Here is a 57,671-nt window from a genome sequence, read left to right as displayed (position 1 = left end):
TCTACTGATGCAGGATCTGGCGATCGTACCACTGTTGGCGGCTGTACCGATCCTCTCGGATGCCGGCCGCCTCTCCGCCGATGTCCCCCTCTGGCAACAGCTGGGTATCGTGGTGGGCATGATCGCCGCAGTCTATGTGATCGGGCGTTATGTGCTTCCTGTGGTGCTCAACCACCTGGCGCAACAGGCGAATCGTGAGGGATTTCTGTTGGTGGTGATGCTGGCGGTGTTCCTGGCCGCCTGGGCAATGGATCAAGCGGGACTCTCCATGGCACTGGGTGCCTTCGTCATGGGTATGCTGCTTTCCGGATCCAGCTATCGGTTACAGATACAGGCCTATATCGAACCCTATAAGGGATTACTGATGAGCCTGTTTTTCGTCGCAGTGGGCATGTCCATCGATTTTTCCTCGATCTATGATGAGTTAGCGATGTTTGTGCAGCACATTGTGGTGATCGTAGCGATCAAGATTCTGGTGCTGTTTTCGTTGGCACTGATGTTCGGTGTAACCAAACCCATTGCCTTGCGGATCAGTTTTTTTCTGGCTCAGGGCGGGGAGTTTGGATTTGTTCTTTTTGGATCGGCCAAGGCGCTGCAACTGATCAATGACAGTACCTTTGTCATGGCAGTGGGGGTGATCTCTGTCAGTATGCTGATCACCCCGTTGCTGGTCGGTCTCAGCGACAGATTTGCGAAAAAGATCAGCAGCCAAAAACAGGATACTGAACACCTCAAGTATCCTATGGAGCATGGAGATATCCCGAAAAAGGTGGTTATTGGCGGCTATGGCAGGGTAGGGCATACGGTTGCTGTGTTGCTGCATACCAGTGGTGTACCCTTGGTTGTGTTTGATACCAATCCGGAACGGGTAGCCCAGGGAAAGAAGGATGGCTTGCCGGTCTACTACGGTGACATCAGTGATCCGGATCTGCTGGATGCCGCCAATCTTGGAAATGCCTCTTTGGTGGTATTGACGGTCAATAGCGGACTTATTGCCTTGCGGGCAATCACCCATATCAGAAACACCTATCCCCATGTACCGATTATCTCCCGGGCCAGGGATCTCGAAGCCTGCGGCCATCAGGTCAGTGCCGGTGCAAGCCATGCATTTCCGGAAGCACTGGAAGGAAGTCTCAGATTGGGTGCCATTGCATTGGAGATGATCGATGTGCCAAAGGATAGCGTCGATCAGCTGCTCAAGGGGGTTCGGCAGGATAATTATACTTTAGTGGTATCCGATGAGGATGTACTGCGCAAAAAATCGTCTCACTCCAAGAGGCAGCAGTGAAATAACTTATTCTAATTGTTGGGAAAATTTAACCAAGTTTAACACTTGGGTATTTATATTTCTGCTGACTTGGTCTATCTTTACGCTTACCTGCATTTAACAATGCAGTTGTTTTTTATTTTGGGTAAGTATGCAGGATTTTGGTTACAACTCAGTAGTCCAGCAACCTGTTTTTCTTTGCAGCGATCGCAGGGAAATAGGTCAGAAAAAAAATATACGGAGAGAGAGAATGCCTAAACTGACCAGTGGTTTGACACAAAAGGAGCGATTGCAGGTTTTACATTCAATCGAGTCGATAAAATCGAACAACAATAAGCGTGAGAGAAAGATTCTCCAGATGTACAAAGATTGGATTGCAAGAGAGTGTTTTATCTCACAATTGCCAGAATGAGCTTTTTTCAGCGCTCTCTGTTCGGGAGAGCGCTATCAATCCTGAATTCTCTGACAACCAACTGTTCTATTCCCGATTCTCCGGTATAGCGGTCATCGCTTCTCCATTCACCTGGAGACTGTCCGGGCCCATCAGATAGAGATAACTGCCCATCAGAGTATCCGGAAGCGGGTGCGAGAGGGGGTTTTCACCCGGATAGGCCCAGGCTCTCAATGAAGTGCGTGTTGGACAGGGAGCGATGCTGTTGACTCTGATGTGACTGTTTTCCAGCTCGTCTGCAAGAGTTTGCATCAGGCCTTCTATGCCGAATTTCGATACACCGTAGGCACCCCAATAGGCCTTGCCTTTTCTACCCCGTTCATCCGAAGTGAACAGAATCGATGCGTCTTCCGCTTTTCGCAGCAGTGGCAGACAGGCCTGGGTGAGTAGAAAAGGGGCGGTTAAATTGACCTGTATGACTTTCTGCCAGGTCTCGAAATCATAGTCATCGATACGACTGAGCAGGGCCAATTGTGCCGCATTGTGCAGCAGGCCATGCAGAACACCGAACTCCTCGTAGAGACTTTCACCCAAAGCGTAGTAGTCATTGGCAGGCGCCTTCTCCAGATCGAATGAGATCATCGCCGGTGTTGGGCCTCCTGCAGATTCGATAGCGTCATAGGTCGCCTCAAGCCGGCCCTCGTGACGACCCAGCAGAATTACTGTGGCGCCATATTCGGCGAATGCTCTGGCGGCCGCCTGGCCGATGCCGCTACCGGCACCGGTGACCAGGATATTGCGTTCTTTGAGTAGTGATTTCGAGGGTTGGTAATTATGCATGCTTCAGGGCCTGTTAAGACGAATCCAATCAGTCCTGCTGAGACTATTTTTTTGCCCAGCAAGGCAGAACGAGCGAGGTGTAGATATTCTACATAAGCGAATGATAACGCAGCTGGGAGGAAATAAAGTCCCAGCCCCTCTTTCAAATCAATATGGGGTAACAGGGCCGATTGGATTCGTCTTAACAGGCCCCAACCTAATCCGATTACGGGAGCGGCATTATAGCGTGCAAGCTATGGATAAAAACATTGAAATTGCGCATATGAGGCAACATCGGTAGTTCATGGAATCGGTTTAAAGCCAATCCAGTATCTGTGCGGGGTGGTCGATCTGGCCATCCGCCTGCCAGGTTTCCGGCTTATCGGTTTCACCCAGATAGCCGAACATGGCGATCAATGTCCGGGTTCCTGCATTTCGCCCGGCTTCGATATCCCGCTGGGCATCGCCGATATAGAGTGTGTGCTCAGGGCTGGCATCCGACTCTCTGCAGGCCTGAAGAATGGGTTCCGGATGGGGTTTGGCGTAGGGGGTTGTGTCACCACTGATAACGGCGGAGGCACGCTGCTGCAGACCGAGTTTTTGCATCAGAGGGTCGGTCAACCTGGCCGGTTTATTGGTGACTATGCCCCAGCGTATTGCCAGAGCATCCAATTCGTCCAACAGCTCAAGCATGCCTTCAAAGGGTTGGGTCTGCAGGGCAATATTCTGCAGATAGAGGTCGAGAAACTCCTTTTGCAAGGCACTGAAATCCGCGTGCTCGGGATCAATGCCGAAGCCCACCTGCAACATCGCCCGACTGCCGTGAGAGACTGAAGGGCGCAATCGCTGAAACGACACGGGCTCTCTGCCATGACTCTCCAGCTGCAGATTCAGTGCGTAGTGAAGATCCTGGGCGGTGTCCGCAAATGTGCCGTCCAGATCGAACAGTACACAATCAGTGTGATTCGACTTAATGGCTCTAATCCTGTTTGATCGTGGCAACCATGTAGTTGACATCCACATCGTCACCCAGTCGATAGTGTTGTGTCAGTGGGTTGTAGCTGAGTCCTTTGATATCCAGGCTGTCCAATCCGGCATCTCTGATCCAGGCGTTGAGTTCGGATGGGCGGATGAACTTCGCATAGTCATGCGTTCCCTTGGGCAGCAACTGGAGTAGGTACTCGGCGCCGACGATGGCAAACAGATAGGATTTGGGGTTTCGGTTTATGGTGGAAAAGAACAGCTGGCCACCAGGTCTGACCAGTTTGGCGCAGGCACTGACAACCGAGGCTGGATCAGGGACATGTTCCAGCATCTCCATGCAGGTGATCAGATCGAAAGAGGCGGGACGCTCTTCGGCGAGACGTTCCACCGGAATGCGCTCATAGTTGACTTCGAGCCCCGATTCCAGCAAATGCAATCGTGCCACCTGCAGGGGGGCTTCACCCATATCGATTCCGGTTACCTTGGCGCCGCAGGCTGCCAGGCTTTCGGAGAGGATGCCGCCACCGCATCCCACATCGAGAACCTCTTTGCCTTCGAGTGAGGTGAGTTCCTTGATATAACCGAGTCGCAGCGGATTGATTTCATGCAAAGGCTTGAATTCACTATGGGGGTCCCACCAGCGTGAGGCGAGCTCCTCAAACTTGCTGACTTCCGAGTGATCGACGTTAATCTGTTCCTGATTCATGAATCTTCGATTGGGCCTGGTTGTGATGTTCCGGTTAGGTTACACATCAAAGGTTGGATTTACGAGTCCTGCCGAGCCGAATCCGAGGCGGCAATGCGTTCCGCCCAGGATGATGCCTGCTTGATGAGTTGGGGCTGGTTGAGGGTTGTCAGGGTGTGATTGTTGACCAGCTGCTGTCCGGCGACCCAGACGTGGCAAACCTGCTCCCGCCCGGCCGCATAGACCAGCTGGGAGATCGGGTGATAGATCGGCTGACTCGCCAGTCTGGCCAGGTCGACACTGATCAGGTCGGCAGACTTGCCAATCTCCAGTGACCCGGTGATCTCCTGTAATCCCAATGCCCTGGCACCATTGATGGTGGCCATCGAAAGGGCCTTGGCGGCCGGAACGGCGCTGGCGTCGACGGCGACCCCTTTGGCGAGCAGCGCAGCTGTGCGCATCTCACTGAACATGTCCAGATCGTTATTGCTGGCGGCTCCATCGGTACCCAGGGCGATATTGATGTCAGACTTGATCATCTCGGCAACCGGGCAGAAGCCACTGGCCAGTTTCAGGTTGGATTCGGGGCAGTGCACCACATGGGCGCCGCTCGAGGCAAACAACTCGATCTCCTGAGGCTCAAGATGGGTCATGTGCACCGCGGCAAGGGCGGGCGACAGAAGCCCAAGCTCGTTAAGCCGCTGCATCGGTCGGTTACCATGCTGCTGCTGTCCCTGGAGGATCTCATCCAGTGTCTCATGCAGGTGCATGTGAATGGGAATTTCCAGCTCATCGGCAAGCACCGCGATACGTTTCAGTACCTGGTCACCCACGGAATAGGGGGCATGGGGTGCAAAGGCGCTATGGATTCTTGAGTTGTTGCGGAACTGATCATGTACCTCCAGCCCCTTATGAATGTACTCATCTCCATCGGCGGCCCAGGCGGATGGGAAATCGATGGCAATCAATCCAAGCACAGCCCGTATGCCCGCATGGTCCGCAACCCGACCGGTGATATCGGGAAAGAAGTACATATCATTGAAACAGGTGGTGCCACTCAACAGCATCTCGGCGATGGCCAGCTGGGATCCGTCATGAATGAACTCTTCGTTGACCCACTGGGCCTCAGCAGGCCAGATATGCTCATTCAGCCAGCTCATCAATGGCAGATCGTCTGCAAGACCTCTCAGCAGGCTCATCGATGCGTGGGTATGGGCATTGATCAGGCCGGGAATCAGTGCCTGACCGGGAAGCTCGATGGTCTGTAGGGCATCGAGTTCCGACTCCGCCTGGCTGCGCGGCAGAATATGCTCGATTCGGCCCCCGCTGACGGCCAGGCTGTGCTGCGTGAGTACCTGATTTTCCGGTACGACCGGGATGATCCATTCCGCATGGATCAGAAGATCAACCTGTTGGGGCATTGTTTTGCTTCATGTTTGTAAATGGAGTTCAAACTGTCAGCCGGATGTTACCTTCCGGCCATGCAGAGCATGGCATGTTAAAGCGGAAAGTTGCAATGCCTGTCAAGTGGATCTAGTCAATTTCGAGTTCTAAATTGCACCATCGGGGAGGTACATACGGGGCGGGCTTCAACAGTGCCCATACCCTCAGAGTCAACGCTTGATCGAGGGTATTGTTGAAGCTCTGAGCCTAACCGATTAAGGTGCCGGGTTGGTAAAAACTTAAAGATAGGTACCGATTGAAGATGCAATCCCGATTCGACCCTGAAAAGGTTACTGCCGATGACGCCGTCGTCTGGCATGAAAACACGCTCTTTCTGCTGGATCAGAGAGTACTGCCTCAGCAGGTGACATTTGTTGAATTGAACAATGCCACAGAGACCGCCAACGCGATAACCGAGATGGTGGTTCGAGGTGCTCCGGCAATCGGTATCACGGCAGCCTACGGGATGGTTCTGGCCGCTCGGGCGGCGTATCAGGCCGGGGGGGCGGATCAATGGCGTTCCAAGATCCGTGCTGAAGTGGATCTGTTGCGCCGCTCAAGGCCGACAGCGGTGAATCTGTTTTGGGCTATTGAGAGAATGGAGCACTTGATGCGGGCGCTTCCAGATGAATCGGATCCCACAGAGCGGCTACAGGCTGAGGCCAAGGCGATTCATCAGGAGGATATCGCGGCCAACAGAACAATGGGCGATCTTGGTGCTGACTTGATCGCTACAGGCTCCAAGGTCATCACCCACTGTAATGCGGGGGCATTGGCGACCGGTGGATACGGCACTGCCCTGGGGGTTATTCGCTCAGCCTTCAAAAAAGGCAAACTGTCCAGGGTCTATGCGGATGAGACCCGTCCCTGGCTGCAAGGGGCTAGATTGACCGCCTGGGAGCTGCTGCAGGACAGGATTCCCGTAACCCTGCTTGCCGATGGGGCAGCGGCCAGTCTGATGCGGCAGGGCGAGGTCGATTGGGTGGTTGTCGGCTCCGACAGAATTGCCGCCAACGGGGACGTGGCGAACAAGATCGGCACCTATCATCTGATCGTGGCGGCAAAACATCACCAGTTGAAAGTGATGGTTGCGGCACCCACTTCGACCATCGACATGTCCTTGCCATCCGGGGCCGAGATTCCGATTGAGGTGAGGGATGGTGCAGAGATCGAAAGCTGTGGCAATAAACGTGTCGCCGCAGACGGTGCTGAGGTATGGAATCCGGTGTTCGATGTCACGCCGGCGGGGATGGTGGATGCAATTGTCACTGAGAAGGGGGTTGTTCACGCGCCAAATGAAGAAAAGATGCGAAAATTGATGATTAATTGACCTGAGAGGCTCTTAAAACGGATTTCAGACGTTTTTTATACAACACAGTATCGGGGGACTATGGTACACTGTGCTTTTTTCTGACGCCCTACAGAGCTTTCAGGCGGCAAATAGCCAATCGCTTGCCGGAGATCCGGGCAATATTAAGGAAGCCACCCTTAACTCATGACAGAATTCGCGAAAGAAGTACTTCCCGTCAATCTCGAAGACGAGATGCAGCAATCCTACCTGGCCTACGCGATGAGCGTGATCGTAGGCAGAGCCCTCCCAGATGTCCGTGATGGACTGAAACCTGTACATCGTCGTGTGCTCTATGCGATGAATGAGTTGGGCAACGACTGGAACAAGGCCTATAAGAAGTCAGCCCGTATCGTCGGTGATGTGATCGGTAAATATCATCCCCATGGCGATACGGCGGTCTACGACACCATCGTACGTATGGCGCAGCCGTTCTCGATGCGCTACATGCTGATCGACGGGCAGGGAAACTTCGGTTCGGTGGATGGTGATTCACCGGCCGCCATGCGTTACACCGAAGTCCGTATGGCGCGTATTGCCCATACCATGCTCGACGATCTCGATAAGGAGACCGTGGATTTCGTCGCCAACTACGATGAAACCGAGCATGAACCTTCCGTACTGCCGGCGCGGATCCCCAACCTGCTGATAAATGGCTCAGCGGGTATCGCGGTCGGCATGGCAACCAATGTTCCGCCGCATAATCTGACCGAGGTGATCAATGCCTGTGTGGCACTGATCGACAATCCCGATAGCTCCATCGATCAGCTGATGGACCATCTGCCGGGGCCGGATTTTCCCACCGCCGGATTGATCAATGGCGCCACCGGTATCCATGAGGCCTACCATACCGGCCGTGGGCGCATCTATATGCGTGCCCGCAGTGAAATCGAAACCGATGAGAACAATGGCAAACAGACCATCATCGTCAATGAACTGCCGTATCAGATCAATAAAGCCCGGCTGATCGAGAAGATCGCCGAGCTGGTCAAAGACAAACGCATCGAGGGGATCACGGAGCTGCGTGACGAGTCCGATAAGGACGGCATGCGCATCGTCATCGAACTGCGCCGGGGTGAAGTGGCTGAAGTGGTACTCAATAACCTCTATCAGCAGACAGCCATGCAGAGTGTCTTCGGCATCAACATGGTTGCCCTGGTGGATGGCCGGCCGAGACTGCTCAATCTCAAACAACTGCTGGAGTTTTTTATCCGCCATCGCCGTGAGGTGGTGACCCGCAGAACGCTCTATGAACTGCGTAAAGCGAGAGATCGGGCCCATGTGTTGGAAGGCCTGGCTGTAGCATTGGCGAACATCGATGAAGTGATCCAGCTGATCAAGCAGGCGGCCAGCCCGGCTGAGGCGAAAAAGGGGCTGTTGGCTCAATGCTGGAAGTCCGGTGCTGTTGAGGCGATGCTGGCGCGTACCGGCGCAGCCTCTACCCGGCCAGAAGAGTTAACCGATGAGTTTGGCCTGACGGAAGCGGGCTACCGTCTGACGGAAGTCCAGGCCCAAGCCATTCTGGAGCTGCGACTGCACCGCCTGACTGGTCTCGAGCAGGATAAGATCATCAAGGAGTATGAGGATCTGTTGGAGAAGATCGCTGATCTACTCGACATTCTTGGCAATCCCGACCGTCTGATGCAGGTGATCCGCGATGAGTTGATCGAGATTATCGAACAGTATGGCGACGAGCGTCGTACTGAGATTATTCAGACCCGTCTGGATCTGACGCTTGAGGATCTGATCACCGAAGAGGATGTGGTGGTCACGCTCTCCCATGCGGGTTATGCCAAGGCTCAGCCGGTGAGTACCTATCAGGCTCAGCGACGGGGTGGCAAGGGTAAAGTGGCGACCGCCACCAAGGATGAGGATTTTGTCGATAAACTGTTCGTCGCCAGTACCCACGACACCATTCTCTGTTTCTCCAACATGGGCAAGGTCTACTGGCTGAAAGTCTATGAACTGCCCCAGGCAGGCCGCAATGCCCGCGGTAAGCCGATCGTCAATCTGTTGCCACTGGAGAGTGACGAGCAGATCAACGCCATACTGCCGGTGAGAGAGTATCAAAGCGATCGCTATGTCTTCATGGCCACCAGTTCCGGAACGGTCAAGAAAACCCCGCTGGAGGCTTTCTCCAGACCCAGGGCAAACGGCATCATTGCGGTGGATCTGAGGGATGGGGACAAGCTGGTCGGAGTCTCGGTAACCGACGGTGAACAGGACATCATGCTGTTCAGCAGCAGTGGTAAAGCGGTTCGTTTCTCCGAAGACAACGTTCGACCGATGGGACGTACGGCCTGTGGCGTGCGCGGCATACGCCTGGAAGCAGAACACAAACTGGTATCACTGATTGTCGCCTCGGAAGGTGATGTTCTGACTGTGACTGAAAATGGTTACGGCAAGCGTACTGCCATCGAGGAGTATCCGGTGCACGGTCGAGGTGGCCAGGGTGTTATCTCGATCCAGACATCGGATCGTAACGGCAATGTGGTTGGTGCGGTTCAGGTCACCGATGAGGATGAGGTGATGATGATCACCGATGGGGGAACCCTGGTGCGCAACCGGGTTGCGGAAGTCTCCCAAATGGGTCGTAACACGCAAGGTGTGATCATGATCAGACTCAGTAACGAAGAGAAACTGATCGGTATCGAACGGGTTGAAAGTCTGGATGGTGAAACCGATGAAGAGGTTGAAGGGGATGAGTCAGCCCAGGACGCGGACGAGTAATCGGATTTGTAACGATTCAGATCAGCCCTAGAAAGTGCGATTTTTAGGGCTGACCAAATGGGAGAGTGAGACTTCTCCCCTTTGGAAACCCAAAATACGGGGCCATCTGAGTGGTTACACGGATTTTTCATTTTATATAAAGTAAGGGTTGGGAGATTCCACTCCCGAGCCTGTTCTTCACAGCAAACTTGAGAGGCTAAGATGTCACGAGTCTTTAATTTCAGCGCCGGACCGGCGATGTTGCCGGAAGCGGTTTTACAGCAGGCACAGGAAGAGATGCTGGATTGGCATGGCGCTGGTATGTCGGTGATGGAGATGAGTCACCGGGGTAAGGAGTTCATGTCTATCGCTGAACAGGCCGAGGCGGATCTGCGCAGTCTGTTGAAAGTGCCGGACAACTACAAAGTGCTGTTCCTGCAGGGCGGCGCCTCCAGTCAGTTTGCAATGATTCCGATGAATCTGGCCAGTACAAAGCACAAAGTGGATTACATCAATACCGGCTCCTGGTCGAAAAAGGCGATCGCTGAGGCGAAGCGCTTTGCCGATGTGAATATCGCTGCCACCACGGAAGATTCCAAGTTCACCACCACCCCCGGACAGTCTGAACTGCAACTCAGCGGTGATGCCGCCTATGTGCACTACACACCCAATGAGACCATCCAGGGAGTAGAGTTTCCCTACACACCTCAGACCGGTGGTGTACCGCTGATCGCCGATTTTTCCTCAACCATTCTTTCCAGACCGATCGATGTTTCCAACTACGGGATCATCTATGCGGGTGCACAGAAGAACATCGGCCCGGCCGGTTTGACCCTGGTCATCATTCGTGAGGACCTGATTGGCCAGGCAGCTGAAGATACTCCGGTGATGTTTCAATACGCCACCCACAATGACAATGGCTCGATGTACAACACACCACCGACCTATGGCTGGTATCTGGCCGGACTGGTCTTTAAATGGCTGCAGGATCGAGGTGGTCTGGAAGCCATGGCGGAAGTGAATCAGCGTAAATCGGCGGCACTCTACAGTGCGATCGATAACTCCGATTTCTATGCCAATCCGGTGACACCGGAGAGCCGCTCCTGGATGAATGTGCCATTCACGCTGGCGAATGCCGATCTGGACGGCAAGTTTCTTGAAGGCGCCAGTGCTGAAGGTCTCAAGACCCTGAAAGGGCACCGCTCGGTAGGTGGTATGCGGGCCAGCATCTATAACGCAATGCCCGAAGAGGGAGTGCAGGCATTGATCGACTATATGGCTGAATTTGAGCGGGTAAACGGTTAATCCATCCGTACAAATCGTGTGCATGCAAGCGTTATCCATAACCCGTAAGCCCAGCGAGCAATCGAGCTGAGCGAATCAGAAACAAGAGAGACAGTATGTATAAAATCTTGACCCTGAATAATATATCTGTGGCCGGTTTGGATCGTTTGCCACGGGACAGTTATGAAGTTGCCTCTGAAGTCAGCCATCCGGATGCAATACTGCTACGTTCCTACAAGATGCATGAAATGGAGATTCCACCGACAGTACAGGCCGTTGGGCGTGCCGGTGCCGGTGTCAACAACATTCCAGTGGCTGATATGACGGGCAAGGGTATTCCGGTCTTCAATGCGCCGGGCGCCAATGCCAATGCGGTAAAGGAGCTGGTATTGGCCGGTGCCCTGCTGGCGGCAAGAAACTTGGGACAAGCCTGGCGCTTCGCCACCGATCTTGATGGCAGCGACCCGGAGGTTTCGAAACAGGTTGAGTCGGGTAAAAAGGATTTTGTCGGATTTGAGTTGCCCGGCCGCACCATGGGGGTAATTGGTTTGGGAGCGATCGGTGTCAAAGTGGCCAATGCCTGTCGTGCATTGGGTATGAATGTGATCGGTTACGACCCAACCATCACCGTGCAAAGCGCCTGGAAACTGGCCTCTGAGGTGGAACAGGCGCTCAGCGTCGATGATCTGTTGTCAAAGTCTGACTTTGTGACTTTTCATGTGCCCCTTACCGATGCTACAGCCGATATGATCAATGCGGACCGGCTTAAACTGATGAAGCCGGGTTCTGTCCTGCTCAATTTCGCCCGCAACGGCATTATCAATGACCAGGCGGCCGTTGAGGCTCTGGATAGCGGTCATCTTTATGCCTATGTGTGTGACTTTCCGAATAATCTGCTAAAGGAGCACCCCCGGGTGATCACGCTGCCTCACTTGGGGGCATCGACCAAGGAGGCGGAAGACAACTGTGCGATTATGGTGGCGGACCAGGTCAAGGACTATCTGGAAAACGGCAATATCACCAACTCGGTCAATTTTCCAAGCATCAATCTGCCAAGAAACGGTGGTCATCGGATCGCGGTAGTGAATAGTAATGTTCCCAACATGGTGGGCCAGATCTCCACCGACCTGGCCAATGAGGGACTGAACATTCTCGATATGCTGAACAAGTCACGTGACGATGTGGCGGTGACCCTGCTTGATGTGGATCAGAAACCGAGTGAGCAACTGATCGAAACCCTCTCTTCCATCGATGGTGTCCTGTCTGTCCGCTCCTTGAACGGCAGCACTAACTGACCTTAGGGCTTTTGCATGAACGATGATGCCAAGCTGAAGAGCATACGCCAGCGAATCGATGAAATCGATTCACAGCTGCAAGCACTGATCAACGAACGTGCAGAAGCGGCACAGGAAGTGGCACGCATCAAGTTGAGCGCCAATCCTGAGGCGGAGTTTTATCGGCCTGAACGGGAGGCTGCGGTACTACGCAAGGTCAAAGACCGAAATCAGGGTCCCTTGGAGAGTGAAGAGGTAGCACGTCTGTTCCGGGAGATTATGTCCGCCTGCCTGGCGCTGGAAAAGCCTCTGAATGTAGCATTTCTTGGGCCTGACGGAACCTTCACCCAGGCTGCTGCCTTGAAACAGTTTGGACATTCTGTGCGAACCCATTCACTGAATTCGATCGGGGATATCTTTCGTGATGTGGAAGCGGGAGCCTGTCAATACGGCGTCGTACCGGTGGAGAACTCCACGGAAGGCGTTATCAGTCATACCCTGGACAGCTTTCTGAATTCACCTCTGCTGATTAGTGGTGAGGTGACCCTGCGAATCAATCATCAGCTGCTCAGCAAAGAAAAGGAGCGTGCATCTGTACAAAAGGTCTATTCTCATGCCCAGTCGCTGGCCCAGTGTCGTGGCTGGCTCGACCGCCATCTGCCAAACGCTGAGCGTATCGCGGTAAACAGTAATGCGGAAGCCGCCGGGCTGGCCTCACAGCAGAGCGGCAGCGCGGCGATTGCCGGAGATGCGGCCGGCGAGATCTATCAGTTGAACCAGTTGGCAACCAACATCGAGGATGAACCGGGGAATACCACAAGGTTCCTGGTTATCGGCAAACAGGATGTGGCTGCCAGCGGTATGGATAAGACAACCATCCTTTTCTCAACTCACAATAAGGCGGGTGGTCTGCATGAGATGCTAAGCCCGTTTGCGGAACATGGCATCAGCATGACCCGCATCGAGTCCAGACCCTCCAGACGAGGGCGCTGGGACTATGTCTTCTTCGTCGATGTTGAAGGCCACAAGGATGATCACAATCTCTCCCAGGCATTGAAAAAAATCGAGCAGTCCGCAACACAATTCAGAGTGTTGGGCTCCTATCCAAAAGCGGTTCTTTAACACCGCCGATAGCACAAATTTGAATAACGGCCGATGAAGCGTTCAAACCTTCCTTTCCTAACACATGCTGCCGATGGTGTTTGGGCACTGACACCCTACGTACCGGGCAAACCGATCGCTGAACTGGAACGTGAGCTCGGCATTCGCCATTCGATCAAGCTTGCGTCCAATGAAAATCCGCTCGGTGTCAGCTCCAGGGTTACCCAGGCCGTGACGGAGGCGATGGGGGAGATCTCCCGTTATCCGGACGGTAGCGGTTTTGAGTTACACCAGCGACTGGCCGAGAAACATCAGTGTGATGCCTCACACATCACCATTGGCAACGGTTCCAATGATGTACTGGATATGGTGGCCAGGGTTTTTCTGGCTCCCGGCAAAGAGTCACTGTTTTCCCAATATGCCTTTGCGGTCTATCCAATCAGCAGCCAGGCCGTTGGGGCGACCTTGATATCGGCGCCAGCCAAAGACTATGGTCACGATCTGAACGCCATGTTGCAGCGGTTGAGCGACAAGACGGCGGTTGTCTGGATTGCCAATCCCAACAACCCGACCGGCACCTGGCTAACGGAGCACGCGCTGTATGGTTTTCTGCAAAAGATTCCTGAAACCACCATTGTCGTCATCGATGAGGCCTATCTCGAATATGTTCAGGCCACCGAATACCCTGATGCTTCCCAGTGGCTGGATGAGTTTTCCAATCTGATCGTGACCCGTACCTTTTCCAAGGCCTATGGTCTGGCGTCGCTGAGGATCGGTTACGCGCTGTCGCATCCGGATATCGCGGATCTGCTGAATCGGGTTCGACAGCCATTTAATGTCAACAATATGGCCCAGGTCGCTGCGCTGGCAGCACTCGAGGATGACGACTTCATTCAACAGAGCGTGGCACTGAATGACGCCGGGATGAAACAGCTTTGTCAGGGTTTTGAAACGCTATCGTTGGCCTACATTCCTTCAGTCGGTAATTTCATCACCCTTGATCTTGGCAGCGATGCAACTGCAGTCGATCAGGCATTGTTGAAGCTGGGTTGCATAACCCGTCCGCTGGCCGGTTACGGCATGCCCAACCATTTGCGAATCTCCATCGGACTGGAAGAGGAGAATCAACGGCTCCTCTCTGCATTGAAAGAGGTGCTTCAAAGATGATCGAAAAGCTGGCAATCATTGGAGTGGGCCTGATTGGTGGTTCGGTAGCCATGGCGCTCAGGGAGGAGGGTAAGGTAAAGGAAGTGGTCGGCTGCGGCCGAGGTGAGTCGAATCTACAGAAAGCCCAGCAGTTGGGTGTGATTGATCACTATACCCACGATGTGGAACAGGCGGTTCAGGGTGCAGATATGGTGCTGCTTGCAGTACCTCTGGGCGCCATCCGGGATACTTTCGAGAAGATGAAAGGGCAGCTGGCAGAGCATGCCGTGGTCACCGATGCGGGTAGTGTCAAAGGCAGTGTAGTGCGGGATGCCGAAGCGGTGTTTCAGGGTGTCCCGGACTTTTTGGTTCCTGGTCATCCGATTGCCGGCACAGAGCGCAGTGGCGTCGAGGCGGCATTTGCGGAACTCTATCGAAACCGCCGGGTGATTCTGACACCGCTAGCCGAGACCCGCCCCGATGCACTTCAGCGGGTTGAACAGATGTGGCGGGATTGTGGTGCAGCGGTTTCCAGCATGAGTGTGGAACACCATGATGAGGTGTTGGCGGCGACCAGTCACCTGCCTCATATGCTCGCCTACTCCCTGGTGGATAGTCTTTCCCGGATGAAAGAGAATGACGAAATCTTCCGTTTTGCCGCGGGTGGATTCCGAGATTTTACCCGGATTGCTTCAAGCAATCCGGTGATGTGGCGGGATATCTGTATTGCCAATCAACAGGCGCTGGGCGGTATGTTGACCCGTTTCGCAGATGAGCTGCACGACCTGGCTGCCTTACTGGAGCAGGGTGATGAGGAGGGCTTGCTGAGACTTTTCGAATCGGCCAAGCTGGCCCGGGATTGCTACGTGGATGGTGTCAAACACCCGGAATAACAAGCATCCTCTCTTTCTGTTTATAGCCAACAATTATGAGTACAACCGAGTTGCAAACAACAAAACGATACTATCAGGTGAATCCCGGCGGAACATTGAGCGGCAGCATCCGGGTGCCTGGCGATAAATCCATATCCCATCGTTCGATCATGCTGGGTTCGCTGGCTGAGGGTGAGACCCTGGTCAACGGATTTCTTGAAGGGGAAGACAGTCTCGCTACACTCAACGCATTTCGGGCAATGGGTGTTCAGATCGAAGGACCTGAAGCTGGGCGGGTGAAGATCAAAGGGGTTGGAATGAATGGCCTTTCAATACCCGCTGCGCCACTGGATCTCGGTAATTCCGGAACCTCAATGCGGCTGCTTAGCGGCCTGCTGGCTGGCAGTGGTGTTGCTGTGACCTTGACTGGTGATCATTCGCTCTCCGGCAGGCCGATGGGGCGGGTAATCGATCCACTGAGTGAAATGGGCGCGAAAATCGACTCTCAGCCAGGTGGTACTGCCCCCTTGGTGTTGGCGGGAGATCAACAGCTCAATGGAATCGACTATCAGCTGCCGCTGGCCAGTGCCCAGGTCAAATCTGCGGTTCTTCTGGCCGGTCTCTATGCGCAGGGTGAGACCTGCGTAACCGAGCCTGCGCCAACCCGGGATCATACCGAGCGTATGCTGCAGGGGTTTGGCTATAGTTTGCAACGTGACGGTGCCAGAACCTGTCTTCAAGGGGGAGGCAAACTGACCGCCTGTGAAATCGATGTGCCGGCGGATATCTCTTCAGCAACCTTTTTTATGGTTGGGGCTGCCATTGCCGAGGGTTCCGAGGTCAGATTGCAGCATGTGGGCATCAATCCGACCCGGGACGGTGTGATCTCGATTCTGCGCTTGATGGGGGCCGACATCGAGCTACTCAATCAGCGGGAAATTGGCGGCGAACCGGTTGCTGACATCGTGGTGCGTTCCAGCCCACTGAAGGGCATCGACATACCCGAGGAGCTGGTGCCGCTGGCGATCGATGAATTCCCGGCGATCTTTGTTGCGGCGGCCTGTGCGGAGGGGGAGACCCGTCTGCAGGGGGCGGAAGAACTCAGGGTCAAGGAGAGCGACCGGATTCAGGTAATGGCGGATGGGTTGAACTCACTGGGGGTCCAGGCGCAACCAACCCCTGACGGCATCCTCATCAAGGGTGGGCCGATCTGTGGTGGCCAGGTCGAAAGTCATGGTGATCATCGGATTGCCATGTCGTTCGCGATGGCCGGACTGGCTGCCAGCGGTTCCATCGAGATTGCCGACGTGGCGAATGTGAACACCTCTTTTCCGGGATTCGTGGAGCTGGCCGGTCATTGTGGCCTGAGCATTACTGAGGTGTCAGGAAAATGAATGATATTCCAGTAATCACCATAGATGGGCCGTCTGGCTCCGGCAAGGGTACCCTGGCAAGTCGGGTCGCGGAGACCCTTGGATGGCGTCTGCTGGACAGTGGCGCGATCTATCGAGTGCTGGGGCTCGCCGTTGAACGTGCTGGTATAAGTTTCGAAAATGTAGACAAAGTCGTAGAAATGGCAAGACGTCTGGATCTTACCTTTGAGCAGGGCAAGGTTTTACTGGGTCAGGACAATGTGGCGGATGCGATCCGCACGGAAACCGCCGGTAATGCGGCCTCCAAAGTGGCGGCAATACCCCAGGTGCGCCAAGCGTTGCTGAATTGGCAGCAGAGTTACGCTAAAGCTCCGGGATTGGTGGCTGATGGGCGGGATATGGGAACGGTGGTTTTTCCCGCCGCAGAAGTGAAAATATTTCTTACCGCAAGTGTGGAAGAGCGCGCGTTAAGACGTTATAAACAGTTGAAAGAAAAGGATTTGGGTGTTAATCTCGCCGATCTTACTGATGAGATTAAAGAGCGTGACGAGCGTGATAGCGGGCGGGCGGTAGCTCCGCTCAAGGCGGCGTCGGATGCCTGGCAGTTGGATTCGACAAAATTTTCCGCCGATGAGGTCTATCAACAGGTCATGCAGCGCGTCTATAATGCGCTGCCTGAATCGGCGAGTTAGGCTCGGAAATTCAGTAAGTAATCAGGTGGCCGGGTGAATCCCGGCTTTGTTTTAACTTTAACCCTGGTGGAACGGATCAGCTTGATCGCGCTTCACCTGTGCAACAGACATGTTGCAGGAAACCCAATCCCATGACCGAAAGTTTTGCAGAATTATTTGAGGAGAGTCTCTCCAGTACCCAGCTTCGCAGCGGCGCCATCATCATTGGTACCGTGCTCGATATTACCTCTGAAGCTGTTATCGTCAATGCCGGCCTGAAGTCCGAAGGCGTCATTCCCCGTTCACAATTTCTCAACCATGCCGGTGAGATCGAAGTAGAAATTGGTGATCAGGTCGAAGTGGCCCTGGACGCTGTTGAAGATGGCTTTGGCGCCACCAGACTCTCCCGTGAAAAAGCCAAGCGCGACCAGGCTTGGAAAGTTCTTGAGAAAGCTCACGAAGCTGAAGAGACCGTCATTGGACGTATCAATGGCAAGGTCAAAGGCGGCTTTACTGTTGAATTGAACGATATCCGCGCTTTCCTGCCCGGCTCACTGGTGGATGTGCGTCCGGTACGCGATACCGCTTACCTGGAAGGCAAGGATCTGGAATTCAAAGTGATCAAGCTGGATCGTCGTCGCAACAACGTGGTGGTTTCACGCCGTGCCGTTGTTGAACAGGAATACAGCGAAGAGCGGGAGAAGCTGCTCGAGAACCTACAGGAAGGCCAGGAAGTCACCGGTGTGGTCAAGAACCTCACCGATTACGGCGCCTTTGTCGACCTGGGTGGTATCGACGGCCTGCTGCACATCACCGACATGGCCTGGAAGCGGGTCAAACATCCTTCCGAGGTTGTTGAGATCGGTGATGAGATCCGCGTCAAGATTTTGAAATTCGATCGTGAACGTAATCGTGTTTCACTGGGTCTCAAGCAGATGGGTGACGATCCTTGGGTTGCATTGGCACGCCGCTATCCTGAAAGCACCCGTCTGTTCGGTAAGGTTACCAACATTGCCGATTACGGCTGCTTTGTTGAGATCGAAGAGGGCGTTGAAGGTCTGGTGCATGTCTCTGAGATGGATTGGACCAACAAAAATGTTCACCCCTCAAAGATTGTCTCCCTGGGAGATGAGGTTGAGGTCATGGTTCTGGATATCGATGAAGAGCGCCGTCGTGTCTCGCTCGGTATCAAACAGTGCAAGCCCAACCCATGGGATGAGTTTGCCGCCATTCATAAGAAGGGCGATCATGTCAGTGGCAGTATTAAGTCGATCACCGACTTCGGTATCTTCATCGGCCTTGATGGTGGTATCGACGGCTTGATTCATCTGTCCGACATCTCTTGGGATGATGAAGGTGAGGATGCCATCCGCAACTTCAAGAAGGGTGACGAAGTGGAGACCGTTGTACTCTCTGTCGACCCTGAGCGTGAGCGTATCTCTCTGGGTATCAAACAGCTGGCACAGGATCCTTTCTCACTGTTCGTTGCTGCTAACGAAAAGGGCAGTTTCGTCAAAGGAACCGTTGCCGAGATAGATGCCAAGGGTGCAGTAATTAACCTGGCCGATGGTGTTGAAGGCTATCTACGGGCTTCAGAACTCTCTCGGGATCGGGTTGAAGATGCTCGCTCAGTACTGAAAGAAGGTGACGAAGTAGAAGCGAAATTCATCGGAGTTGACCGAAAGAACCGTACCATTTCGCTCTCGATCAAGGCTAAGGACGCTGATGAAGAGGCCGCAGCCATCAAAGGTTATGCCAGAGATGCTGCAACCAGTGCCCCGACATTGGGTGACTTGCTGAAGGAGCAGATGGATAATCAGGGCGACTGATAGATCCTGGAGTCTGCAGCAGAAAGACTCCGAAACCGCAAATAAGGGGTTGCACTCAAGGTGCAACCCCTTACAAAACGGCGAATTGGAGAACTTACAAGAATGACAAAATCCGAACTGATAGAAATTATTGCCAAGGAGCAAAGTCATCTCGCCTACAGGGATGTTGAACTGGCTGTTAAATGTATGATTGAACACATGAGTCAATCACTCGCATCCGGAGAGCGGATCGAGATTCGTGGTTTTGGCAGTTTCTCACTGCACTACAGACCGCCGAGAATGGGACGCAATCCCAAGACCGGTAAAACAGTCGCGCTTTCAGGTAAGTACGTGCCACATTTCAAACCCGGTAAAGAGCTGCGGGATCGGGTGAATATCAACTACACCACCGCATTGGAAGACAAGGAAGAAGAGACGGCATAAGGCTGTGCCTGTTTTGATCAGACTATGAGTCAGGCTGGGCCGGTTTTATGGGCCAGTCGATTGTGCATCTCTAGGCAGGTTTCTCTGCCATTTTCAACTGTCTTGGGTCGATTCCAAGTCGTTGCTGAGTTGTCCCTCAAGCGTTTTCAGATTGCGTTTGTGCAAAATGACATCTTCCGGAAACAGGCATTTAAATTGGCTGCCTGATCCCAGCTGACTGGAGATCTGCAGCTCGCCATCATGGCGCCCGATAATGTGTTTAACAATTGCCAGTCCCAGGCCGGTTCCGCCTGACTGACGGGAGCGGGCTTTATCTGCACGATAGAATCTTTCGGTTAGCCTGGGGATATGTCTTTGATCAATGCCTGGTCCACTGTCGGCAACTGTCAGGCAGGCCAGATCGTCCAATCTTTGCCAACTGACATTGATCTCAGTCCCAGGTGGAGTATGAACAATGGCATTGAATACCAGGTTTGAAAAAGCACTGGTCAGCTCGCTCTCTTCACCCAACAGGCATAACTCATTATCCACTTGCAGGTTAATCGTATAATCACCTTTTTGATCGGCCAGCAGGCGCGCCTGATCAACAATTCTGCTGAGCAACTCGGGTACTGCGATTGGCTTGTCGGATGATGGTGCCTCACCCATCTCCAGTCGGGACAAGGCAAGCAGATCATTGATGATATTGTTCATCCGTTCAGCCTGTTGGCTCATCAAGGTGAAAGGGCGTTGCTGGAACGGCAGCATCTCGTTGTCACCCAGATTCTCCAGAAAACCGGTTATTACCGTGAGTGGTGTTCTTAACTCATGGGATACGTTTGAGACAAAATCCCGGCGTGTCTGATTCAGTGTGTAGACGTCGGTAATGTTCCTGATCACCACCAGACGCTGGGCCTTTTTGCCGCCAAAGCGGGTCACGCGCAAAGAAACAATGATTGCCTTGTTGACCGGGGAAGGAAACTCCAGGGGTTTGGAATAGTCAGGATTTTTCAAATAGTCTGCCAGATCGTCATGTTTGATCCGTTCCAGCAGTGAGAGATTTTCATCCCTTGGCCAACTGATATGGAGCAGATTATTGGCTGCTGGATTGGCCCATTCGATATTCCCGGATTTATTCAGCAGGATCAGGCCATCCGGTATCGAGTTGGTGACTTTTCTGAAACGGGAAGCGAACCGGTTCAGGGTACGTTTACGTTTGCGACTTCGCAGTCGATGCCTGGAGAGCTCTTTGTAGATCATACCCCAGATATCAGCTGGGTATGGTGGTGTGATTGGTTTGCCGTGATTGATTAAATGGGCAAGTTTGATCAGATAAAAGCCATGTTTGGTCAGATAGGCAGTAATCGCAAGTGCCGCCGCGAGAGTCAGTGTGTCTGTCAAATATCCGAACGGTAAAAAAACCAGCAATGCGCCTGTTAGTTGGCTGATTTCAATGTTGAGATAGTTTCTCACGGTATTTCTGAGTTATCACTGGCAAGTTGAGGTGTAAACCGATAGCCAACCCCACGAACGGTCTGTATGAAACGATGGTGGTTGGATGGCGTTAGTAATTTTCGCAGACGCCGGATGTGTACATCAACGGTTCTCTCATCCACATAGACATCATTACCCCAGACATGATCCAGAATCTGAGATCGGCTATAAACGCGTTCGGGATGGCTCATGAAAAAAAACAGCAGATTGTATTCTGCAGGTGAGAGATGCAGGGGGGTTTCATTGGTCAGTACAAGATGCTTTACCGGGTCGAGGGTTAAACCGTGAAAAGCAAGCGCTTGTTGGTCTGCTGAGCCACCAGAGCGCCTTAAAACCGCATTGATACGCGCAATCATCTCCCTGGTGGAGAAGGGTTTGGTGATGTAGTCATCCGCGCCACTGTTCAAACCTGTCACCTTGTCCACTTCATCCGCTTTTGCCGTCAGCAGGATGATCGGTGTGGAGGCTGGTGATACCTGTTTCAGCTCCTTGGTGAGGTCCAATCCTGATCGGCCAGGCAGCATCCAATCCATCAGGATCAGATCATAACACTGATCTGCCAACAGTTTCCGCGCATCCTGGGCATTATCGGCTTCGCTTAGAACAAACCCTTTCGGTTCCAAGGCAAAGCGGATCATCTCGCGAATCTCCGGTTCATCTTCGACGATTAATATTTTCGGCATCGGAGCCCAAATGTTTGATGGTGGTCAGGAGACATCAGAGGTCCTAGGGACTGTTATTGTACCCAGCGGCGTTATCATTCACTCTTGTAGAATAACCACACTACACTCATTCTGCCATGCTGGCACAAAAACAGATCCAGCAGGAAGTCTTGGATTCGGGTTAACAGGCCCTCGTAGACCCAACAGGTAAATTGTACCGTATGGTTGCATAAACATTTAACGTTGTTTCAACTCTTCAGAGATTGCCGATTAAATGGTGCCTGCAAGATCTGTCCAGGCTGGGTATAAAGCGATGTTCCAGTCTCTTTGCTCAGAGGCCTTGATCGATTTTTAAACCGGATCGTTCGGGGATCAAGGATCCGCTTATCCTTCATCCTGGGATTAAAATGTATATCATTTCTTACAAATTATTAGGTAATATAATTAACTTATTGATATAAAGTGAATAAATTAATTAATATCATCATACAGCAAGGCGCTGTATCCTAGTGGTTTTAAATAAAGCGTTGGGATTACTTGTGATTCAAGTCCCCAACAGAGATAATCATAACTGGGCCAAATCTGGCGAAATTTTAAAGCAACTTCGTGGAAAGTTATCTAATTTTGGTGGTACTGCTCGTGCTGTCGGGCGTCTTCTCCGGTTCTGAGACAGCTCTGGTATCCCTATCGATGGCTCGTGCCGAGGCCTTGTACAAGGAGGGTAGAAGTGGTGCTCATGCGCTCTACATCCTGAAAAAAGACCCCAGCCGAATGCTGATCACGATTCTGATCGGCAATAATGTGGTCAATATCGCTGCATCCGCCATGGCCACAGTGATAGCCACAGACTACTTCGGTGATAGTGGCCCAGGTATTGCGGTCGGTGTGCTGACCATCGTGATACTGATTTTTGGTGAGATTACCCCGAAGAGCCTGGCAACCCGTTTCTCCGAGCGTATCTCGCTGGCAATAGCACCCCTCATCTATGGGTTCATGCGCTTGATCTACCCACTGGTCTGGCTGTTTCTGCAGTTTACCAACTGGGTACAGGCCTCAACCAAGGCGATGGATGATCCGCTGATTACGGAATCAGAGGTGATCACACTGATTGAGCATGGTGAGGAAGAGGGTGTCATCGACACCGATGAGCGGGAGATGATTGAGCGCATCTTCAACTTCAATGACCTCAAGGCTGAGGATGTGATGACACCCAGGCGTCAGGTGTTTCGCCTCGATGGTCGTCGCACCCTTAGGGATGTACTACCGAATATCCTGACCGAAGGATACTCGCGAATTCCAGTCTATAGTGACGATCCGGATGAAATAGCCAGTGTGATCATCCTGCGGGATCTGATCGGCATCATTGCCAAAGGTGAGTTGGATGTGGAACTCATTGAGTTGGGGCAGGAACCTCTGTTCACCTCAGCCATCACACCGATTGATGAGTTGATTAGAATCCTGAAAAATAAAAGCACTCATCTGGCCGTTGTGGTCGATGAGCATGGTGCGATGGTGGGTGTCATCTCACTTGAGGATATGCTTGAAGAACTGGTGGGTGAGATCTACGACGAAAGTGACGAAAAGCCCGATGATCTGTTGGTACTGGACGATAGTAATATCCTGGTGAAGGGGACGGCTGAATTGCGCGTTGTTGAGGAGTTTTTCTCCATCGATATCCCGGGCAAGCCAACCGACACAATCAATAGATGGTTGCTCGAACATACCGAGCGGATTCCGACAAAAGATGAGAAATTTGAACTGGATGGTCTGATGGTGCGAGTTGAAGATGCGTCCACTCGACGAATTAACCAGGTGATTCTCAGCCGAACCGACAAAACCGAAGAAGATCAGAGTGAGGACCTGCAGACGGAGTCCTGACCGGAGGATTCAGCTCTAGGTAAGTTTCACTGAATTACGCTGCCTGACTTCTGTCAGGCAGCGCTTAAATGATACTTTTAGCAAGATCACCCTATCGCTATCCATTTCCACCGTTTTGGCTGTGATTTTTCAGACGATGTTTGAAATGGGTCATCAGTTTTTCCCGCATACGCTTTTCACGGTGCTTCTTGGCAGCTTCCAGACGCCTTTCCGCAACCCCGATCAGGGTCTCCTGACAGTTGAGTGATTTATCCTCTTCAGCGGGTGTACGACGGATGTAGGTGCCGTCAGATTGCATGTCCCAGGCGTTGTGCTTGTCACCCAGTTGTACATCCAGCATCAGGCGCAACTCCTGACGCAGTGCCGGGGCTTCTACCGGCACCAGGACTTCAACCCGTTGCATCAGATTGCGCTGCATCAGGTCGGCAGAGCCGATGAAGTACTCCTCATCGCCACCGTTGTGGAAGTAGGTGATTCGTGCGTGTTCCAGAAAACGTCCAACGATACTGACCACACTGCCACTCTCGCTCAAGCCTTTGATGCCGGGGCGGAATCGACAGGTATCGCGAACGATCAATTCAACTTTTACCCCGGCCTGTGTGGCCTTGTAGAGGGATTTGACGATGTCCTGGTCTTCCAGCGCATTCATTTTCAGCTGGATATGGCCTGTGGAGGACTCCCGGTGGATTTTGATCTCACGCTCTATCTTGTTCAACAGAGACTGTTTCAGGGTATAGGGTGCCGCCAAAATCTTGCGGTAACTGGGTGGTGGTGAGTATCCGGTAAGGTAGTTGAACTGTTCCGTGAGATCCTTACCGATCTCTTCATCGCAACCCAACAATCCCAGGTCGGTGTAGAGACGAGCCGTGCCGGCATGATAATTACCTGTGCCGATATGGTAGTAACGACGTAACTGTGAGTAATCCTTGCGGACCACCATGATCAGCTTACTGTGGGTTTTCAGACCGAGCACGCCGTAAGTGACATGAATGCCAGCCTGCTCAAGTCGTCTCGCCCAGCGGATATTCGCGGCTTCATCAAATCTGGCCTTCAGTTCAACCAGTACGGCAACCTGTTTGCCGTTGCGCGCAGCCTTGGTCAGTGAGTCGAGTACATTGCCATCGGCCGAGGTGCGATAGAGGGTCATCTTTATCGCCAGCACCTTCGGGTCTTCAGCCGCTGTACGCAGGAAACGCTCTACGGTGGTGCTGAACGATTCATAGGGGTGTTGCAGCAACAGGCCTTGATGATCGCGCAGGATGTGAAAGATGTTGCGCCGATCATGGGCCAGTTGAGGGTGATCGACTGGGTGGTGAGGTATGTCATGTAGTTTCGGCAGGTTGAGTTTGGTCAACTCAAACAGATCCCGAAGCGCCATCATGCCTTCGATGGTATAGACATCCTGCTCTTCATTCAGTCCCAGTTCCGCTGCCAACATGCCGCGGTGAACGGCATTCAAGCCGTTGGAAATCTCCAGACGAACGATGGGGGCAAAGTGACGTTCGCGTAGTTCGCTCTCAATGGTTTCCAACAGGTCATTGGCCGCTTCCTGATCCAGTTCCACATTGGCATTACGAGTAACCCGGAACAGATCACAGGATTCGATCGCCATACCCGGGAACAGCATATCCAGATTGTTGGTAATCAGGTCATCCAGGGTGACATAGGTGTAATCATCGCCAACTTTGATCAGTCTTGATGAAACATCCTGACTGACCGGAATTTTCACCCTCGCCATATGCAGATCATGACCACCCGGAAAGCGCAGTGTCACCAGTAGATTGAGGGTCAGATTTGAAATAAATGGAAAAGGATGGCTGGGGTCCATCGCCAGGGGGGTCAGCATGGGAAAAATGTTCTGCTGAAAATGCTCCCGTAACTTCTCCTGCTGTTGCTCATCAAGGGATTGATATTCAGTAATGTGTATCTCTTCCTCTGACAGTGCCTGTAGCAGTTCGTTATAGATCTGCTCCTGGGTCTGTTGCATCTCCCGGGTGACTTTGTGGCACTCCTCAAGCTGTTGCATCGGTGTTCTGCCGTCGACACTCGGGACACTGATGCCAGCCGCCACCTGCTGTTTCAGGCCGCCCATACGTTTCATGAAAAACTCATCCAGATTGTTGCTGACAATGGCCAGAAACTTGACCCTTTCAAGCAGCGGGTTTTTCTCCCTGGAGGCCTCGGCCAGTACCCGGCGGTTGAATGAAAGCCAGGTGAGCTCTCTGTTTAAGTAGAGACTGGCATCATCAAGATCGACCGCGCTCGGCTCGTTGCTTGGCTGGTTCTCTGTTTTGTCGTACTGCTCTGGGATTTGTTCTGGATTGTTCATGGTGAGGGTTTATCCGGATAGAAGGATGGTATAAGTATATGCCTTGAAATCGATATTGTGGGACCGTTTGGTGAGACGGCCGTTATCCCGGTCTTAGAATAGATAAGCACCATCTTTCGGTCTGAAATTTTCAAGACGATTCATCTGATCCAGAAAGGTTATAAGGAATCCCAGACTGTTGATCCGTCCAAGACCACCCGTGGCACAGGCGGATTCCGAAAAGCTTCTACAGCCATCGACTCTACCGCGGGGGTTGAATATCAGGCTGGGTATCGGGTCCCCGGTGTGGCGCCCCGCATTACTGTCTGTACTGTGGTCAGCGGTGATTCCAATCACCAGCTCATCACTGATCAAGGGTGCGATGGCATCGTCGATTCTCGACAGTATCTCCCGTTTACCAATGGGATCCATGTCGTGTGAGGCAATGTCAGTAGCTTTGATGTGGAGATAGACCAGATCGTTCTCTTTCAATGCACTGCGGGCGGTCTCCACTTTGGCCTGCAGGTCGGTATCTTTGGCGCCAGTGAAACGTGGATTCTCATACACCCGGTATCCAAGCAGTTTGCCGAACCCCAGTACTGTTCGTTCTCCGGAGATCACACCGGCATCGATTTTCAGATGGTGAAGTAAGGGCTTTATTTTCGGTAGTTTGCCTGGGCTGCGACAGATAATACCGTTTGCCGGTGCCAGGCCATGCTCCCGGCGGCGCTGATTGACCGGGTGTTGATCGAGCTTTTCGTAGACAATCTCGATCAGGCGATTGATACAGCGGGCAGTTTTTTCAGCTGCGGCATCCCCCGGGGTGTTGGCCTGGCAAGTGAGCAGTCCTTTATTGCGGTAATCGTTACCCGGGTCGGTGTTGCCGATATCATTCGACAGGCCGATACCTTCCAACTGGAGTACTACCCGATGCTGTGTGGCAGGATGGAGACTCGCCGTTATGCCTTCGCCCAGATTGACTTGACCAATTTCGGAGGCAAGGGCTTCGGTGCCTTGATTGATTCGGCCTGCTCGCCGGTCAAGGATTTTGAATCGCTTGCCTTTTCGCTCGATCGTGGCGAAATTACAGCGGAAGTAGAGCGCCTGATCGCTGCTGCTCAAACCAACCCCGGAAGCCTCAACAGGACCGCGGGCCAGCTCAACGGCCTGTTGTTGGGATAGGCCGAACAGAGGGCAGAAACCGGTATGGGTGCCGACTGGCATGCCGGGGAAGAGCGGATCGATGAGGCCACATTGTCCAGCGCTGGCGAGACTGTCCATATTTGGTGTCTCAGCGACTTCCAAGGGTGTTTTGCCGCCAAAGGAGGGGATGCCCCGATCACCCAGACCATCGAGAATGATTAATAGACCTTTATGGGTCGTTATCAAGTTGAGTTAACCTCAGATGAGTTGAACCGGTGACGGCAATAGGCGCATGTTCAAACTTCAGTGCCAGAGTGTCTGGTTATTCGATGCCAAATACATCCTCAACTTTAGCATGAAAATTCTGCTCTAACACCTCAATTATCAAACGCATGATGTGATCGGTCGCCAGGTCTTTATTGTCGTTGGCGATGATCGAGACGCTGTGATTATCCGCTTCAGATAGCAGGTAGCTTTGCAGCATCCAGATCGATTCGAAATTGGATAGATAGTTGCTGTCTTCACTGCGTTCGGGTGCGGTAATGCCCCGATCTTTCAGTCGGTGTTTCAAATGATTCTGTTTCAATACCGCCATCACGATCGGTACGATCACCGCATCGCTGTTATCCTTGAACAGGTTGTACAGGGTAGGGGTGACATGCACCCCTTCAAGGATCAATGAGACCCTCTCTTTCAGAGCTCTCTGTACTACCGCTTCACAGGGTACAGACACCAGTTCCGACTGATGAAGATAGCCATGAATCATCAGCTCTTCGGTACTTCCCTCATGCTCATGTTGGCCCAGGGTTTTATGCCAGGCATTGAATGAAGAGGTGTGCAGTTCTGGCATCAGTCGTTGCGGAATCATCATACGCATAACCTCCCGCAACATGTCGGTTGATTGAGTGCGGATGATATTCAGTCGATGCGCCACTTCCGTGGCAATGGTACTTTTACCGCAGCCTGTGGTGCCGCCAATCAGCAGGATCAGTGGCCGTTTGGAGTGTTTGTAGTCGGTCCACACCAGGTAGCTGTTTGCGGCACGCTTACCATAACGTTGCTTGAGATTCTCATGGGTCAAACGGCCAAGTTTATTGCTGGTAATGCCCTCCTGGTAGGACTCAAGCAGATCCAGATAAACCGATTGAGTGATCAGTGAGGCCTTGTCGCTGCCCAGTCCGGATGATTCCAGTGATTGCCGGTGTTCAATGGTTGAAAAGGGGCGTGCGACTCCTTTACGGTCGGTGACCATAATCTCAGGCGTGTTGGGTGTCAGGCTCTCATAGTTTTCTATGACTTCTTGCTGATCGAGTTGCTCAAGTTGTTTCAGTACCAGTTTACGCAGATCATTGGTCGACAATTCATCCTTGCCGGCAATTTGCTGACGTATCTCGGATGAGAGCTCGTAGGCGGTTTCAAAGGCCATTCCGGCATCGGTCAGTGAACGGGTCAGGATGCCGCGTAAGAACGGAGCACGTGTCTCATCGTTGCTGTCTATGATGAAAGTTTTTGCCATGGCGTCAGGCTATCAGATCAGTCGCCATAGGTGGAGTGAATAGATCACTTTTCACGATAACTCGGTCTTTTTGTTGCTGTTTGATGGGAATATTGAACTCCATCGTTAGAAATCCTTTTTTGGCATTTGCAAGCTATCCTGTCGATTGCAAATCCCTTGGTATAAAAAAACAGCTGAATGGTCAGCGTCCAAATGTGTCAATTATAGCGGTTGCTCGAGCTTGTTAACACTAAAGCTATTTTGTCTGTTCCCAGGCATAGATCGCTTCTGCCTTGTTACCCGGCTCAAAGAAGTGAAGTTGTTTACAAAGGGACTCGACCAACAGCAAGCCACGTCCACTGTAGAGCTGATCATTACCGCTATCCTTTATATGGTTGCTGTAGTCAAAGCCCTTACCGCTGTCTTCAATCGTGATGATGATATGGCCACCACTATCCTGACTGTAGATCCTGAGGTTTATGCGGACACAACCTTGGGAGAGATTGTTTAGTCGCTGTTCACGCTGTTGGAAATAATCTGTAAATCCATTCTCACCCTGCTTCAGGCTGGAGTCCAGTTTGAGGATGCCATGGTCGAGCGCATTGACGTACAATTCGGTCAGTATGGTGAAGAGGGGGCGTCGATGATTATGCAGCCCTGCGGTTTCCTGGATTGAATTGATCAGGATCGGTATCGGATCGGCTTGACGCAGCTGGGCGCCATAGAGTGTGAACTGGAATTCAATGCAGTCCGGGTGTTCTTTCAGTATTGTTTCAGGCAAATCATGTTCAGCTTTTTTATTGGGTGTCTCAGAAGAACCCAAAGCCGGGAACATCTGTCGAATCAGAGGAATTTCGACAACACTGATATCGTCATCCTGCGGGGCATCGCTACAGAATTCCTGCAGATCACCACTCAGTTTATCCAGAATGTAGTCCTGATCGATACTTTGCTTGATGGCATCGATATACCTTGTCTGCCCGAACAAGTCGCCTTTCGGATTCCGCGCCTCGGTGACACCATCCGTTGCCAGGATGATCCGGTCACCCTCGTTGATTCGCAAAAAGTGGAAATCATCCTTTAAGTCGATATCCGGCGCTATACCGAGTGGCAGGGATTGGGAGTTGATCTTCTGTTTGATCTTTCGCTCATCCTTGTCGATTAGATAGCAGTCCGGCATACCGCAATTGATCAGTTTGACATGGTCGAGCTCGTGATCGATTTTGACGAACTGTACCGCCATGAACATGCCGGTTGGCAGCAGACTGTACAATTTGCTATTGATGGCTTGCAGAATCTGGTGAGGACCAAACCCTTTGGCTGTCATCGTGCGGAAGGCCTCTGAAGTGGGCAGGGCGCCTAGTGCGGATGCCAGGCCATGACCGGTGAAATCCCCAAGCAGGACATACAGGTCATGGGATGGGGCAAAGGCGGTCAACATCAGGTCACCGCTGAACAGGCTGGCAGGTTGCAGCAGACTGTGGATATGTTCCAGGGCAACATTATCGGCGACTACAGCACCGCTGAAGACCTGTTCTGCAATCTCCTGGTCCCGTTGCATCCGGCTATAGAGCATACGGGTGTCCTGTTGAAGGATGCGAATACGCTCCATCGCCTTCACTTTTGCGGAAAGCACGGTAAAACTGTATGGCTTGGAGAGAAAATCATCGCCACCGACCTCGACACAGCGGGCGAGCGCCTTCTCGTCTTGCATGGCGGTGAGAAAGATAATCGGTACAAACGAGTCACCTGCGCACTGTTTGATTTGTGCAGTAGCCTCATAACCGTCCATTTCCGGCATCATCACATCCATGAAAACGATGTCCGGCTGGTGCTGTTCAAACAGGCTCACAGCCTGGCGGCCGTTTTCCGCTTCGATGACCTCATAGCCATGCTTCTGCAGGAGTTTTTTCAGGATCAGCCTGTTGGTTATTTCATCCTCGACAATCAAGGCTTTGCCATGATTTTCATGGGCGCCGAACTGTTTGGGCATGGTGCTCTTCCGATTCTCTTAGCATGGATTGGTACTTTATATCACAGCTGGGTCTGTTGACACTGATCCTACACGCTCCTGTGTTGGGATCCCGCTTGATCGGGCAAGCTTGATCAGTGTGTAGAGTAAAGATCGACTTAGAGGGAAATAACTTGATTGACCGTAGAGCGGGCTACCCAGTTATCCCAGGATATGGTATTGATAAGATTGTGACGCTATCAGTCGTGAATGGACATTGATCTGTGCACCATCATTCGCTGAAGATTACCTACCCTGATCCAACTACTGCCGAATTAGCCTTTGTTGGGGATTGGACCCTCCACTCCGAAGTATGCCCCTGGCAGCATCTGCAGCAACAATTGCAAGCACAACCCCAGCTGAAGGAGATCCGTCTGGTAACGGCTGAACTCGGTTTTTGGGATAGCAGATTGCTGAATGTCCTGCAAAAAGTAAGTGAATATTGCGCAGATTGTGACTACCGACTCGATGCGGATGCTCTACCGGTAGGAATCCAGCGGCTACTCGATCTGGGGGCGGCTGTCGCTGAGCGACAGGGCGCGCGCAGGTCAGATCGACGTTTCTCTTTTCTGTATCGTACCGGTGAAGTAGCCATCGCAGTCTGGCAGGAGTGTCTGCGCTTCACCGAGTTTGCCGGCGAACTGGTGCTTTCCCTATGGCGGCTGATCCGGGGAAGAGCAAGATTCCGCCGTGATGATTTTTTCAGCCTGCTGCAGGCGGCAGGCCCTGGTGCCCTGCCCATCGTCAGTCTGATCGCCATCCTGGTGGGGGCTGTGCTGGCCTTTGTCGGTGCCATTCAGTTGCAGATGTTCGGCGCGGAGATCTATGTGGCCAACCTGGTCGCCTTGGGTTCGCTGCGGGAGATGGGCGCGATGATGACGGCAATCATTATGGCCGGTCGCACCGGTTCTGCCTACGCCGCCCAATTGGGTAGCATGCAAGTGAATCACGAAATCGACGCCTTGAAGACCTTCGGTATTTCAATTATCGATTTTCTGGTGTTGCCTCGGGTGATCGCGCTGGTGATCATGCTGCCTCTGCTAACCCTGTGGGCTGACCTGCTTGGTATAGTCGGTGGGTTGATGGTGAGTGTGCTGGTATTGGACATCTCACTGTTGGAATATTTGGTACAGAGCAGAGAGTCTGTTGGCTGGGAGGATCTGACGGTAGGTCTGATCAAGAGTGTTCTGTTTGCCATTGTGATTGCCATGTCCGGTTGTCTGCGGGGACTTCAGAGTGGCCGGGATTCCGCTGCCGTGGGAAAGGCGACCACTTCAGCCATGGTGACGGCCATATTGTTGATCGTGGTATGGGATGCGATTACCACCATTCTCTTTAACCTGCTGGATTTCTAATGGGACTGGCAACGGAGACAGAGCATTCGACAGCGCAAAAATCGCTGATCCAGGTCTCGGATCTGACCATGGCCTACGGTGATTTTGTGATCCAGCAGGAGCTCAATTTTACCATTCAGGCCGGTGATGTTTTCATTATCATGGGGGGGAGTGGTTGCGGCAAAAGTACCCTGTTAAGACATTTGATCGGCTTGCAGAAACCGGCACAGGGACAGATCCGTTTCCAGGGGGAGTCGATCTGGGACCTGGATAGCCAGAAGCGGCATCGGATTCTTCGGAGGATGGGAGTGCTCTACCAGTCCGGGGCGTTGTGGACCCATATGACGCTGGCGGAGAATGTGGCACTGCCCCTGCAGACCTATACATCCCTGTCAGCGGGAGAGATCGGTGACCTGGTCTCTTTTAAACTTGCTTTGGTGGGATTGAAAGGCTTTGAAGCCTATTATCCATCTGAGATCAGTGGCGGCATGCAGAAACGCGCCGGCTTGGCGCGGGCCATGTCACTCGATCCTGAACTGCTGTTCTTTGACGAGCCATCGGCGGGTCTCGATCCGGTCAGCGCACGTCGTCTGGATGAGCTGATTCTGGAGTTGAGTGATAGCCTGAATACGACAATCGTGGTGGTAACCCACGAACTGGCAAGCATCTTTGCCATCGGGGACGACTCGGTGTTTCTGGATCCGGTGTGCAAGCGTATGATTGCGAGTGGCAATCCAAACGAACTATTGGCGACAACAGATGACCCAAGGGTACGCGAATTTCTTACCCGGGGTGATTCAGAGGTGGATCCGAGTCATGCAATCAAGGATTAGTCCAACTCTTATCGGCAGCTTTGTGCTGGCCAGCCTGGCCTTGGGGCTGGCCTCGGTGTTGCTCTTCTCAAATGGCACCCTGGCTAACAAACCGACCCAGTTCATTCTCTACTTTGAAGGGGATGTGAAAGGCCTTCAGGTGGGTTCGCCAGTCAATTTTCGCGGGGTGAAGGTGGGGCAGGTAGAGTCCATGTCGATCACCTATGTTCGGGAGTCAAAGGAGTTCAGAATTCCTGTGGTGATCGGAATCCGCGACGGCCATGTGAATGTCGATGGGGTGGTCACGGAGAGTGGCGTCAAGCTGGAACTCGATGATTTGATTGCCCAGGGCCTCAGAGCCCGGCTCAATCTGCAAAGCCTGGTGACGGGTAAACTGGAGATTGAGCTCGATTTCATGCCGGAGACGCCGATCCAGCTGGTGGCTCAGGATAAGCGCTATCCGGAAATCCCGACGGTGCAATCAAGTATGGAAAAACTGGCCACTGCCATTGAGCAGATACCGGTTGAGCGGATTACCCAACGGCTTTCTGAGATCCTCGACAGCATTGATGAAATGATGGCGGATGGTGAGTTGAAGCGTCTGACAACCTCGCTGCTTCAGATTGCCAAACGACTCGATCAGATCAGCCAGTTGCTTGCTGAGCAGGCACCGGAACTGTTGACGAACAGTAATGCGACACTGGTTGAAGCAAGGACCATGATTGCCGAAGTGGCCGGCACCGCGAAACAGACTCAGGCATTGATCTCGGCAACGGATGAAAACCTGACCTCGGCATTCTCCCGATGGGACAAAACCCTGGCCAGTGGGGATCAAGCCTTTCGCCAGGTTGGAGAGACGGTGGATAATGCCGAGCGGTTGTTCAATGAGGATTCGGAACTGATCAGTCAACTCACTAACACACTGCGTGAACTGGGTAGTGCGGCACGGGCGATACGCATTATGTCTGAGTATCTCGAACGCCATCCCGAGGCCTTGTTACGGGGGAAACAATAGACAGATGAAAACGGATTCACTTGCGTCATGGTTGGTGGTCTTTCTTTTGATCAGCCTCTGTATCGGTTGTGCTTCACCTTCACAGCCAACCCGCTTCTACCGCTTGGATGGAGGCATCGACAAGCTTGGTCCGGTTGATCTGACACCCAGGCCAGGCGGGGTTGTGATCGGCATCGATGCGATCGAGCTGGCCGGATATCTGGATCGCCCGCAAATCATTGAGCGCACCTCAAGTCATCGTCTTGAACTCTATGAGTTCGAACAGTGGGCGGGCTCACTGCAGGAGAACCTGCTTGCGCTGATCAGAGATCGGATACAACAGCAGTTGAGTAGCATGCAGGTGATCGCCTATCCCTGGCCACTTGGTTTGAAACCGGATTATGAGTTGAAACTTGTCATCCAGCGTTTTGAACAGGTTGAGGGCTCAATCGAGTTGCAGGGGCTATGGACCCTGGTCGAAACTGATCGTCGCAGAATTGTGCTGATGCAACAGAACCGCTTGCAGGAACCGATCCAGGGGGAAACGATTGAAGCTGGTGTGGTTGCCGCCAGTGTGGCTGCCAGCAGGTTCTCCGAGCAAATCGCTGAGCAGATGTTACAGCAGATCGACTCTACTGAAAAAGCGCGTTGATCTAAAATCCCGATCGCCAGTCGAAGCTGACTCAGCTATGGCTGTTTGAGTGCTTAATCGACGATCTCCGGTTACCGATCTTCAATCGATAGAGTCGATCTCAGCTTCCAGCTTATTGTGTGTTGGGCTCGGCCGGTGCAGTTTGCTGTGATTCATCAGAAGTGGCTGGTGTGGTCTCGATCCGTTCCGCTTCCGGCTCAGGCTCAGGCTCAGGCTCTTCCGGTGGGGCAGGCATCTCATAGCGATTGGCAATGGCGAGTATCCCCAGTACCGGGTGATCCAGATAGTGCAGCTTACCGCTGCGCATACGTCGTTTCTCCTGCATGCGGTAGTTTTGAGGTCCCGGGTCATACTCCGCTTCATTGCGTGTCTGATCCTCATCCACTCTCAACAGAAGATCTGTCTCCAGATGAAGATAGCGCTTGATGCCGAACGTTATATTCCCCTCCAGAATCGGTAAGGGCTCCTCGAAGGCGGACTTCCTTTTTGATGCCAGGCTGATAGAGATTGGAATCGCCTCATCCGGGTGTGCAACCGGTTGACGCCAGCCGATGTGATAGAGGGGGCGATAATCCCGGGATCTGCGCATGGCGCCCCAGGCATCGGTAAGACTCTTCTCTTCAGCCGGCAAGGCCCGATAGGCGATCGGTTTGCCATCCTCAGTCAATGCCCCAGTGCTAAGCTGTACACTCTGCTCCTGGTCCGGGGTGCCTGGATCAAGCGCCCAGCCCTCCGTGGATCCAGCGCCAGGGGCGATGCGACGAAACACCAGGACCTCAAATTGATACCAGGGAGCTGACTCCTGTTCCTCATGGGATTCGGCGTACAGGTTCATCGGAGTGATGAGCAGCAGACTGAGGATCAGTATGATCACTTTTTCCTGTTTAACGATCATCTTACGCAGCATAGAGTTTCATACCTTCTGAGGTTAGTCTATCAGTCTGTCCAGCAACTGGTGGATCTTATCAACCCGGTTGAGCGGATTGTCCAGTTGAGCGTTATACCTTAGCTTATCGTTGCCTTCGAGACGATAGGTATTCGGCTTTTGCTGGATCAACCTGATCAGTGTACCAGGGTCGAATTTTGGCTGTTCATCGAACAGCAATCTCGCCCCTTTAGGACCAGCGTCGATCTTACGTATTCCCAGGGGATGGGCACGCAGTTTCAGTTCTGTGATGGAAAACAGATTTTTTGCTGCATCGGGCAATAGGCCGAACCGGTCGATCATCTCGACCTGCAGCTCGCGCAACTCGGCATTGTCTTTAGCACTGGCAATCCGTTTATAGAGTACCAGGCGGCTGTGAACGTCCGGAAGATAATCTTCCGGCAGCAGGGCAGGTAGGTTGAGTTCGATCTCGGTGCCATGATCCAAAGGCCGGTCCAGTTCGGGCTGGCGGCCCGATTTGAGGGCCTCGACAGCCCGCTCCAGCAGCTCTGTGTAGAGGGCAAAGCCGATCTCCTGTATTTGCCCGCTCTGCTCATCACCCAGAAGTTCTCCAGCACCCCGGATCTCCAGATCGTGGGTGGCGAGTGTAAATCCTGCACCAAGATCTTCAAGTGACTCAATAGCTTCCAGTCGCTTTTTAGCATCTGACGTTAGACTGGCTGAAGGTGGGGAAATCAGATAGGCATAGGCCCGATGGTGAGAGCGACCGACCCGTCCTCGGATCTGGTGAAGCTGCGCCAGGCCCAGCTTGTCCGCCCGGTTGATGATGATGGTGTTGGCGCTCGGCACATCAATGCCGCTCTCGACAATGGTGGTACAGACCAGCAGATTGAAGCGCTGATGATAGAAGTCCCGCATGATGCCTTCCAGTTGCCGCTCCCGCATCTGTCCATGAGCGACCTGCAGCCGCACACCGGGTAACAGGCTCTCCAGTCGCTCGGCCATGTTTTCAATGGTGCTGACTTCATTGTGTAGAAAATAGATCTGCCCACCGCGTTTCAATTCACGCTGGCAGGCTTCGGTGATCAGACTGTCACTCCATTGACTGACAAAGGTCTTGACTGGATGTCTCAAGGCCGGTGGGGTTGCGATGATCGACAGGTCGCGCATACCGGACATGGCCATATTCAGGGTACGAGGAATCGGTGTTGCCGTCAGCGTCAGCAGGTCCACTTCACTACGCAGTGCTTTCAGCTTCTCCTTATGGCGCACGCCGAAGCGATGTTCTTCGTCGACAATCACCAATCCCAGGTTCTTGAACGCGATACCATCGGAAAGCAGTTTATGGGTGCCCACTACAATATCGACACGGCCGTTTTTCAGTCCGTCCAGTACCCCTTGTTGCTGTTTGCCGGTTCGGAATCTTGAAAGACTCTCCACCTTGATCGGCCAGTCGGCGAATCGGTCGGCGAAATTCTGATAGTGCTGTTGTGCCAGCAGGGTAGTGGGTACCAATACCGCAACCTGCTTATTGCCCTGGGTGGCAGTAAATGCGGCTCGCATCGCCACTTCCGTCTTGCCAAAGCCCACATCCCCACAGACGACCCGGTCCATCGGTTGAGGCGAGGTCATATCATCGATCACCGCCGAGATGGTCTGTTGTTGATCGGGCGTCTCCTCGAACTCGAAGGAGGTGGCAAAGGCCTGGTATTCCGCATCGGGAGTGGGAAACGCCACCCCCTGTCGTGCGGCGCGACGGGCATAAATCTCCAACAGCTCAGCCGCTACATCGCGGATCTGTTTGGCGGCTTTGCGCTTGGTCTTCTCCCACTGATCGCCACCAAGTCGATGCAACGGGGCATGTTCCGGTGAAGCCCCGGCATAACGGCTGATCAGGTGCAGAGAGGATACGGGTACATAGAGTTTGTCACCCCGGGCGTATTCCAAGGTCAGAAACTCAGTGGTCTGGCCTGCCACATCCAGGGTTTGCAGCCCCAGATAGCGACCCACCCCGTGATCTTCATGGACAACGGGTGCACCCACATGCAATTCGGTCAGATTACGTACAATCTGGTCCGGATCCTGGCTGACCTTACGGCGTCTGCGCTCCTGTCGCACCCGTTCGCCATACAACTGAGTTTCAGTGATGATGCTCAGTCCAGCAGCTTCCAGCCAGAGACCCTGCTCCAGAGGTGCAACACAGAGACCGATCTCAAGATCGCTATCCAGGAAACTGTGCCAGCTCTCTACCGGTTTGGCGTGAATACTGAGATCCCGAAGGGTGCCAAGCAGCATTTCACGTCGCCCCGCACCCTCGGCAATGAACAGGGTGCGTTTTGCCTTATCCTTGAGAAACTGTTTGAGCGCCGTGGCGGGGGTTTTACTGCGTGCCTGAAAGGCTACCGGTGGTGGTAGCTGAGTGTTGTAATTGATTAATTTTGCATAGCCTTTTGACCGACTTGGCAGCTCATGGTGGCTGAGGCTGATCAATTCCCCTTTTTTCAGCGCTGCCGCCAGCTCGTCATCCCGCAGATAGAGATGCTGGGGTGGCAGGATAGGGCGGCTGATATCGTGACGTCGCTGCTCATATCGGTTGGTGATCTCGTCAAAAAAAACTCTGGCCTGCTCCCGGATATCCTCCCACTGCACCAACAGATGATTTTCAGGCAGATAGTCGAACAGGGTGGCTGTCTGCTCATAGAAGAGGGGCAGGTAGTACTCCAGACCACTGGGAATCCTGCCCTCGGAGACATCCTGATAGATCAGACTCTGTTGCAGATCCCCTTCCAGGTGAATGCGGTAGTTTCGCCTGAACTGCTGGATTCCCTCATCATCCAGTGGGAACTCCCGGGCCGGCAACATCTCGATTGCCTCAATCTTTTCCAGCGAGCGCTGACTCTCCGGATCAAAGGTGCGGATGGAATCGATTTCATCGTCGAACAGGTCGATTCGATAGGGCGTCTGGCTGCCCATCGGATAGATATCGAGCAGTGATCCTCTCACCGCAAACTCTCCGTGAGAAAATACCTGGGAGACACATTGATAACCACTGCTCTCCAGGCGCCGCCGGGTCGTATCGATATTCAACGTTTCTCCGGTTTTCATCACCAGGCAGTGCGCATCCAGAAAAGACTTTGGCACCAGCCGCTGCATCAGAGTGGATACCGGCGTAACCAATAAACCCTGCTGCATCGAGGGTAGTTGTTGCAGGGTAAGCAGGCGCTGCGAGATCAGCTCTGGCAGGGGGGAGAAGAGGTCATAGGGGAGGGTTTCCCAGTCGGGAAAATTGATGACCGGTAGTTCGCCGTCACCCAGAAAGAAGCGCAATTCGGATTCGAGTCGGGTGGCCGACTGCATATCCGGTGTTACAACCAGAATGATCCCCGGATAGTGCTCTGCCGCATTGGCAATCGCCAGGGAGCCACTGCATCCATGCAGGCCACCCCATTGATAACGTTTACCTGGGGCTTCAGGCAACTCAGGTAGAAGTGGGGAATGTTGGTTTTCTTGCTTGGTCATCGGCTGCAATTTTGAAATAAAAGCTGATAATTATCTCACAATTGCAGTTTTTTTTATCTCTTTAGGGCAGAGTTTTATCAGTACGATATGAGAACACCTGTTCATTTTCCCTGAGTATCGATATTGGTAGTATATGGAATGATTATCATTTTAGGGCCTGTTAACACGAATCCAATACGTCCTGCTGGGTCTGTTTTTGTGCCCAGCAAGGCAGAATGAGCGTCGTGTAGTCATTCTACATGAGCGAATAATAACGCCGCTGGGCGCAAAAACAGACCCAGCCCCCTCTTTAAATATCAAAATGGGGGGTTGCGCCTGAAAAAGCGCCACGAACCGTTGCTCGTCGCTCATTTGGAACAACCAAACTACGCTCCTCGCGCCTTGATTGGCGCTTTTCAGGCACAACAGGACGTATTAGATTAGTGTTAACAGGCCCTAATACAATTCGTACTCCAATCTCACTTCTCATATTTCTTATTTGAAAAAAAGGGGCGGTGTCACCGCCCCTGAATTGTGATTTAACGTTATTTATATAATTCAGTTATTAATACAGAGGATACCAGGGTAGTCCCGGATTAGCTGGCGCAGTCGAGCTACCACCCTGGTCGTAGCTTGCCACTAGCGATACTCCAGAGAAGGCGGAATAACCTTTGATCAGTACATGGTATCGTCCGACCTGGATATTGTTGATGATACAGGTTTCATCGTTGCCTTCACGATAAGGCCGGCAATCGTAATTAGTCTCTGTCGGTTCAGTATTGAATTTCACATAAAGATCGGCATCGCCAGTGCCACCGCTCATTCTGAAAGAGAGATTTGTAGCGCCCGCAGGGACATCAAAGAGATAGCTGAGTGTTTCCCCGCTGCCGGCAGACAGATTTGTCCTGGCCTGTTTGTTGATTAAAAGGTTATCGGCCGGGGGAGATACGGGGGGATCGGTTGGAGTTGTACTGCTCAGGTCAAAACTGGCGACTAACGATACTCCGGAGAAACTACTGTATCCTTTAACTTTGACGTGATACCGGCCAGTCTGGATATTGCTGATATTACAAGTCTCATTGTTACCCTGGAGAAAGGGCCGGCAGTCATAACTGTTGTCGGTCGGTTCTGCATTGTATTTCACATAGAGATCAGCATCACCACTACCACCACTCATTTTGAATGAGAGATTTGTAGCACCGGCAGGAACATCGATAAAATAGCTTAAGGTTTCACCAGCACTGCCTGAAAGGCCGGTTTTGGCGACATTGTTTGTCAATTCGTTATCATTCGGCGGTGTAACCGGAGGATCGACCGGCGTGGTTCCGTCTGAAGCCTTGGCAACGGCAGCTGATGCATCCAGGATACCATCACCGCAACCTTGACAGCTGGCCGGAAAATCCCGTGCGCTCTCTTTCAGGAACTGCTCCACTTGATCCGGTGTTATGTCTGATTTGACCGCATACATCAAGGCCGCCACACCAGAAACATGGGGTGCTGACATGCTGGTACCGGTCATACTGGCATAACTGTCGGACCCTGGTGTGGATTGTCCATTGTTGTGGGTCGAAAGAATGCTGTCACCAGGAGCGGCAAGATCAATCAGATTGCCATAGTTGGATGAGGAGGTGCGTCCTCCTTGACGGTTAGAGTTTGCCACAGCGATAACACCTGTACAGTTCACCGGAGTGAATCCGGAGGCATCCTTAGTTTCATTACCTGCTGCAACAACAACCGATGCTCCCATTTGTCGGGCGGTATTGATCGCTTGTTGATAGGTCTGCGGACAGGTTGCGGAATCACCACCGAGACTGAGGTTGATTACCTTCGCAGGATTTTGATTGGCCGGGACGTTGGCTACGTTGCCACCTGCAGCCCAGGTGATTCCGTCGGCGATATCAGAGGTATACCCACCGCACTTGGCCAGTACTCTGACCGGGACAACTTTTGCTTTGAATGCTGTGCCACTGACACCGAGACTATTGTTGGTCAATGCTGCCACCGTACCGGCGACATGTGTGCCGTGCCAAGTACTTTGGTGAATGTTGCACTGAGGCGAATAATCTCCCATATCTGTCGCGTCGGAATCCCGTCCGTCACCATCTCCTGCATTCGTGCTGTTACTCACCATATCGTAACCGGGGAGAAGATTATCGTTGAGATCGGGGTGGGGACGATAACCTGTATCGACTACCGCCACCACAACACCTTCTCCCTGGGTTGTATCCCAAGCTTCAGGCGCACGAATACCACCCGTCTGATCATGGAACCCCCATTGTTCATTGTAGCGAGGATCGTTAGGTGTATAGAGGGGGAACATGATCAGATCCGGTTCCGCATACTCCACATCACCGTTCTGCTCAATTTTATCGATGATCGGCCGCATCTCTGCCGGCGTCTTTGCACTATCCAATTTCAATATTTGTCCGCCATGAGCACTATTTCTAAGATGCGAAAAACCGACTCCGATATCATCTGAAAATTGTTTGGCTCGCTCGACCATCGTTCTGCTGGAAGTAGTTGTGTTGGTTCCGAGCCGATATTTAACGATAACCTGATCTGTGGGAACTGTTTCTGCGTGTTGAGCAGAGTAGAAGAGTGTGCTGTTGTTTTGCATATTATCGATCCATCCAGCAAATGAGGTGCTTGAAATTGAGAGGCCGATGGAAGCAATACAGAAAGTGAAAGATGAGGGTATACTACATTTGATTCTCATTTCTAATTTTCCCTTTTTTCTTACCATAAATACATTGTGTCTTTTTCCTGATCCATGACACACTAGAACCTGTTATCGCTCGTTTCATGATTCCATCTGAAATGAGATCAACAACAGGCAGTAAAGAATATCCCATAAAATATTCATGGGATATGCGACTGGGTTTAAGAAGGTGTAGAATTTACATTTAGAAGGGTGACTTAACATTTTTTTACATTTTGCAATGACGCATAGATAGATTGGTAGTGCTTCTATCCTTCAATATCGATAATTGTAAAAAAATAAAGTTGTAATTATTCCCTTCGGAAACAAAACACATTACCGTTAAAGGGTTACTCCATTGTCTCTAAATCTATTTCTGACGATAACTATTTCACTATTTTCTTTCACCAATTTGGTGGCATCAGAGCTGAGCGTTGAGCGCTTAGTTGCAGAGGGTAAATGCATTAACTGTGACTTGACCGGAGCGGACTTAAGAATGATGGATCTCTCCCGTAGCGATCTTAGAGGTGCAATTCTCGACCAGGCGATGCTGTATGGTAGTGATCTAAGTCATGCAAATCTGGGCGGGGCCAGTCTTAAAGGCACCAGTTTTTCCAGAACCAATCTATCTGGCGCCAATCTGCAAGGTGTCAAGGTGGTTTATGGTCGTTTCAGTAGAGCGGATCTAAGCGGTGCAAATCTGAGTCAAAGCGATCTACAGCAGGCAAATTTCAATGGAGCTGATCTATCCAATGCCGACCTGAGTGGAGCGAATCTACAGTTTGCACTCTTTACCAACAGCCAACTCATCGATACGAATCTAACAGATGCCAATTTAGACAGTGCTGATTTAGCTGGTGTTGATTTAAGTCAGGCGGGATCACTGAGTAATGTCAGTTTCCGCAGAACCAACTTGCGTAACAGCAATCTATCTGGGCTGGTGTTGAACAATACCGATTTCACCCAGGCGCGTCTGCTTAAGGCGGATATGTCGAACAGCAGTCTGGTGTCATCCCTGTTTTCAGAAACTGAGCTGAAAAAGACCCGTTTGACAGGTGCCGATCTACGTGAGGCCAAATTCATCCGTGCTCAAATGCTTGGAGTAAATCTTAAAGGGGCGAATCTGCAGGGTGCACAACTGGATGCCGTAGTAGTTAGCGGCAACTTGATCGAGAGCGACTTTTCAGAGGCCAACATCCGCAGGGCCAATATGAATGGAGCAAACCTTAAGGATGCCAGTTTTCGCAAGGCAGAGTTGGAATTTACCGACTTTGGATCAACCAACTTGTATGCTGCTGACTTTACCGGAGCGAAACTAACCAGGTGCAACCTCCGCAAAGCCAATCTACGTGAAGCGGTATTCGAGGGCGTGGATTTAGCAGGAAATGTTCTTGATGGGGCGAGGGGAGTCGAACATCTATCTGAGTCACCAGCAGAAACTCCCACTGCAACGGAATGAAGGCTGAGCATCTGAGACTGAATCTGGAAAACCTGGCCAGTCCGGAGATCGCGGACAAGTCTCAACGTTTTTTCAAAACCGGCAAGGGTGAGTATGGAGAGGGGGATCGGTTCCTGGGGATCCGTGTGCCGATTCTCCGACAGCAGGCCAGAGAATTTCAGCAGATGTCCCTGACACAGGTCGTACGTTGCCTGAAGTCCGCCTATCATGAAGAGCGTTTGTGCGCCTTGTTGATACTGGTCAGAAAGTTTGCGTCCGGTGATGAGAAGCTGCGTGAACGTGTCTTTAGGAACTACCTTGGTAATACCCGTTACATCAACAACTGGGATTTGGTGGACAGTTCTGCCTATCAGATTGTCGGCGCCTATCTTTTGACCCGGGAGCGGGCAATACTCTATGTGCTGGCGAGGTCCGACTCTCTCTGGGAGCGACGGATTGCGATGATCGCCACCTACCAGTTCATAAAAAAACAGCAGTATGATGATGCACTGGCTATTGCAGAACTGTTACTGCAGGACCAGCAGGATTTAATTCACAAAGCTGTTGGTTGGATGATCAGGGAAGTGGGTAATCGTGATCGAAACCGGGCACAAATGTTTCTGAATCCATTCTATCAAGCAATGCCCAGGACAATGTTGCGGTATGCGATTGAGAGGTTTCCGGAACCGCTTCGACAGGGCTACTTAAAAGGCGAGATTTAAGCAAACCAGAGAGGTTCGCCAGTTGAATGGGGAACCTCTATACAATCAGAGGTTCCCCGTGGGGGGTCAGGTGAACATGTCAGCTGCGATGTTCTTGAACCAGCTGCGAGCAAACTTGGCCTCGATGGCCCGGGTTGCGGCACTGGCATTCATCGGTGAGAGGCCGCCGGCGCCTTTCACGCCAACGATCTTGCCATCCACAAGTTGATAGACCGCTGCCACAGAGATACCCCATTCTGGTGAGATAATGCTGTAACAGGTATTGACGTAGGAGGGTTCACCGGGTTCCTGGCCATTCAGTGCTGCAACGATTGCAGCGGCACAGACCTTACCCTGAGAGTTGGCGGCATACCCCGATTTGGGCATTTTACCGGCAATACAGGCGTCTCCGATGACATGAATGTCCTTATGCAGTTTCGACTCGAAGGTCTTCTGATTTACCGGGCACCAGCCTGAATCGTCAGCCAGTCCGGCGACCTGTGCAATCTTACCCGCTTTCTGTGCCGGGATGAGATTCACAACATCCCCTTTGTACTCTTCCACTTCACCGACCAGGGTGCGGCTGTTTGGATCGATTGCTTCGATGATACCGCCACCGGCGCCGGATACCCACTCCACCATGTCGCCATAGAACTTCTTATAGCCCTGCATGAAGAGGCCCTGCTTGGAAAATTTATCCTTGGCGTCAAGGATAATGACCTTCGACTTCGGCTTATGCATTTTGAAGTAGTGTGCGATTTGTGCCGCACGCTCATAAGGTCCGGGAGGACAACGAAACGGATTGGGTGGTGCGGCGATATAGCAAACACCGCCATCCTTCATGGCTTCAAGCTGCTTTCTCAGGGTGACTGTTTGCGGCCCGGCTTTCCAGGCATGAGGAATCTTCTCTGCAACCTCGGCGTTGTAGCCATCAATCTTTTCGTAACGGAAATCGACGCCAGGGGAGACGATCAGTTTGTCGTAGTCATACTGTTTGCCGCTTTTACCTTTGACTGTATGTTTATCAGGATCGATTGCCACGATCTCATCCTGAACAACATTGATGCCTCTTTTATTCTTCAGTGTGTCATAGCCGAAAGTGAGGCTGTCGATGTTTCTGTCACCGCCCAGCACTTCATTACTCAGTGGACAGGAGACATACTTTTTATCTTTTTCGATCAAGGTGACATCGATATCCGCATCAGCCAGCTTGATATATTTTGCTGCGATGGCGCCGCCATAACCTCCGCCGATGACAATCACCCGGCCTTTACCGCCACCTGATGCACGTTTGGGCGTATTCGCAGTACAGGCACTGATTGAAGCCAATGCGCCTAAAGCGGTACAGGCACCGGCTGCTTTAACAAATTTACGTCGCGTGAACATAGCCATTAATTATTCTCCCCAAAATTACTTTTCACTGGCATAAAATTCGGCCATGGCCTTTAACTCTTCTTTGGAGAGTTTCATGACGCGTTTGCCCATTTTGCGGGGTGCGCAACGTTTCCCTTTGCTGTGACACCATTCCAGGTAATGCATGGTATATTCCGGCCATTGTCCGGCCAGTCGGGGGGCTTCATCCTCCTGCACTCTACCGTTGTCTTCATGGCAGGTCTTACACTGGTCGTCGTGAATTTTCTTACCGATCGCCACCATTTTGGAATCTGTTTTGACCGGGCTTGAAACCCACTCCTGATCTGCCATGAATGAAGCGATCGCTTTCAGTTCCGATTCGCTATAGCCTTTGGCGATTCGTCCCATGATGGTGGAGTCCCGTTCGCCGGATTTATATTCCAGCAGGATCATTTGTAGAAACTCCTTTTCCATACCGCCGATAATCGGCATTAAGTCACCGGCGCTGGCGCCCATGGTGCCATGACAACCGGCGCAAGTGTTGGCAAGCATGCTGGGTGAGCGAACACCTTCTGCAGTCAGGCTGCCTGAGAAAATCACCGCGGCTGTCAATGCGAGTAGCCGTGCTTTTCTGTTTTTCATGAAAATCTCCTCTGGTGAAATCTGAATCAGTGCATCGTGTTTTGGGATGAGCGTTGATTCAGCCACGTAACAACTTTGTCAATTTCTTGTTTTTTGGATGGATCCAGCTGTTGTGCCTGTTTCAAGGCCTCTCTTGCCAGCTGATATCTTCCAAGGTGTAGATAGGCGACGGCCAGGCCTATGAAGGCATCTGAATTGGATTGATCCAGCATAATCGCCTGTTGAAAGTTTTCGATGCCTGAGGAGTAAGACTGCTGTAACAGTTGTACTCCACCAAGTCGAGTATAGGCCAGAGAAGAGGAGGGTGCTTCTTTGATTGCCTCTTCCAGAAGTGATTGAGCGGCTTTCAGGTCACCGGCTTCTGTTTGTTGAAAGGCTTGTTCGATCAGAGTCTGTTGTTCGCTGTTGGCCGTGATCGAGAAGGATAGGCTGCAACCGAGTAAAGCAACAACCAGGTATCTTGAGTATCGCAGCATTGAATACCTCATTGGAAAAATACGATAGCGGAAGATGGTAAGAAATGAAAAACCCCCTTCAGGATGACCTGAAGGGGGTGAGGGGGGTTACTTCAGCGCGCCTTTACCGTAGCGCTCTTCAAAACCCTTACGTACCTTGTCGATGGACTCCTTGCTCATACCTTCAAAGTACCAGGTATGGCCCTCGATCGGGCGGAAGTACTTGTCGAGCATGGCGTCGGCAAACTTGGTGTTGCCGTCCTTCTTCATAGCCACATCTTTCAACTCGGGTATCCATTTCATGTAGGTGTGCTTGGCTACATCATAGATACCGTGCCACCAGGTATAGTCAGGACCACTCATGGACGCACCGTGACGAGCGCGGCGGCCTTCATGATGCCAGATTTCCCACCAGGTCCATTCGATTTTGTCGTCAAACGGGGCCTTGGTGATATAGCCGTTCTTCTTCAGCTCACCCATGACAGCAGCGATAGGCTTGGCGAATTTCTCATTGTAGAGTTCAACCACGTTATCGAACTGATTGTAGTGACCATTAATAACGCTGTCGCTGTGGCAGGCCTTACAGACTTCCTGCATCTTCTTGCGACGTTCCTTCCAGGTCACAACCTCGACCACGGTAGAACCTTTGGCTTTGTCTCCGACCTTGGGGATTTTTTTACCCTCTTTGACGTCGAACTCATCACCGTTCTCCAGACGAATCAGGTTGATCTTCTGAGAGATTGGTGGACGCAGGGTCCAGGAGATACGATCGCCAACGTTATGGGTCTTGCCCTCTTTGCCGCCGGCACTCATGTGGCAGGTGGCGCAGGTGGGAGCCGCTGAGTAGTCAACACCGGCGACCCACTTATCGGATTCCATGTTCATCTCATCGACTTTCGCGCGATAGATGATGCCGTGCTTGGACTCGTTGTAGACCTCAATTTGAGGATGGTCGGGACCGACGTGACACTTACCGCAGGTATCCGGTGTACGGGCCTGGGCTTTGGAGAAACGGTGACGACCGTGACACGCAGTACAGGAACCGGCAGAACCATCAGGGTTGATTCGGCCGATACCGGTGTTGGGCCATGTGGTCGGCAGAGGTCTGCCATCTTCACCGATCTCGATCTTGGAGCCGTGGCACTGGCGGCAACCTGCATTGACTGCTGCAGGGCCGCCGACTACTTCACCAAGGAGGTTATCGAGGGATGCAAGGATTTGACCGCCTTTGGAGTGATGGGAACCATCCATCTCTTCGAATTCTACCGAATGGCATTTCGAGCAGTCTTTAGGGGTTACAATAATTGAAATTCGCTGTCCTTCATGTTCAAAGCCATCAACATCGTCAGCTTTGGCTTCATGACAGTCAAGGCAGTTGACACCGCTTTGACCATGCTGACTGTTGTTCCACTCCATGGTCAGCCCTGGATCTTCCTGCCAGTGACACTCTATACATTCCTGTCCTTTTGGGTTGCCCCAATCTTTACCAATTGAACCAGACGGTCTTGCGGCATCTGCTGTTGTGACTTGCAGCATCAGAGCTAGTCCCGCAGCAACACTCCCCAGTATCGCGGTGATCCGACCATTACCGAAGCGTTTCATAGCTCCCTCCTGTGATGGGTTGAACGAATATTTTAAGCGCTCCAATAGATTGCCGCGTCAATAATCCAATGGTATTAAAGACGACAGGTGATCGTACTATGGAACCCCTCATTTTTAAAAAAAGAATGGCAAGCCTTAATGAAGACAAGGATGGATACGACTTCCTCCCAACCCCAATTTTTTATTGTATGGGGACTGCATGGTTTCACTACATTGAGGCCAGTAAAACCCTTTTCTTTTTATTGCTTACTGTAGACTATAAAAACGGTTCGTATAGGGTCACGCCTTGATTTAAATCAAAAGTTTCAGCGCTGGAGCATGATAGAGGATTGGCGATTTTTAAAAGTTGGTCTAAATGCTGTGAAAGGCATACAAAAAGTTACTAACTTAACGAATCTAACAAATAAAAATATTGTTCATTTAAACTGGGAGATCGATAAATTTCTTAATCTGATTTTAAGAGTAGTTGCTGTGTTGCCTAGAACGAAATAATCACTATTACCTAATTATAAATAGCCATTATACTCATTAGTGGGTATCTCTGATTTTGTGTATATTATTAATTTAGTGGGCGCTCTTTTTCCGCTCGTTCTTATCACGACTTACCCGTTTGGGTATTCAGTAATTACCACCGACCGAATGCTGACAAATCACCCATCTGAAAAAGTTGTTTGAGAGGGTTGGTTGATGGAGTCAGTCAAATACATTGCTGATAGGGAATTGCCTTATATGACTCCGCCACCCTGGATCAGGCAATTCAAAATGTCAAAGGTTCCATGGTCGGAGAAGTTACCTCGAACTGTTGTTATGGCTTCAACCATTTTACAAATCACATTTATGCTGGGCGGGTATCTTTTTACAACCGCAGCAAACTCACGTTAGGTGTTCAATAAAGTGCGAATGAGGCTCGTGCGTAGGCAGGCGTTACGCTCGTGTGGCTAATTACCATACACCATCACCGGCTGTCTGGGTAATCAACAATCAGGTGTTTGTGGCAATAAAGAACCAGGTAGTGATCTCGGATCTCCCGATTCATCCTGTGCCATGAGAGAGAAGCTGAGGGGGTAACTCGGTTGCCGCCTCAGCTCTCTTCGACGCTTGAGTGTTATGCCTGCTTTGAGCTACGCAACTGTTTTTGAATGTTCGGGGGAACCGCCTCGTAATGGCTGAACTCAATTGTGTAGCTGCCTTCACCGCCGGTCATAGCTTTCAGCTGGGTGGAGTAGCCTTCAAGTTCCGCCAGTGGTGCCTGGCCCTTGATGACCAGTGTATTGTTGCGTCCGGTCTCGGTGCCACTGATCTGGCCCCTGCGTCCAGCCAAATCACCCGTCAGGTCGCCCATGAAGCTGTCAGAGGTGGTAATCGAGATATTTACAATGGGCTCAAGGATAACCGCTCCAGCGTTATCGACGGCTTCCAGAAAAGCCTTTTTACCTGCTGTGACAAAGGCAATCTCCTTAGAGTCGACAGAGTGAAATTTACCGTCGTAAACCGTGACTCTTATATCCTGCATGGTGAATCCGCTGAGCGCACCCTCTTCCATGGCACTTCTGACCCCTTTCTCAACCGCCGGAATGAATTGCCCGGGAATCGCTCCGCCAACCACAGCGTTGACATATTCAAAGCCTGAACCTCGCTCCAGTGGTTCGATACGCAGAAATACTTCACCGAACTGTCCAGCGCCACCGGTCTGCTTCTTGTGCCGATAGTGACCTTCCGCTTTGCGGGTTATGGTCTCCCGATAGGCGATGCTGGGTGGATGGGTTTCCACTTCTACACTGTATTTCTTCTTGATCTGCTGCAGCAGTACATCGAGATGTAGCTCTCCCAGACCTCGCATGACTGTCTCGTTGAGGCTGACATTGTGCTCAACATGGAAACAGGGGTCTTCATCTTCCAGTTTATGCAGAGCATCGCTTAATTTTTGCTCATCGCCACGTTTGGTGGTGTTGATCGCCAGGCCAAACAGCGGTAATGGGCACTCAATCGAGCGGAGGTGGTGGTGATCTTCATCGTGGGAGTCATGAATCACCGCGTCGAAATGAATGTCGTCAATCCGCGCCACGGCACAGATATCGCCGGGCACACCCTGTTTCATCTCCTGCTGCTCTTTACCCTGCAAACGGTAGAGGTGATTGACCTTGAACGGTTTCCTGGCATCACCGATATACAGCTGGGAATTGACTTCGAGCTTGCCCTGGTGGATACGGAAGATGCCCAGTTTACCCCGGTAGGGGTCATTGATCACCTTGAATACATGGCCAATGACATGTTTGCCCTCATCGGGAGTGACTTCAACAGGCTGCATGTTAGCCCCTTCACCCTTCATGAATGGGGGAGGGTTGCCTTCTGTCGGGTCGGGCATCAGTTTGGCGAACAGATTGAGCAGCTCATCGATTCCGGCACCGTTCTCTGCCGAAGTAAAACAGACCGGGATCAGATGACCTTCACGCAAGGCCTTCTCAAATGGATCGTGCAGCTGTTCTGGCTCAATCGCCTGTCCTTGTTCCAGGTAGAGCTCCATCAGCTCCTCATCCACTTCGACGACTTGATCCACCAGGTTGTCATGGGCCTGACTGACTGAAGAGATATCGGTGGCATCGCCACCCGGTTGAAAGTAGCAGTCGATAACCTTTTTTCCATTTTCTGCGGGCAGATTGATCGGCAGACACTCTTTACCGAAGGTCTCCTTCAGGCTCTCCAGTAGTGCATCATGGTCAACTTCCTCTGAATCGATCTTGTTGATGATGATAAACCGGCACAGGTTACGCCGTTTTGCCGCATCCATCATGCGAATGGTAACCGGTTCGATACCGGTCGAAGCGTTGACAACGACCATCGCCGATTCCACGGCTGGCAGGATGCTGATACCCCGGCCCAGAAAATCCGCATATCCGGGGGTGTCGATGATATTGACCTGTTTGTTCTCATGGCTCAGGTGGGTGATGGCGATATCCAGGGAGTGTTGCAGCTCTTTCTCCAGATCATCGCTGTCACAGACGGTGTCGCCCTGCTCAATCGTCCCTTTCGTCTTGATCATGCCCGATCGGTGCAGCAGACTCTCGATCAAACTCGTTTTACCTGAGCCGGCATGCCCGACCAGTGCGATATTGTGGATATCATGGGTAGAGTAATTGGCCATCGTGACTCCTATCATCAGAACATGCCGGGTTTTATAGCCATCAGAGGCATCGGCTAAGTGTTATTGATTATGTTTGTTGCCAGTATATCAATCAACTATCTGAAGTTGTTGAGTTCAGGCAGTAGATTGGCATAAAACAGACTGATTTTTCAAAAAATCATGACAATGGTCAGCTTCATACCGTCCAGCATGCCATTTACGCTCTAGGACTGGTGTGGGATCGGGCAGATTGAGCCCTGTTCCGGCAAAGGCTGCATCAATTCGAGCCTTTGCCACTAGTGGCTCAACAGGGAATCAAGGATGAACCGAATTGATCACGACCTGAACTGTCTCAGCGGACCCGGGTGCGACCGGCTGAATCTCGCCTTCAAGGTCTCCAGCCTGCGCGGTTGGGCTGCCAGACATGGAGATTCTGGCACCGACCACCACTTCATTGAAACCGGAGAGCTTCATTTGTGGCATCATCGCCATGCTGTCATCCAGGCTGATCGAAACTGGCAGGTCACTGACCTTTTTTCTGACTGCAGCCAGCGGCATTGGTGGGCCGCTGACCGCTTTGGCATAGATGAATACCAGGTCATTCGGTTTCGCCTTCGCCTGCAGTTCAGGTGAGAGGGATACGGCAACCTTTATGGACTCGTCGGTTGCTGCAGCAGTTGGCTGTGCTTGGGCTTTGGGTTTCTGTTTCTTCACGATGCTCGGCAGCTCTGTCTCTTCCGGAGGCATACCCAGCTGTTTACGCGCATCGTCGATTGCGCTGTTCACCGATTCAAGCTCGGCGCTCTGTGGTGTGAGGGTGGTGCGAAGTGTATCCCAACGCAGGATCGCCGATTTATAATCGGTGGATTGATAAGCCAGGATACCCGCCAACCAGAGTACGTTCGGGTTTTCCGGTTCCAGTTGGTAGGCCTTTTCGATCATTGGTGCGGCTCGACCGGTAAAATCGTTACCGGTAGTTGCAGCAATGGCTTCCGCATAAGCCAGCAGTAGATCGACCCGTTGGTCGTTCATCTCCATGGCACGCTGATACGCATTGATAGCTGCCTCGTGATCATTGAGGGCCATATAACTGCGGCCCAGCATGACCCAGCCATCCTGATTGTCCGGATTCTCTTGCAGTTTTTCCGCCAGCCTTCTGACCAGCTCATCCATTGGTGGAAGGTTTTCCATGCCGCCGGAGGGTGCCTGAGCCGTCTGCTGGGTTGTGCCAGCTGCAGGCTGTTGAGCCAGATGGTTGACGATCTCAGGGGATCCCAGAAAATCGTAGAGCAGCCAGGCGGCAAGTGGAATCAACAGTGCGGTGCCTGCCATGATGCGTCCTGAACGTCTCTCCTGACTGGTGGAGTCTGAAGTTGACGTGGAGACATCGGTCAACAGGGATTTCTCCAGGTCCTTGCGCGCCGCATCATAGCGGTTCTGGTCCAGATTGCCTGCTTCAAGATCGCTGTCCAGCTCCTCAAGCTGCTGTTTGAAGACAGCCAGATTGAGTTCGTCAGAGGTGATTTTATCGGTTACCTCTTTTCTTAATAACGGCAGGCCGACAAAAGCCATTGCCAGGACAGTGAGTCCGGCAATAATCATCCAGAATAGGGTCATTGATTCGTGTCTCTTTGTTCGTTCGACTGATTCAGAAGCTTATCGAGTCTTTGCTGTTCTGCCTCACTCAGTTCTGTTTCTCTGCTCTGGTTTTTACGCCTGATGATACGAAACAGAACCACACCGCCGATCAGAAAAACGATTAACGGGCCAAACCAGATGGGGTAAGTGCTTGGCTTGACAGGTGGACTGTAGAGGACAAAGTCACCGTATCGGGCAACCATGAAATCGATGATCTCCCCTTTACTCTGACCGCCCTTCATCATGTCGTAGATTTCGTTTCTCAGGTCAATCGCCAGTTCCGCGTTGGAGCCTGCCAGTGACTCGTTCTGACAGACCAGGCAGCGCATCTCTTCAATGATTTCGCGAAAGTCCTCATCCTGTGCCGGATCTTCGAAGCTGTATTCCGCGAGGGTTGCCGCTTGCAGGGTAGTCAGACCTAGTAGGTAGATAAAACTGAACAGAAATAGGCGCACGTTACGATCCTTTGGCTTTCAAATCATTGATCATGGGAAGCAGGGTTTCGTTAAACACGCCCAGGGTGAGGGGGCCTGCGTGTTTGTAATGAATGATGCCATCACCATCGACCAAAAAGGTTTCCGGGGCGCCATAGACCCCAAGATCAATGGCTGTGCGTCCCTTTTTATCAAATATGTTGACCGTATAGGGGTCGCCCAGTTGCTGCAGCCAGGCCTGTGCCTTGACCCGCTCATCCTTCCAGTTGAGCCCCACGATCTCCACTTTCCCTGAACGGGCAAGGTGGACCAGGGTGTCGTGCTCAGCACGACAGGAGACGCACCAGGTTGCCCAGACATTCAACAGGTAGATCTTACCCTTGAGGTTCTGATCATTGATCATGGTTTGGGCACTTTCCACCGAGGGCAGGGAGAACTCCGGAATCGATTTGCCGATCAGCGGTGAGGGGATCTCCCTGGGGTTCATGCTCAGCCCTTTATAAAGAAAAGCGGCAATTATCCCGAAGACGATCAACGGCACGGAATAACGCAAATAGCGGTTCATTACAGAATTAACTCCCTGAAGTAGCCGCAGCGGCGGCGGCGTTGTTTACCATCTCTGGCGAGCGTACTTTGGCGGTTCGGTAGCGTCGGTCGGTGACAGCCAAGATGCCGCCCAGACCCATCAGCACACCACCCAGCCAGATCCAGCGCACATAGGGTTTGTAGTAGAGACGCAGACTCCAGTCACCACCACCCAACGGCTCACCCAGTGAGACATAGAGGTCACGGGTGAAACCCCAGTCGATGGAGGCTTCCGTCATCGGACGTGTCTGTACGAAATAGGTCCGTTTTTCCGGCTCCAGAGTAATGAACGGCTCACCGTCGAGGGAAACCTGGAAACTGCCCCGATGGGCGTTGTAGTTCGGGCCGGGAACCCGCTTTACACCATCAAAGCGGAACTCGTAGCCGGCAATCTCACTCACATCGCCGGGACTCATGCGGACATCATTCTCTTCACCGAAATTGGATACCATGGTGACGCCAACGATAAACATGGCGACTCCAAAGTGGGCCAGAATCATGCCGTAGTAGCTACGACCACCGGTTTTGAAATCCTGCCAGAAACCATTAAAGCCCTTCTTGTTTTTCAGTCGATCCCTGACGTTGACAATGTGAGAGGTGGTCACCCACAGGGCCAGTCCCATACCCAGACCAACCAGCCAGTTACCACCGGAGAACATGGGCAGCAGACTGACCAGTCCAAACGCTACGCTGACGACAAACGCGACCTTCAGCTGTTTGATCAGCAGGGAAGGTTCAGCATGCTTCCATCGGGATAGGGAGCCGATACCCATCAGCAGTGCCAGGAAGGGTGTGGTCAGCAGAAACATCTTGTTGAACCAGGGGAAACCCACCGAGATCTTGCCCAGTTCCAGTGCGTCGTAAATCAGCGGCGCAAGCGTACCCAGAAGCACCAGTGCGGCAAATACCGAGAACAGCAGATTGTTACCCAGCAGAAAGGTCTCACGGGAGATCAGATCAAATCTTCCACCGCTGGTGATATAGGGGGCGCGCCAGGTGTAGAGCAGCAGAGAGCCACCGATGACAATCAACAGGAATATCAGGATAAACACACCGCGGGCCGGATCCGAGGCAAACGAGTGCACGGATGTCAGCACCCCGGAACGTACCAGAAAGGTGCCGAGCAGACTCAGGGAGAAGGCAGAGATCGCCAGCAACACCGTCCAGCTTTTGAAGGCGCCCCGCTTTTCAGTCACAGCCAGGGAGTGGATCAATGCCGTACCGACCAGCCAGGGCATGAAGGAGGCATTTTCCACCGGATCCCAAAACCACCAGCCACCCCAGCCAAGCTCGTAATAGGCCCACCAGCTGCCGAGTACGATGCCCAGTGTCAAAAATACCCAGGCGATGGTTGTCCAAGGTCGAGACCAGCGGGCCCAGGAGGCATCCAGTCGACCGCCGAGTAGAGCGGCGATGGCAAACGCGAAGGCGACGGAAAAGCCCACATAGCCCATATAGAGCATCGGTGGGTGAATCGCCAAACCAGGGTCCTGCAACATGGGGTTGAGTTCACCGCCCTCCAGGGGAACGGGGAAGGTTCTGTCAAAAGGGTTGGAAGTGAGCAGCATGAAGAGCATGAAGCCGATGCTCACCATGCCCATTACCGAGAGTACCCGGGAGACCATCTCCAGCGGCAGATTGCGACTGAAAGCGGCGATCGCCACACTCCAGGCGGCGAGCAGAAAGGCCCATAGCAACAGGGATCCCTCATGGGCACCCCACACAGCGGATATCTTGTAGATATCCGGTAATTTGGTGTTACCGTGCTGCGCCACATAGACGACAGAAAAGTCGTTGCTGAGGAAGGCGTTGGTCAGAATCAGCAGTGAAATGGTCAGAAAGAGAAACTGCCCCCAGGCAAGACTTCTGGAAGCGGCCATCCAGGCGTTATTCCGGGTATAGGAGCCGACCAAAGGCACGATCGCCTGGGTGACCGCCAGGCAAAGTGCGAGAATTAAGGCGAAGTGACCGAGTTCAGGGATCATTGTATGCTGGCCTGGGGCTGAGGATTGGCGACTGCCTCGTCATGGGCGGTTTTCAGAGATTCGGCGACCTCCGGAGGCATGTAGTTCTCATCATGTTTGGCCAGTACTTCGCTGGCGATGAAGATGCCGTTCTGGTTGAGTTGGCCCATGGCGACGATACCCTGACCTTCACGAAACAGGTCGGGAAGAATGCCGGTATACTCAACCGTTACCGCCTCGGCGTTATCGGTCACCGAGAAAGCGGTGGTCAGACCGTCCGGCTTGCGCTTGACACTGTCGTTCTGGACCAGACCGCCAATGCGGAACGGATGTGCCTCCGGTGCCTTGCCTTCCACCACTTCGGAGGGTGAAAAGAAGAACATCAGATTCTCATCGAAGGCATTCAGTGCCAGCCAGGTGGCAACACCGATACCGGCTACCATAAGACCGATCAGGGTGAGTCTTTTCTTACGTATGGGATTCATTTTGTACTTTCCTGGCCCGACGTATTTTACGGGCGATATCAGTTAAGGCGCGCTTACGTTGACGTAGAGGTGCCACCACGTTGGCAACCAGCACAATGAACGCCAGGATAAAAGAGGGCCAGACATAGACTGCGTAGCCACCCATTGCGAAAAACTCGCTCATTTCGCCTCCTGTTCAACCAATTCCTGAACCCAGCGACTGTTTCTTTCCCGTTCGACAATTTCTGCGCGCGCGCGCATTAAGACCACAGCGCCATAGTAAAGTTTAAATGAGATTGCCATGGTGAGCAGCGGGATCAGCATGCTGAGATCCATGGAGGGTTTATCGAATTTCGTCACCGATGCGGGCTGGTGCAGGGTGTTCCACCACTCCACGGAATAGTGGATGATCGGTATGTTGACCACCCCGACCAAGGCGAGGATGGAAACTGCCCGGGCAGCGACCCGCTTGTCCTCAATGGCGCTGTGCAGGGCGATAATGCCGAGATAGAGAAACAGCAGGATCAGTTCCGAGGTCAAGCGAGCATCCCAGACCCACCAGGTACCCCACATGGGCTTACCCCAGAGCGAGCCGGTGGCCAGGGCGAGAAAGGTAAACGACGCTCCCACGGTGGCGCTGCTGATGACCACGATTTCCGTCATTTTGATCCGCCAGACCAGGCTGATCAGTCCGGATACCGCCATCACCACATAGATGAACATGGACATCCAGGCAGAGGGTACGTGGATGTACATGATGCGGTAGCTCTCTCCCTGCTGATAGTCGGGAGGGGCCACGAACAGGCCGTAGTAGAGGCCAAACACCAGGGTGATCAGAAAACTGACCATGAACCAGGGCACCAGTTTGCCCGCTACATTATAGAAATAGCGTGGCGAACCCATTTGATGGAAGAAACGTATGATCATATTAACTCAGACTGATTCTCAATGAGGCGGCAGTGGCCATGGGCGCCAGTACCAGGGAACCGACCAGCATCGCCCCCAGGATGGAGATCTGCGCGGTGGTCGGTATACCGATTATGGCTGTTTTGACAGCATCTGTACCAAATATCAATACAGGAACATAGAGGGGGAGCACAAGCAGAGAGAGGATGACACCGCCCCGTCTCAATCCGACCGTCAGCGCCACACCGACCGAGCCGATCAGACTGAGCACCGGAGTGCCCAGAATCAGTGTCAGCATCAGGGTGGGAATTGCGCTGCTGGGGATGTTCAGCAGCACGGCCAGCAGAGGCGCCACGATAAACAGTGGCAAGCCGGTTACCAGCCAGTGCGCAAGGATTTTTGCCAGTACCAGGACCGAGACCGGATGGGCGCTGAGCATAAACTGTTCCAGCGAGCCATCATCGAAATCGGAGCGGAACATACTGTCCAGCGACAAGAGTGAGGCGAGTAGGGCGGCAACCCAAACCACCCCAGGGCCGACTGCTTCGATTAGCTTGGGATCATTGCCGATACCCAGTGGAAACATCGCCGTCACCAGGACGAAGAAGAGCATCGGATTGACCAGTTCCGAGCGTCTCCGGTAGGCGAGCACCAGGTCCCTTTTCAGGAGCAGGCTGAAGGCGCTTGTCAGGGAGAGCGTACTCATCGTTCGGAAAGATTGATGCGTACCAGCTCGATCTCATCCTTAAAACCGATACGATGGTGGGTAGTCATAGCCGCCATGCCGCCTTTGTTGAGGTGTCCCTCGAAAAGTCGCTCCATATGTTCAATACCCTTACGGTCAAGTGATGTGAATGGCTCGTCGAGTATCCACAATTTTGCATCGGTGACCAGCAGACGGGCAA

Annotated in this window: 46 protein-coding genes (2 of these 46 only partly in view); 19 read left to right on the top strand and 27 right to left on the bottom strand. The window is 52.3% G+C overall.

The features are described from left to right. Nucleotides 1–1,288 carry the 3' portion of a cation:proton antiporter domain-containing protein gene (locus tag AC4IE8_RS07040; protein ID WP_490790654.1) on the top strand. It extends 428 nt beyond the left edge of the window, so only the last 1,288 of its 1,716 coding nucleotides appear in the window; the start codon falls outside the window, past its left edge; its stop codon occupies nt 1,286–1,288. Between the two features lie 457 nt (nt 1,289–1,745). Here AC4IE8_RS07040 and AC4IE8_RS07035 read toward each other — a convergent pair whose 3' ends face one another. The 4 genes from AC4IE8_RS07035 to AC4IE8_RS07020 form a co-directional block, all read right to left on the bottom strand. After that, nucleotides 1,746–2,498 carry a YciK family oxidoreductase gene (locus AC4IE8_RS07035; protein ID WP_490790653.1) on the bottom strand — a complete coding sequence of 251 codons (753 nt, stop codon included), beginning with the start codon at nt 2,496–2,498 and terminating at the stop codon, nt 1,746–1,748. A 294-nt stretch (nt 2,499–2,792) separates the two neighbouring features. Then, nucleotides 2,793–3,479 (bottom strand): HAD family hydrolase, encoded by a 687-nt coding sequence (locus tag AC4IE8_RS07030; RefSeq protein ID WP_490790652.1) that lies wholly within the window; start codon nt 3,477–3,479, stop codon nt 2,793–2,795. After that, nucleotides 3,457–4,167: a bifunctional 2-polyprenyl-6-hydroxyphenol methylase/3-demethylubiquinol 3-O-methyltransferase UbiG gene (gene ubiG / locus AC4IE8_RS07025; protein ID WP_490790651.1), complete on the bottom strand. Its 711-nt coding sequence runs from the start codon at nt 4,165–4,167 to the stop codon at nt 3,457–3,459. The genes AC4IE8_RS07030 and ubiG overlap by 23 nt, the downstream gene beginning before the upstream one ends. Before the next feature lie 59 nt (nt 4,168–4,226). After that, on the bottom strand, nt 4,227–5,567 hold the full coding sequence (locus tag AC4IE8_RS07020) for a TRZ/ATZ family hydrolase (RefSeq protein ID WP_068995346.1): 1,341 nt from the start codon (nt 5,565–5,567) through the stop codon (nt 4,227–4,229). 284 nt (nt 5,568–5,851) lie between these two features. Between AC4IE8_RS07020 and mtnA the strand changes: the two genes are divergently transcribed. From mtnA to ihfB, 11 genes are all read left to right on the top strand, one after another. Next, nucleotides 5,852–6,919: an S-methyl-5-thioribose-1-phosphate isomerase gene (mtnA, locus tag AC4IE8_RS07015; protein WP_490790664.1), complete on the top strand. Its 1,068-nt coding sequence runs from the start codon at nt 5,852–5,854 to the stop codon at nt 6,917–6,919. 165 nt (nt 6,920–7,084) lie between these two features. Further along, nucleotides 7,085–9,667, top strand: coding sequence for a DNA gyrase subunit A (gyrA, locus tag AC4IE8_RS07010; protein WP_068995349.1), 2,583 nt, complete (start codon nt 7,085–7,087; stop codon nt 9,665–9,667). Between the two features lie 201 nt (nt 9,668–9,868). Continuing rightward, nucleotides 9,869–10,951 carry a 3-phosphoserine/phosphohydroxythreonine transaminase gene (serC, locus tag AC4IE8_RS07005; RefSeq protein ID WP_068995350.1) on the top strand — a complete coding sequence of 361 codons (1,083 nt, stop codon included), beginning with the start codon at nt 9,869–9,871 and terminating at the stop codon, nt 10,949–10,951. A gap of 95 nt (nt 10,952–11,046) precedes the next feature. After that, complete coding sequence (locus AC4IE8_RS07000) at nt 11,047–12,225, top strand: phosphoglycerate dehydrogenase (protein ID WP_068995351.1); 1,179 nt, start codon at nt 11,047–11,049, stop codon at nt 12,223–12,225. Nucleotides 12,226–12,240: 15 nt separating this feature from the next. Then, nucleotides 12,241–13,326: a prephenate dehydratase gene (gene pheA / locus AC4IE8_RS06995; RefSeq protein ID WP_068995353.1), complete on the top strand. Its 1,086-nt coding sequence runs from the start codon at nt 12,241–12,243 to the stop codon at nt 13,324–13,326. Nucleotides 13,327–13,359: 33 nt separating this feature from the next. Continuing rightward, entirely contained in the window at nt 13,360–14,472 is a 1,113-nt protein-coding gene (gene hisC / locus AC4IE8_RS06990) for a histidinol-phosphate transaminase (protein ID WP_490790650.1), read from the top strand. Next, complete coding sequence (locus tag AC4IE8_RS06985) at nt 14,469–15,344, top strand: prephenate dehydrogenase (RefSeq protein WP_068995356.1); 876 nt, start codon at nt 14,469–14,471, stop codon at nt 15,342–15,344. Before hisC ends, AC4IE8_RS06985 begins: the two co-directional genes overlap by 4 nt. Nucleotides 15,345–15,379: 35 nt before the next feature. Beyond that, nucleotides 15,380–16,717: a 3-phosphoshikimate 1-carboxyvinyltransferase gene (gene aroA / locus AC4IE8_RS06980; RefSeq protein WP_490790649.1), complete on the top strand. Its 1,338-nt coding sequence runs from the start codon at nt 15,380–15,382 to the stop codon at nt 16,715–16,717. Continuing rightward, a complete protein-coding gene (gene cmk / locus AC4IE8_RS06975; protein ID WP_490790648.1) occupies nt 16,714–17,388 on the top strand; it encodes a (d)CMP kinase in 675 nt (224 codons plus the stop codon). Before aroA ends, cmk begins: the two co-directional genes overlap by 4 nt. A gap of 131 nt (nt 17,389–17,519) precedes the next feature. Further along, nucleotides 17,520–19,196 (top strand): 30S ribosomal protein S1, encoded by a 1,677-nt coding sequence (rpsA, locus tag AC4IE8_RS06970; protein WP_068995359.1) that lies wholly within the window; start codon nt 17,520–17,522, stop codon nt 19,194–19,196. Between the two features lie 102 nt (nt 19,197–19,298). After that, nucleotides 19,299–19,619, top strand: coding sequence for an integration host factor subunit beta (gene ihfB / locus AC4IE8_RS06965; protein ID WP_068995360.1), 321 nt, complete (start codon nt 19,299–19,301; stop codon nt 19,617–19,619). Nucleotides 19,620–19,712: 93 nt separating this feature from the next. Here ihfB and phoR read toward each other — a convergent pair whose 3' ends face one another. Both phoR and phoB read right to left on the bottom strand, forming a co-directional pair. Further along, nucleotides 19,713–21,071 (bottom strand): phosphate regulon sensor histidine kinase PhoR, encoded by a 1,359-nt coding sequence (gene phoR, locus AC4IE8_RS06960; protein WP_068995361.1) that lies wholly within the window; start codon nt 21,069–21,071, stop codon nt 19,713–19,715. After that, nucleotides 21,068–21,775, bottom strand: a complete 708-nt coding sequence (gene phoB, locus AC4IE8_RS06955; protein ID WP_068995362.1) for a phosphate regulon transcriptional regulator PhoB — start codon at nt 21,773–21,775, stop codon at nt 21,068–21,070. Before phoB ends, phoR begins: the two co-directional genes overlap by 4 nt. A 585-nt stretch (nt 21,776–22,360) precedes the next feature. Here phoB and AC4IE8_RS06950 point away from each other — a divergent pair. Next, on the top strand, nt 22,361–23,632 hold the full coding sequence (locus tag AC4IE8_RS06950) for a hemolysin family protein (protein ID WP_490790647.1): 1,272 nt from the start codon (nt 22,361–22,363) through the stop codon (nt 23,630–23,632). A gap of 97 nt (nt 23,633–23,729) precedes the next feature. Here AC4IE8_RS06950 and ppk1 read toward each other — a convergent pair whose 3' ends face one another. The 4 genes from ppk1 to AC4IE8_RS06930 form a co-directional block, all read right to left on the bottom strand. Next, the gene (ppk1, locus tag AC4IE8_RS06945; RefSeq protein WP_068995365.1) at nt 23,730–25,961 is read right to left on the bottom strand and encodes a polyphosphate kinase 1; all 2,232 of its coding nucleotides are present in this window, start codon (nt 25,959–25,961) and stop codon (nt 23,730–23,732) included. A 93-nt stretch (nt 25,962–26,054) separates the two neighbouring features. After that, nucleotides 26,055–27,329, bottom strand: coding sequence for a 2,3-bisphosphoglycerate-independent phosphoglycerate mutase (apgM, locus tag AC4IE8_RS06940; RefSeq protein WP_490790646.1), 1,275 nt, complete (start codon nt 27,327–27,329; stop codon nt 26,055–26,057). Nucleotides 27,330–27,405: 76 nt separating this feature from the next. After that, a complete protein-coding gene (locus AC4IE8_RS06935) occupies nt 27,406–28,599 on the bottom strand; it encodes a zeta toxin family protein (protein ID WP_068995367.1) in 1,194 nt (397 codons plus the stop codon). A 235-nt stretch (nt 28,600–28,834) separates the two neighbouring features. Further along, nucleotides 28,835–30,571, bottom strand: coding sequence for an ATP-binding SpoIIE family protein phosphatase (locus AC4IE8_RS06930; protein WP_068995369.1), 1,737 nt, complete (start codon nt 30,569–30,571; stop codon nt 28,835–28,837). 242 nt (nt 30,572–30,813) lie between these two features. Between AC4IE8_RS06930 and AC4IE8_RS06925 the strand changes: the two genes are divergently transcribed. Genes AC4IE8_RS06925 through AC4IE8_RS06910 form a run of 4 tightly spaced genes read left to right on the top strand, consistent with a single transcriptional unit; the run spans nt 30,814 to nt 34,381 of the window. Continuing rightward, a complete protein-coding gene (locus tag AC4IE8_RS06925; RefSeq protein WP_068995370.1) occupies nt 30,814–31,944 on the top strand; it encodes an MlaE family ABC transporter permease in 1,131 nt (376 codons plus the stop codon). Further along, nucleotides 31,944–32,756, top strand: a complete 813-nt coding sequence (locus AC4IE8_RS06920) for an ABC transporter ATP-binding protein (protein WP_490790645.1) — start codon at nt 31,944–31,946, stop codon at nt 32,754–32,756. Before AC4IE8_RS06925 ends, AC4IE8_RS06920 begins: the two co-directional genes overlap by 1 nt. After that, complete coding sequence (locus tag AC4IE8_RS06915; protein ID WP_490790644.1) at nt 32,740–33,750, top strand: MlaD family protein; 1,011 nt, start codon at nt 32,740–32,742, stop codon at nt 33,748–33,750. Before AC4IE8_RS06920 ends, AC4IE8_RS06915 begins: the two co-directional genes overlap by 17 nt. A 4-nt stretch (nt 33,751–33,754) precedes the next feature. Continuing rightward, entirely contained in the window at nt 33,755–34,381 is a 627-nt protein-coding gene (locus tag AC4IE8_RS06910; protein WP_068995372.1) for a PqiC family protein, read from the top strand. A gap of 112 nt (nt 34,382–34,493) precedes the next feature. Here the strand turns inward: AC4IE8_RS06910 and AC4IE8_RS06905 are convergent, their stop codons facing one another. The 3 genes from AC4IE8_RS06905 to AC4IE8_RS06895 all read right to left on the bottom strand — a co-directional run bounded on the left by AC4IE8_RS06905 (nt 34,494) and on the right by AC4IE8_RS06895 (nt 41,184). Beyond that, entirely contained in the window at nt 34,494–35,288 is a 795-nt protein-coding gene (locus AC4IE8_RS06905; RefSeq protein ID WP_068995374.1) for a CsiV family protein, read from the bottom strand. A 21-nt stretch (nt 35,289–35,309) separates the two neighbouring features. After that, a complete protein-coding gene (gene mfd, locus AC4IE8_RS06900) occupies nt 35,310–38,786 on the bottom strand; it encodes a transcription-repair coupling factor (RefSeq protein ID WP_490790643.1) in 3,477 nt (1,158 codons plus the stop codon). Between the two features lie 544 nt (nt 38,787–39,330). Then, on the bottom strand, nt 39,331–41,184 hold the full coding sequence (locus AC4IE8_RS06895) for a S8 family peptidase (RefSeq protein WP_490790642.1): 1,854 nt from the start codon (nt 41,182–41,184) through the stop codon (nt 39,331–39,333). 694 nt (nt 41,185–41,878) lie between these two features. On the opposite strand from AC4IE8_RS06895, the gene AC4IE8_RS06890 reads away from it, so the two are divergent. Further along, entirely contained in the window at nt 41,879–42,922 is a 1,044-nt protein-coding gene (locus AC4IE8_RS06890; RefSeq protein WP_490790641.1) for a pentapeptide repeat-containing protein, read from the top strand. Next, complete coding sequence (locus AC4IE8_RS06885) at nt 42,919–43,623, top strand: DNA alkylation repair protein (protein WP_490790640.1); 705 nt, start codon at nt 42,919–42,921, stop codon at nt 43,621–43,623. Before AC4IE8_RS06890 ends, AC4IE8_RS06885 begins: the two co-directional genes overlap by 4 nt. A 66-nt stretch (nt 43,624–43,689) precedes the next feature. Here the strand turns inward: AC4IE8_RS06885 and AC4IE8_RS06880 are convergent, their stop codons facing one another. The 14 genes from AC4IE8_RS06880 to ccmA form a co-directional block, all read right to left on the bottom strand. Beyond that, nucleotides 43,690–44,994 (bottom strand): FCSD flavin-binding domain-containing protein, encoded by a 1,305-nt coding sequence (locus AC4IE8_RS06880; RefSeq protein WP_490790639.1) that lies wholly within the window; start codon nt 44,992–44,994, stop codon nt 43,690–43,692. 18 nt (nt 44,995–45,012) lie between these two features. Next, nucleotides 45,013–45,597: a c-type cytochrome gene (locus AC4IE8_RS06875; protein ID WP_068995379.1), complete on the bottom strand. Its 585-nt coding sequence runs from the start codon at nt 45,595–45,597 to the stop codon at nt 45,013–45,015. A 26-nt stretch (nt 45,598–45,623) separates the two neighbouring features. Then, nucleotides 45,624–46,073: a tetratricopeptide repeat protein gene (locus AC4IE8_RS06870; protein WP_068995381.1), complete on the bottom strand. Its 450-nt coding sequence runs from the start codon at nt 46,071–46,073 to the stop codon at nt 45,624–45,626. Nucleotides 46,074–46,160: 87 nt separating this feature from the next. Then, complete coding sequence (locus tag AC4IE8_RS06865; protein ID WP_490790638.1) at nt 46,161–47,654, bottom strand: multiheme c-type cytochrome; 1,494 nt, start codon at nt 47,652–47,654, stop codon at nt 46,161–46,163. A 1,105-nt stretch (nt 47,655–48,759) separates the two neighbouring features. Continuing rightward, entirely contained in the window at nt 48,760–50,796 is a 2,037-nt protein-coding gene (gene fusA, locus AC4IE8_RS06860; protein ID WP_068995383.1) for an elongation factor G, read from the bottom strand. 294 nt (nt 50,797–51,090) lie between these two features. After that, nucleotides 51,091–52,392, bottom strand: coding sequence for a c-type cytochrome biogenesis protein CcmI (ccmI, locus tag AC4IE8_RS06855; protein WP_068995384.1), 1,302 nt, complete (start codon nt 52,390–52,392; stop codon nt 51,091–51,093). After that, the gene (locus tag AC4IE8_RS06850) at nt 52,389–52,868 is read right to left on the bottom strand and encodes a cytochrome c-type biogenesis protein (protein WP_068995386.1); all 480 of its coding nucleotides are present in this window, start codon (nt 52,866–52,868) and stop codon (nt 52,389–52,391) included. Before AC4IE8_RS06850 ends, ccmI begins: the two co-directional genes overlap by 4 nt. A gap of 1 nt (nt 52,869) precedes the next feature. Then, complete coding sequence (locus tag AC4IE8_RS06845) at nt 52,870–53,412, bottom strand: DsbE family thiol:disulfide interchange protein (RefSeq protein ID WP_068995387.1); 543 nt, start codon at nt 53,410–53,412, stop codon at nt 52,870–52,872. Between the two features lie 7 nt (nt 53,413–53,419). After that, on the bottom strand, nt 53,420–55,417 hold the full coding sequence (locus AC4IE8_RS06840; RefSeq protein ID WP_068995388.1) for a heme lyase CcmF/NrfE family subunit: 1,998 nt from the start codon (nt 55,415–55,417) through the stop codon (nt 53,420–53,422). After that, complete coding sequence (gene ccmE / locus AC4IE8_RS06835; protein ID WP_068995390.1) at nt 55,414–55,881, bottom strand: cytochrome c maturation protein CcmE; 468 nt, start codon at nt 55,879–55,881, stop codon at nt 55,414–55,416. Before ccmE ends, AC4IE8_RS06840 begins: the two co-directional genes overlap by 4 nt. Next, complete coding sequence (gene ccmD / locus AC4IE8_RS06830; RefSeq protein WP_068995391.1) at nt 55,865–56,044, bottom strand: heme exporter protein CcmD; 180 nt, start codon at nt 56,042–56,044, stop codon at nt 55,865–55,867. Before ccmD ends, ccmE begins: the two co-directional genes overlap by 17 nt. Next, nucleotides 56,041–56,787, bottom strand: coding sequence for a heme ABC transporter permease (locus AC4IE8_RS06825; RefSeq protein ID WP_068995392.1), 747 nt, complete (start codon nt 56,785–56,787; stop codon nt 56,041–56,043). The genes ccmD and AC4IE8_RS06825 overlap by 4 nt, the downstream gene beginning before the upstream one ends. A 1-nt stretch (nt 56,788) precedes the next feature. Next, nucleotides 56,789–57,472 (bottom strand): heme exporter protein CcmB, encoded by a 684-nt coding sequence (gene ccmB, locus AC4IE8_RS06820; protein ID WP_068995393.1) that lies wholly within the window; start codon nt 57,470–57,472, stop codon nt 56,789–56,791. Continuing rightward, nucleotides 57,469–57,671, bottom strand: partial view of a cytochrome c biogenesis heme-transporting ATPase CcmA gene (ccmA, locus tag AC4IE8_RS06815; protein WP_490790637.1) — the final stretch only. 493 nt of this gene lie beyond the right edge of the window; 203 of the gene's 696 nt are visible here — the last part of the coding sequence; its start codon lies off the right edge, out of view; its stop codon occupies nt 57,469–57,471. Before ccmA ends, ccmB begins: the two co-directional genes overlap by 4 nt.

Source organism: Candidatus Thiodiazotropha sp. AKAK2 (assembly GCF_058244685.1).
The sequence above is the reverse complement of the archived record's forward strand: the minus strand, read 5'-3'. Positions and strand labels throughout refer to the sequence as shown.

What these genes read in the sequence shown, in the direction of transcription:
- AC4IE8_RS07035 (WP_490790653.1), bottom strand. Translation starts at nt 2,498, where the DNA reads ATGCATAATTACCAACCCTCGAAATCACTACTCAAAGAACGCAATATC.
- ubiG (WP_490790651.1), bottom strand. Translation starts at nt 4,167, where the DNA reads ATGAATCAGGAACAGATTAACGTCGATCACTCGGAAGTCAGCAAGTTT.
- AC4IE8_RS07020 (WP_068995346.1), bottom strand. Translation starts at nt 5,567, where the DNA reads ATGCCCCAACAGGTTGATCTTCTGATCCATGCGGAATGGATCATCCCG.
- mtnA (WP_490790664.1), top strand. Translation starts at nt 5,852, where the DNA reads ATGCAATCCCGATTCGACCCTGAAAAGGTTACTGCCGATGACGCCGTC.
- gyrA (WP_068995349.1), top strand. Translation starts at nt 7,085, where the DNA reads ATGACAGAATTCGCGAAAGAAGTACTTCCCGTCAATCTCGAAGACGAG.
- serC (WP_068995350.1), top strand. Translation starts at nt 9,869, where the DNA reads ATGTCACGAGTCTTTAATTTCAGCGCCGGACCGGCGATGTTGCCGGAA.
- AC4IE8_RS07000 (WP_068995351.1), top strand. Translation starts at nt 11,047, where the DNA reads ATGTATAAAATCTTGACCCTGAATAATATATCTGTGGCCGGTTTGGAT.
- pheA (WP_068995353.1), top strand. Translation starts at nt 12,241, where the DNA reads ATGAACGATGATGCCAAGCTGAAGAGCATACGCCAGCGAATCGATGAA.
- hisC (WP_490790650.1), top strand. Translation starts at nt 13,360, where the DNA reads ATGAAGCGTTCAAACCTTCCTTTCCTAACACATGCTGCCGATGGTGTT.
- AC4IE8_RS06985 (WP_068995356.1), top strand. Translation starts at nt 14,469, where the DNA reads ATGATCGAAAAGCTGGCAATCATTGGAGTGGGCCTGATTGGTGGTTCG.
- aroA (WP_490790649.1), top strand. Translation starts at nt 15,380, where the DNA reads ATGAGTACAACCGAGTTGCAAACAACAAAACGATACTATCAGGTGAAT.
- cmk (WP_490790648.1), top strand. Translation starts at nt 16,714, where the DNA reads ATGAATGATATTCCAGTAATCACCATAGATGGGCCGTCTGGCTCCGGC.
- rpsA (WP_068995359.1), top strand. Translation starts at nt 17,520, where the DNA reads ATGACCGAAAGTTTTGCAGAATTATTTGAGGAGAGTCTCTCCAGTACC.
- ihfB (WP_068995360.1), top strand. Translation starts at nt 19,299, where the DNA reads ATGACAAAATCCGAACTGATAGAAATTATTGCCAAGGAGCAAAGTCAT.
- phoB (WP_068995362.1), bottom strand. Translation starts at nt 21,775, where the DNA reads ATGCCGAAAATATTAATCGTCGAAGATGAACCGGAGATTCGCGAGATG.
- ppk1 (WP_068995365.1), bottom strand. Translation starts at nt 25,961, where the DNA reads ATGAACAATCCAGAACAAATCCCAGAGCAGTACGACAAAACAGAGAAC.
- AC4IE8_RS06935 (WP_068995367.1), bottom strand. Translation starts at nt 28,599, where the DNA reads ATGGCAAAAACTTTCATCATAGACAGCAACGATGAGACACGTGCTCCG.
- AC4IE8_RS06930 (WP_068995369.1), bottom strand. Translation starts at nt 30,571, where the DNA reads ATGCCCAAACAGTTCGGCGCCCATGAAAATCATGGCAAAGCCTTGATT.
- AC4IE8_RS06920 (WP_490790645.1), top strand. Translation starts at nt 31,944, where the DNA reads ATGGGACTGGCAACGGAGACAGAGCATTCGACAGCGCAAAAATCGCTG.
- AC4IE8_RS06915 (WP_490790644.1), top strand. Translation starts at nt 32,740, where the DNA reads ATGCAATCAAGGATTAGTCCAACTCTTATCGGCAGCTTTGTGCTGGCC.
- AC4IE8_RS06910 (WP_068995372.1), top strand. Translation starts at nt 33,755, where the DNA reads ATGAAAACGGATTCACTTGCGTCATGGTTGGTGGTCTTTCTTTTGATC.
- AC4IE8_RS06905 (WP_068995374.1), bottom strand. Translation starts at nt 35,288, where the DNA reads ATGCTGCGTAAGATGATCGTTAAACAGGAAAAAGTGATCATACTGATC.
- mfd (WP_490790643.1), bottom strand. Translation starts at nt 38,786, where the DNA reads ATGACCAAGCAAGAAAACCAACATTCCCCACTTCTACCTGAGTTGCCT.
- AC4IE8_RS06885 (WP_490790640.1), top strand. Translation starts at nt 42,919, where the DNA reads ATGAAGGCTGAGCATCTGAGACTGAATCTGGAAAACCTGGCCAGTCCG.
- AC4IE8_RS06880 (WP_490790639.1), bottom strand. Translation starts at nt 44,994, where the DNA reads ATGGCTATGTTCACGCGACGTAAATTTGTTAAAGCAGCCGGTGCCTGT.
- AC4IE8_RS06875 (WP_068995379.1), bottom strand. Translation starts at nt 45,597, where the DNA reads ATGAAAAACAGAAAAGCACGGCTACTCGCATTGACAGCCGCGGTGATT.
- AC4IE8_RS06870 (WP_068995381.1), bottom strand. Translation starts at nt 46,073, where the DNA reads ATGCTGCGATACTCAAGATACCTGGTTGTTGCTTTACTCGGTTGCAGC.
- AC4IE8_RS06865 (WP_490790638.1), bottom strand. Translation starts at nt 47,654, where the DNA reads ATGAAACGCTTCGGTAATGGTCGGATCACCGCGATACTGGGGAGTGTT.
- fusA (WP_068995383.1), bottom strand. Translation starts at nt 50,796, where the DNA reads ATGGCCAATTACTCTACCCATGATATCCACAATATCGCACTGGTCGGG.
- ccmI (WP_068995384.1), bottom strand. Translation starts at nt 52,392, where the DNA reads ATGACCCTATTCTGGATGATTATTGCCGGACTCACTGTCCTGGCAATG.
- AC4IE8_RS06845 (WP_068995387.1), bottom strand. Translation starts at nt 53,412, where the DNA reads ATGAACCGCTATTTGCGTTATTCCGTGCCGTTGATCGTCTTCGGGATA.
- AC4IE8_RS06840 (WP_068995388.1), bottom strand. Translation starts at nt 55,417, where the DNA reads ATGATCCCTGAACTCGGTCACTTCGCCTTAATTCTCGCACTTTGCCTG.
- ccmE (WP_068995390.1), bottom strand. Translation starts at nt 55,881, where the DNA reads ATGAATCCCATACGTAAGAAAAGACTCACCCTGATCGGTCTTATGGTA.
- ccmD (WP_068995391.1), bottom strand. Translation starts at nt 56,044, where the DNA reads ATGAGCGAGTTTTTCGCAATGGGTGGCTACGCAGTCTATGTCTGGCCC.
- AC4IE8_RS06825 (WP_068995392.1), bottom strand. Translation starts at nt 56,787, where the DNA reads ATGATCATACGTTTCTTCCATCAAATGGGTTCGCCACGCTATTTCTAT.
- ccmB (WP_068995393.1), bottom strand. Translation starts at nt 57,472, where the DNA reads ATGAGTACGCTCTCCCTGACAAGCGCCTTCAGCCTGCTCCTGAAAAGG.